This is a genomic window from Kitasatospora sp. NPDC054795, from assembly GCF_053611565.1.
In genome coordinates this window covers 1-57,273 of the sequence record NZ_JBSHAP010000041.1, presented here as the reverse complement: position 1 = coordinate 57,273, position 57,273 = coordinate 1, and the positions used below count along the sequence as shown (strand labels likewise).

50 protein-coding genes and 3 pseudogenes (1 of these 53 only partly in view) are annotated in these 57,273 nt (G+C 71.2%); 21 read left to right on the top strand and 32 right to left on the bottom strand.

Annotation, left to right across the window (positions count from 1 at the left end; all coding sequences use genetic code 11):
* From tgmB to ACWGJO_RS17075, 4 genes are all read right to left on the bottom strand, one after another.
* Positions 1-422 carry the 5' end (the start) of an ATP-grasp ribosomal peptide maturase gene (gene tgmB / locus ACWGJO_RS17090; protein WP_452184571.1) on the bottom strand. Its footprint begins 550 nt before the window's first position, so 422 of the gene's 972 nt are visible here — the first part of the coding sequence; its start codon is at positions 420-422; its stop codon lies off the left edge, out of view.
* A gap of 3 nt (positions 423-425) precedes the next feature.
* Complete coding sequence (gene tgmA / locus ACWGJO_RS17085; RefSeq protein ID WP_452184569.1) at positions 426-707, bottom strand: putative ATP-grasp-modified RiPP; 282 nt, start codon at positions 705-707, stop codon at positions 426-428.
* 107 nt (positions 708-814) lie between these two features.
* Positions 815-1,060: a hypothetical protein gene (locus ACWGJO_RS17080; protein ID WP_452184568.1), complete on the bottom strand. Its 246-nt coding sequence runs from the start codon at positions 1,058-1,060 to the stop codon at positions 815-817.
* An 83-nt stretch (positions 1,061-1,143) separates the two neighbouring features.
* Positions 1,144-1,794, bottom strand: a complete 651-nt coding sequence (locus tag ACWGJO_RS17075; RefSeq protein ID WP_452184566.1) for a hypothetical protein — start codon at positions 1,792-1,794, stop codon at positions 1,144-1,146.
* Between the two features lie 433 nt (positions 1,795-2,227).
* Between ACWGJO_RS17075 and ACWGJO_RS17070 the strand changes: the two are divergent.
* A pseudogene (locus ACWGJO_RS17070) lies at positions 2,228-2,535 on the top strand (integrase core domain-containing protein); the annotation flags it as partial.
* A 109-nt stretch (positions 2,536-2,644) separates the two neighbouring features.
* Here ACWGJO_RS17070 and ACWGJO_RS17065 read toward each other — a convergent pair.
* Together ACWGJO_RS17065 and ACWGJO_RS17060 are read right to left on the bottom strand one after the other, a co-directional pair.
* Complete coding sequence (locus tag ACWGJO_RS17065) at positions 2,645-3,121, bottom strand: helix-turn-helix domain-containing protein (protein ID WP_452184564.1); 477 nt, start codon at positions 3,119-3,121, stop codon at positions 2,645-2,647.
* Positions 3,079-3,390 carry a hypothetical protein gene (locus tag ACWGJO_RS17060; protein WP_452184563.1) on the bottom strand — a complete coding sequence of 104 codons (312 nt, stop codon included), beginning with the start codon at positions 3,388-3,390 and terminating at the stop codon, positions 3,079-3,081. Before ACWGJO_RS17060 ends, ACWGJO_RS17065 begins: the two co-directional genes overlap by 43 nt.
* A 228-nt stretch (positions 3,391-3,618) precedes the next feature.
* Here ACWGJO_RS17060 and ACWGJO_RS17055 point away from each other — a divergent pair, with 228 nt between their 5' ends.
* The 6 genes and pseudogenes from ACWGJO_RS17055 to ACWGJO_RS17030 all read left to right on the top strand — a co-directional run.
* Complete coding sequence (locus ACWGJO_RS17055; protein WP_452184561.1) at positions 3,619-4,233, top strand: hypothetical protein; 615 nt, start codon at positions 3,619-3,621, stop codon at positions 4,231-4,233.
* A 31-nt stretch (positions 4,234-4,264) separates the two neighbouring features.
* A complete protein-coding gene (locus tag ACWGJO_RS17050) occupies positions 4,265-4,510 on the top strand; it encodes a hypothetical protein (RefSeq protein WP_452184559.1) in 246 nt (81 codons plus the stop codon).
* Positions 4,511-4,675: 165 nt separating this feature from the next.
* Entirely contained in the window at positions 4,676-6,298 is a 1,623-nt protein-coding gene (locus ACWGJO_RS17045) for a hypothetical protein (RefSeq protein WP_452184557.1), read from the top strand.
* A gap of 137 nt (positions 6,299-6,435) precedes the next feature.
* Positions 6,436-7,446 carry an IS1634 family transposase gene (locus ACWGJO_RS17040; protein ID WP_452184556.1) on the top strand — a complete coding sequence of 337 codons (1,011 nt, stop codon included), beginning with the start codon at positions 6,436-6,438 and terminating at the stop codon, positions 7,444-7,446.
* Between the two features lie 342 nt (positions 7,447-7,788).
* Positions 7,789-8,358 carry a hypothetical protein gene (locus tag ACWGJO_RS17035; RefSeq protein ID WP_452184554.1) on the top strand — a complete coding sequence of 190 codons (570 nt, stop codon included), beginning with the start codon at positions 7,789-7,791 and terminating at the stop codon, positions 8,356-8,358.
* A 32-nt stretch (positions 8,359-8,390) separates the two neighbouring features.
* Positions 8,391-8,582 (top strand): annotated as a pseudogene (locus ACWGJO_RS17030) (transposase); the annotation flags it as partial.
* 606 nt (positions 8,583-9,188) lie between these two features.
* On the opposite strand, the gene ACWGJO_RS17025 reads toward ACWGJO_RS17030, so the two are convergent.
* The 3 genes from ACWGJO_RS17025 to ACWGJO_RS17015 all read right to left on the bottom strand — a co-directional run bounded on the left by ACWGJO_RS17025 (position 9,189) and on the right by ACWGJO_RS17015 (position 12,793).
* A complete protein-coding gene (locus tag ACWGJO_RS17025; RefSeq protein WP_452184552.1) occupies positions 9,189-10,883 on the bottom strand; it encodes a sensor histidine kinase in 1,695 nt (564 codons plus the stop codon).
* A 123-nt stretch (positions 10,884-11,006) separates the two neighbouring features.
* A complete protein-coding gene (locus tag ACWGJO_RS17020) occupies positions 11,007-11,777 on the bottom strand; it encodes an ABC transporter permease (protein WP_452184550.1) in 771 nt (256 codons plus the stop codon).
* Between the two features lie 44 nt (positions 11,778-11,821).
* Entirely contained in the window at positions 11,822-12,793 is a 972-nt protein-coding gene (locus tag ACWGJO_RS17015; RefSeq protein WP_452184549.1) for an ATP-binding cassette domain-containing protein, read from the bottom strand.
* 263 nt (positions 12,794-13,056) lie between these two features.
* Between ACWGJO_RS17015 and ACWGJO_RS17010 the strand changes: the two genes are divergently transcribed.
* Both ACWGJO_RS17010 and ACWGJO_RS17005 read left to right on the top strand, forming a co-directional pair.
* Positions 13,057-13,737, top strand: coding sequence for a response regulator (locus ACWGJO_RS17010; protein WP_452184548.1), 681 nt, complete (start codon positions 13,057-13,059; stop codon positions 13,735-13,737).
* Positions 13,738-13,896: 159 nt separating this feature from the next.
* Positions 13,897-14,139, top strand: a complete 243-nt coding sequence (locus ACWGJO_RS17005) for a hypothetical protein (RefSeq protein WP_452184547.1) — start codon at positions 13,897-13,899, stop codon at positions 14,137-14,139.
* A gap of 60 nt (positions 14,140-14,199) precedes the next feature.
* Here ACWGJO_RS17005 and ACWGJO_RS17000 read toward each other — a convergent pair whose 3' ends face one another.
* The 7 genes from ACWGJO_RS17000 to ACWGJO_RS16970 form a co-directional block, all read right to left on the bottom strand.
* Complete coding sequence (locus ACWGJO_RS17000) at positions 14,200-14,664, bottom strand: NUDIX hydrolase (RefSeq protein ID WP_452184545.1); 465 nt, start codon at positions 14,662-14,664, stop codon at positions 14,200-14,202.
* A 7-nt stretch (positions 14,665-14,671) separates the two neighbouring features.
* Positions 14,672-15,298 carry a dTMP kinase gene (locus tag ACWGJO_RS16995; protein ID WP_452184543.1) on the bottom strand — a complete coding sequence of 209 codons (627 nt, stop codon included), beginning with the start codon at positions 15,296-15,298 and terminating at the stop codon, positions 14,672-14,674.
* Positions 15,295-16,806, bottom strand: coding sequence for a B12-binding domain-containing radical SAM protein (locus ACWGJO_RS16990; protein WP_452184542.1), 1,512 nt, complete (start codon positions 16,804-16,806; stop codon positions 15,295-15,297). The genes ACWGJO_RS16995 and ACWGJO_RS16990 overlap by 4 nt, the downstream gene beginning before the upstream one ends.
* Positions 16,760-17,689 carry a hypothetical protein gene (locus ACWGJO_RS16985; RefSeq protein WP_452184540.1) on the bottom strand — a complete coding sequence of 310 codons (930 nt, stop codon included), beginning with the start codon at positions 17,687-17,689 and terminating at the stop codon, positions 16,760-16,762. The genes ACWGJO_RS16990 and ACWGJO_RS16985 overlap by 47 nt, the downstream gene beginning before the upstream one ends.
* Positions 17,690-17,849: 160 nt before the next feature.
* Complete coding sequence (locus tag ACWGJO_RS16980; RefSeq protein WP_452184538.1) at positions 17,850-19,322, bottom strand: hypothetical protein; 1,473 nt, start codon at positions 19,320-19,322, stop codon at positions 17,850-17,852.
* Positions 19,319-20,278, bottom strand: a complete 960-nt coding sequence (locus tag ACWGJO_RS16975; RefSeq protein ID WP_452184536.1) for a hypothetical protein — start codon at positions 20,276-20,278, stop codon at positions 19,319-19,321. The genes ACWGJO_RS16980 and ACWGJO_RS16975 overlap by 4 nt, the downstream gene beginning before the upstream one ends.
* Before the next feature lie 221 nt (positions 20,279-20,499).
* Positions 20,500-21,066 carry an ATP-binding protein gene (locus tag ACWGJO_RS16970; protein WP_452184534.1) on the bottom strand — a complete coding sequence of 189 codons (567 nt, stop codon included), beginning with the start codon at positions 21,064-21,066 and terminating at the stop codon, positions 20,500-20,502.
* Between the two features lie 256 nt (positions 21,067-21,322).
* Between ACWGJO_RS16970 and ACWGJO_RS16965 the strand changes: the two genes are divergently transcribed.
* Positions 21,323-22,687: a tetratricopeptide repeat protein gene (locus ACWGJO_RS16965; RefSeq protein ID WP_452184533.1), complete on the top strand. Its 1,365-nt coding sequence runs from the start codon at positions 21,323-21,325 to the stop codon at positions 22,685-22,687.
* A 540-nt stretch (positions 22,688-23,227) separates the two neighbouring features.
* Here ACWGJO_RS16965 and ACWGJO_RS16960 read toward each other — a convergent pair.
* Positions 23,228-23,419 carry a hypothetical protein gene (locus ACWGJO_RS16960; protein ID WP_452184531.1) on the bottom strand — a complete coding sequence of 64 codons (192 nt, stop codon included), beginning with the start codon at positions 23,417-23,419 and terminating at the stop codon, positions 23,228-23,230.
* 291 nt (positions 23,420-23,710) lie between these two features.
* Between ACWGJO_RS16960 and ACWGJO_RS16955 the strand changes: the two genes are divergently transcribed.
* Positions 23,711-24,229 (top strand): DUF7919 family protein, encoded by a 519-nt coding sequence (locus ACWGJO_RS16955; protein ID WP_452184530.1) that lies wholly within the window; start codon positions 23,711-23,713, stop codon positions 24,227-24,229.
* Between the two features lie 253 nt (positions 24,230-24,482).
* Here ACWGJO_RS16955 and ACWGJO_RS16950 read toward each other — a convergent pair.
* Both ACWGJO_RS16950 and ACWGJO_RS16945 read right to left on the bottom strand, forming a co-directional pair.
* A pseudogene (locus ACWGJO_RS16950) lies at positions 24,483-25,441 on the bottom strand (transposase family protein).
* Between the two features lie 52 nt (positions 25,442-25,493).
* Entirely contained in the window at positions 25,494-26,066 is a 573-nt protein-coding gene (locus ACWGJO_RS16945) for a TetR/AcrR family transcriptional regulator (protein WP_452184528.1), read from the bottom strand.
* A gap of 103 nt (positions 26,067-26,169) precedes the next feature.
* Between ACWGJO_RS16945 and ACWGJO_RS16940 the strand changes: the two genes are divergently transcribed.
* Positions 26,170-26,478, top strand: coding sequence for a hypothetical protein (locus ACWGJO_RS16940; protein ID WP_452184526.1), 309 nt, complete (start codon positions 26,170-26,172; stop codon positions 26,476-26,478).
* A gap of 84 nt (positions 26,479-26,562) precedes the next feature.
* Positions 26,563-27,285 (top strand): VOC family protein, encoded by a 723-nt coding sequence (locus tag ACWGJO_RS16935; RefSeq protein ID WP_452184524.1) that lies wholly within the window; start codon positions 26,563-26,565, stop codon positions 27,283-27,285.
* 351 nt (positions 27,286-27,636) lie between these two features.
* Here ACWGJO_RS16935 and ACWGJO_RS16930 read toward each other — a convergent pair whose 3' ends face one another.
* Positions 27,637-28,599 (bottom strand): 5'-nucleotidase, encoded by a 963-nt coding sequence (locus ACWGJO_RS16930; RefSeq protein ID WP_452184522.1) that lies wholly within the window; start codon positions 28,597-28,599, stop codon positions 27,637-27,639.
* 527 nt (positions 28,600-29,126) lie between these two features.
* Here ACWGJO_RS16930 and ACWGJO_RS16925 point away from each other — a divergent pair.
* Together ACWGJO_RS16925 and ACWGJO_RS16920 are read left to right on the top strand one after the other, a co-directional pair.
* Positions 29,127-29,318 carry a hypothetical protein gene (locus ACWGJO_RS16925; protein WP_452184520.1) on the top strand — a complete coding sequence of 64 codons (192 nt, stop codon included), beginning with the start codon at positions 29,127-29,129 and terminating at the stop codon, positions 29,316-29,318.
* A gap of 128 nt (positions 29,319-29,446) precedes the next feature.
* Complete coding sequence (locus ACWGJO_RS16920; RefSeq protein ID WP_452184519.1) at positions 29,447-30,277, top strand: hypothetical protein; 831 nt, start codon at positions 29,447-29,449, stop codon at positions 30,275-30,277.
* A gap of 124 nt (positions 30,278-30,401) precedes the next feature.
* Here the strand turns inward: ACWGJO_RS16920 and ACWGJO_RS16915 are convergent, their stop codons facing one another.
* The 5 genes from ACWGJO_RS16915 to ACWGJO_RS16895 form a co-directional block, all read right to left on the bottom strand.
* Positions 30,402-31,409 (bottom strand): recombinase family protein, encoded by a 1,008-nt coding sequence (locus ACWGJO_RS16915; protein ID WP_452184517.1) that lies wholly within the window; start codon positions 31,407-31,409, stop codon positions 30,402-30,404.
* A gap of 137 nt (positions 31,410-31,546) precedes the next feature.
* Positions 31,547-32,788: an erythromycin esterase family protein gene (locus tag ACWGJO_RS16910; RefSeq protein ID WP_452184516.1), complete on the bottom strand. Its 1,242-nt coding sequence runs from the start codon at positions 32,786-32,788 to the stop codon at positions 31,547-31,549.
* A gap of 85 nt (positions 32,789-32,873) precedes the next feature.
* Complete coding sequence (locus ACWGJO_RS16905; RefSeq protein WP_452184514.1) at positions 32,874-34,403, bottom strand: transposase; 1,530 nt, start codon at positions 34,401-34,403, stop codon at positions 32,874-32,876.
* Between the two features lie 48 nt (positions 34,404-34,451).
* Complete coding sequence (locus tag ACWGJO_RS16900) at positions 34,452-35,897, bottom strand: DUF4158 domain-containing protein (RefSeq protein ID WP_452184512.1); 1,446 nt, start codon at positions 35,895-35,897, stop codon at positions 34,452-34,454.
* 1,030 nt (positions 35,898-36,927) lie between these two features.
* Positions 36,928-41,523, bottom strand: a complete 4,596-nt coding sequence (locus ACWGJO_RS16895; RefSeq protein ID WP_452184510.1) for a sacsin N-terminal ATP-binding-like domain-containing protein — start codon at positions 41,521-41,523, stop codon at positions 36,928-36,930.
* Between the two features lie 1,061 nt (positions 41,524-42,584).
* On the opposite strand from ACWGJO_RS16895, the gene ACWGJO_RS16890 reads away from it, so the two are divergent.
* From ACWGJO_RS16890 to ACWGJO_RS16880, 3 genes are read left to right on the top strand one after another with little or no spacing between them, the layout of a single operon-like run.
* Complete coding sequence (locus ACWGJO_RS16890; protein ID WP_452184508.1) at positions 42,585-43,688, top strand: bifunctional DNA primase/polymerase; 1,104 nt, start codon at positions 42,585-42,587, stop codon at positions 43,686-43,688.
* A complete protein-coding gene (locus tag ACWGJO_RS16885) occupies positions 43,685-45,295 on the top strand; it encodes a DNA primase family protein (RefSeq protein ID WP_452184506.1) in 1,611 nt (536 codons plus the stop codon). The genes ACWGJO_RS16890 and ACWGJO_RS16885 overlap by 4 nt, the downstream gene beginning before the upstream one ends.
* Complete coding sequence (locus ACWGJO_RS16880) at positions 45,292-45,696, top strand: DUF6009 family protein (protein WP_097240598.1); 405 nt, start codon at positions 45,292-45,294, stop codon at positions 45,694-45,696. The genes ACWGJO_RS16885 and ACWGJO_RS16880 overlap by 4 nt, the downstream gene beginning before the upstream one ends.
* A 345-nt stretch (positions 45,697-46,041) precedes the next feature.
* Here ACWGJO_RS16880 and ACWGJO_RS16875 read toward each other — a convergent pair whose 3' ends face one another.
* Positions 46,042-46,977, bottom strand: a complete 936-nt coding sequence (locus ACWGJO_RS16875) for a hypothetical protein (protein WP_452184504.1) — start codon at positions 46,975-46,977, stop codon at positions 46,042-46,044.
* Positions 46,978-47,051: 74 nt separating this feature from the next.
* Positions 47,052-47,696, bottom strand: a complete 645-nt coding sequence (locus ACWGJO_RS16870) for a hypothetical protein (protein WP_452184502.1) — start codon at positions 47,694-47,696, stop codon at positions 47,052-47,054.
* Between the two features lie 277 nt (positions 47,697-47,973).
* Between ACWGJO_RS16870 and ACWGJO_RS16865 the strand changes: the two genes are divergently transcribed.
* Entirely contained in the window at positions 47,974-48,786 is an 813-nt protein-coding gene (locus ACWGJO_RS16865; RefSeq protein WP_452184500.1) for an isocitrate lyase/PEP mutase family protein, read from the top strand.
* Positions 48,787-48,938: 152 nt separating this feature from the next.
* On the opposite strand, the gene ACWGJO_RS16860 is transcribed toward ACWGJO_RS16865, so the two are convergent.
* Entirely contained in the window at positions 48,939-49,898 is a 960-nt protein-coding gene (locus tag ACWGJO_RS16860; protein ID WP_350878758.1) for a GlxA family transcriptional regulator, read from the bottom strand.
* A 140-nt stretch (positions 49,899-50,038) separates the two neighbouring features.
* Between ACWGJO_RS16860 and ACWGJO_RS16855 the strand changes: the two genes are divergently transcribed.
* The gene (locus tag ACWGJO_RS16855; RefSeq protein WP_452184498.1) at positions 50,039-50,995 is read left to right on the top strand and encodes a proline dehydrogenase family protein; all 957 of its coding nucleotides are present in this window, start codon (positions 50,039-50,041) and stop codon (positions 50,993-50,995) included.
* 274 nt (positions 50,996-51,269) lie between these two features.
* Here the strand turns inward: ACWGJO_RS16855 and ACWGJO_RS16850 are convergent, their stop codons facing one another.
* The 4 genes from ACWGJO_RS16850 to ACWGJO_RS16835 form a co-directional block, all read right to left on the bottom strand.
* Entirely contained in the window at positions 51,270-51,722 is a 453-nt protein-coding gene (locus tag ACWGJO_RS16850; RefSeq protein ID WP_452184496.1) for a DUF6434 domain-containing protein, read from the bottom strand.
* A gap of 781 nt (positions 51,723-52,503) precedes the next feature.
* Positions 52,504-52,869 carry a hypothetical protein gene (locus tag ACWGJO_RS16845; protein ID WP_452184495.1) on the bottom strand — a complete coding sequence of 122 codons (366 nt, stop codon included), beginning with the start codon at positions 52,867-52,869 and terminating at the stop codon, positions 52,504-52,506.
* A gap of 90 nt (positions 52,870-52,959) precedes the next feature.
* Positions 52,960-53,433, bottom strand: a complete 474-nt coding sequence (locus tag ACWGJO_RS16840; RefSeq protein WP_452184493.1) for a hypothetical protein — start codon at positions 53,431-53,433, stop codon at positions 52,960-52,962.
* Positions 53,434-54,110: 677 nt separating this feature from the next.
* Entirely contained in the window at positions 54,111-55,937 is a 1,827-nt protein-coding gene (locus ACWGJO_RS16835) for a hypothetical protein (RefSeq protein ID WP_452184491.1), read from the bottom strand.
* 298 nt (positions 55,938-56,235) lie between these two features.
* Here ACWGJO_RS16835 and ACWGJO_RS16830 point away from each other — a divergent pair, with 298 nt between their 5' ends.
* The gene (locus tag ACWGJO_RS16830; RefSeq protein WP_452184489.1) at positions 56,236-56,958 is read left to right on the top strand and encodes a hypothetical protein; all 723 of its coding nucleotides are present in this window, start codon (positions 56,236-56,238) and stop codon (positions 56,956-56,958) included.
* Positions 56,959-57,273 lie beyond the last annotated feature (315 nt).

Genomic DNA, 57,273 nt, shown 5'->3' with positions numbered 1-57,273 from the left:
GCGAGCGCGGCGTCGAGCTGGGCGGGCTTGTGCTCGGCGGCCCGGATCCGCCAGGGGTGGTTCACGTAGTGGGCGCCGGGCAGCGCGGCGAGGACGCCCCCGACGCCCCACTGGGCCTGGGCACGGGCGAACTCGGCGTCCTGCCCGTCCATGCCGACCGGCGCGGCCCAGCCCGAGGGGCGCCGGTACCAGACCGCACGGACCCGGTCGAGGTCGAGGGCCCGGCTGGAGGTGGCGAGGGTGCCGCGCCGGCCGGCCGCGCCGTAGCGAGCGGTCAGCACGGCGCCCCGGTGGAGGTCGGCGCCGGGATCCGCGCGCACGACCCGCACCTGCCGCTCGGCCAGGATCCGCAGCACGATGTCGGCGGTCGGGTCGTAGGCGCAGGTCAGCACCAGGACCGCCGGCTGCCGGTCACCCGCCACGGTTCAGCTCTGGTCCTGGTCGTTGGACGTCACGGTGTCCACGTCGGTCGGCTGGGCCTGGCCGCCGCTCTGCCCGTCCCCGCCACCGCCGCCGGTGCTCGTCGGGCCGGTCTGGTCCGTGCTGGTCCCGTGCTTGCCCAGCTCGACGGTGCGGCCCCGCTCGTCGTGGAAGACCGCGACCTGGGTGTCCGGGTCGATGACCGGAGTCAGGGCGGGCCAGGGCGTAGCGTCGGCGAACGGGCGCATCCGGGTGGTGCCCCACGGGGCGGCGACGGCGTTCGGCATCCTGATCTCTCCTGCACATGAAGTGTGACGCTGGCGATGCAAATGGTGACCATCAGTCATGGTGCCGGTCTGCGGGACTGCTGGCAGGCGTTTCGCCGAACTGCCGGTCAAGCTTCGGCATCGCCCTCCCTGCCGAGCACCGCCCGCGCGCCACGGCAAGGGGTGAGCGGCCCCGGAAGCGCGGCTCCGCCGAAGGCGATGTCGGCGGTGAGGGTGGAGTCGGCGATGGGCGGGGCGCCGAGGAGGATATCGACGCAGTTGTCGAGGATCGGCTGGTCGCTGTCGATGTTCAGGAGCGAGGTCCGGGAGCACCACGGGTGAGCGGCCGACGGTCGGGGCTTGGCGTTGCGCACCCCGCAGCGCCCCCCCGTAGGCGCTGGGTCCGCCCAGTGGACATGGGGCCGGCAGGTGCGGCACCCGTGCGTGGGTCGGCTGGTCAGCTGAGGTCGAACTGCCAGTACGCGATGTCGCGGTACCCGGGCGACTTCGGGGCGACCTCCACCGTGGCCGGGCCTCCCACCTTGTCGGGCTTCACCCGTACCGGCACGGTGCGCTTCTGCTCCGTGTCGAGGGGCGGCGTGAGGGCGGTGACGGATGCAGCCCCGTCGAGGAAGGTCATGCCGGGGGCAGGGACGGGAGCGGGGCCGGGGCCGGCGCTGGAGGCGGGGGTGGTGGACGGGGTGCCGGAGTCGATGGCTTTCCCCGCCGGGACGACGACGGGGGCGGAACCACGGGTCGTGCCGAGGCCGGTGTCGGGGGACGTCCCGCCCGGGCGCAGTTCGTCGACTGTGCGGTTGTCGTAGGTGATCGTGAAGCTGTAGCTGTTGTCGGGTTCCCGGTGGGGCGGGCTCACGGTGATCCTCAGGCCGTCGTCGTAGCGGGCGGTCCCGCCGGCGTGCAGGGGCTCGACCACGGTTCCGGGGCCTTTGACGTACCCGTGCTGGGTCAGGGAGTCCTCGAACTTGGCCAGCGCCATGGCTCCCAGGACGACCAGGGTGGTGAGGAGTGCCAGTGCGATCCCGCAGCCGGTGGCCCAGCGCGGGTTGACGGAGGGCCGGGGGGCGGTGGGAGCCGCGTTCGTGTCCATGCTGATCACGGTAGGGAAGCGGCCGGTCGGACTGCATGAGCGGGCGTACTCAAGGGCCGCCTGAGTAGTGCCGAGGCGCCGCTGGTGGGGCGTCCATGCGCTGTTTGAGCAATCCCCGCGAGCGCGGGGCCGACGAACCGGGCCACAGCAGGCCGCGGGTGATCGCGGAGCAATCCCCGCAAGCGCGGGGCCGACTGACCGCCGGCGAGTACCGCCTCGCTCATCTTGGAGCAATCCCCGCAAGCGCGGGGCCGACACTTCCTGACCTGCTGCGATTGGGCGCAGAGTGCGCCAATCCATTCAGTTCGAATCCGGAGCCCGCGTTGCGATATCGACGTCCCAGAGGCCATCTCTCCCAGCTGCGCCCCGGTGAGCCGACTCTGAACCTTCGACAGCATCGTACGGGCTGTTGTCAGGCTTGGGTGTCGGGGACGGGTTCGCTGGTGAGGGCGTCATGGCCGACAACGGCGCCCGCTACCTGGCGCATGCCTGGCGCGATGCCCTCGCCACCGAGGGCATCGCGCACAAACGCACCCGACCCTACCGCCCCCAGACCAACGGCAAGAGCGAACGCTTCAGCCGCCCCTGCTCGACGAATGGGCCTACGCACGGCGCTACCGCACCGAACAGGAACCCCGCGACGCCTATCTCGCCAGGCTCCAGACCTACAATCACCACCACGGACACACCTCACTCGCAGGCAAGCCACCCGCCAGCCGCATCCCCAACTTCACGGGACAGGACATCAGGAGGTTGCGCAGACAGGCGCGATGGGGCTCCTCGGGAGATGAAGAGGCACAGGGCCTGGTGATCACCGGGAACCCTGCTTCTCTGTGCCTTGTCCTGGAACTCAGGCAGTGCACGAAGTCGCGGCGGGGCGCCGACCAGCGGTGAACGCGGCCGGTGGGATACCCATGAAGTGGCGGAACTCGGCGGTCATGTGGGACTGGTCGTAGTAGCCGGCCGTCGTGGCGATGTCCGCCCATAGGCCCGCATCGGCCGCGAGCATGGTGCGGACGCGGTCGATGCGTGCGAAGTGCTTGGGGGACAAGCCGGTGGCGTCGGTGCACAGGGCGCGCAGGCGGCACTCACTGATGTGCAGCCGGGCCGCGGTCGCGGAGACGGTGGTGTCGGCCAGTAGACGCGCCGCCTCTTCGAGTCGCTCCGACGGTTCCGGGCGGTCGGCCAATGCTTCTTCGAGAGCGGCGACCGGGTCGGCGGCGAGCCGGTCGATGTCCAGGCCCGGTAGTTCGCCAAGCGGCAGGACACCGTCGGCGAGGCCGTTCAGCGAACGTCCGAGCAGGGCTTGGGCACGACCCGGCCGCATACGAACCCGCACGCACGAGCGGCCGGGCGCGGCCCCAGGCCGAGGCTCCTGTCCGCACCGACCATGAGCTGGTGGTCGGGGAACCCCGACGGATGCGGTTCCCGGTCTTGCGAGTACACCTCGGCCAGGGTGCAGCAGTCGTCCTCCCCGTCCAGGAGGTCATCGACGAGCGCATCGACGCCCTCCAGGGTGGTGATGACGACCGGCGCCTTCCCGTGGCCCTTCCGGTACCTGGCTTCGACGCCCTTCGTGAGCATTCGTTCGTCCATGGTGCTTTGTTCCTTCCGTACGCCTTGCTCCGTCGGCCGTCGCGACAACCCGGGGCCGGCCGGTGCACTCGGCCGCACTCGCCTGTCGCACTCCGGCCACCCGCGCCCTCGCCGCCGCGCGGGCCGCCCCGGTCCGCTCGTAGGTCTCCCCGGGCGGGAAGGGCTCGGGTGACGGTGCGGGCGCGTACCGTGGGATCCGGAGCGTACGGAGAGCTGGGGAGGCGGGCGTTGCGCACTGTCGGGCGGGCGGCCTGGTACACGACACTGGCGGCGCTGTTGGGGGGAGCGGTGTTCTTCGGCACCCGCAGACTGGCGGACTTCGCCCACCGCACCCGCCTTCAGGTGGCCGTCCCGCTGCTGGTGGTCCTTGTCCTGTGGGCCGTCTTCCTCACCTGGTGGGTGCGGCGCGACGACCCGGCCGCGTGGATGGCGGCGCTCGCCGCCCTCGCCACGGGCATGCTGTTCCTCCACATCTCCCTGCTGGACACCCGGTCGCTGCGCGAGCGCGGTGTGGAGCAGCACGCCCGAATAGCCAAGGTGACCACGAAGTTCAACGCCGACGACACCTCCTACCAGGTCTACACGCTGGAAGCCCTGGACGGTCCGCCGATCAACGGGACGGCCACCGGAAGCTTCGGCGGGTCGAAGGAGGTCGGCGAGACCGTCACCGTCACCACCGACCCGTCCGGCCAGGTCGCCCCGCAACTGGGCAAGCGCCCGAGCGCCGCCAAGCAGCTGTGGATGGGCCGGGTCGACAGCGCCCTCGCAGTCCTCCTGGTCCCGGTGCTGATCGGCTGGACGGTCGAGCGCACCAAGAAGCGCCCCGCCCGGCCTCGTAGTTGATGCGCCGACGCTCGTGGGCGCCGCCCACCGCGTGTCTTCCTCCCTGGGAGCCCGTCAGGGGACGGCCGTCGCCGACACCGGCGGGATCGGCACCACCGGCGTGTTCACCGACGGCCTGTCCGACGTCCTCGACGGCGCCTCCGTCGTACCCGGATCCGTCACCGCCGGCGCGAGCATCATCGGCACCGTCCTGACCTGGTCCGGGCGGCCGGGCGTGCCCGACGGGGTGTTCGGGGCCGAAGGCCGCACTCTGATCGCTCGACGGTCCCGAAGGTAAGGTGTCGACGCACCGCTTCCGCCGTACCCCGCGCAGCCGTGGGCACGTCGGCTCCGGACGCCGTCGCGAACGCAGCGGCAGACCCGGGCGGCGGACTATCGTGTCCGGTTCGGGTGGCGGCCGCCTCGCGCGGCACGAGGAGCGGTCGTTCGGCGGGGGGCGTGCATGCTGAAGGGGCTGGCCCAGTGGGGTCAAGAGCCCTACTGGACGAGGATCGGGGACCAGCGCCTCGGCCTGGCCCCGCCGGGCAGCAGGGACACGGGCCTGCTGCGCAGTGGGTCCGCCCCCTGCCTGCTGACGGTCCTGCGGCTGGCGGCGTACCAGGAGACGGGCAGGAGGAGCGATCCGAACCTGGCGGCGGCACTGGTGCGTGCCGGTCGTCTCGCCCGGACGGTCGAGCTGGTTCGCTCGGGCGCCGGTCGGGCCGGGCCGGAGGAGGATCTCGTCCACCTGGTGCGGACCGCGGGCGAGGCCGGGGATCTGGACGGTGCGCGGGCGCTCGCCGAGTCGCTGACCGACCGCGCGCTGCGGGACAGCGCCCTGGTCGCCCACATCCCGGCGGTGGCACGCGCCGGTGACCACGAGGGTGCCGCCGGCCTGGCGCGGACGGTCCGCTACCCGCACAACTGGCCGCGTGCCTGGGCCGGGCTGGCGAAGGCGGTGGCGGACGGCGGCGACCTCCCGGCCGCGCTCGGGTACGCCGCCAGAGCCGTCGAGTGCGCCGGCGCCGGCGCGGAGTCGGGGCGCGCGCTCGTGACGGCGATGGAGATCGCGCATGCCGCCGGCGACCACGTTCTGGCGGGCATGTTCGCCGACCGCGTGGAGGACCTCGTCCGCCGCGAGGGCCGCAAGGGTACCGGGCAGCGCGCGTCCCTCGTCGCGGTGCTGGCCTTCGAGGTCCGCAACGGCGACCTGGACCGGCTCGACGCCGTGCTGGGCAGCGTGGCCCGTGCCGCCGCCGCGAGGGCGGCCGAGGAGGCCGAGGCCGCGGCGACGGGGGCGCAGGAGTGTGACGCCGACCCCGATGTCCTGTGCCTCACGATCCGCGCCCGGCCCAGCCCGCACTTCGACGCGAGGATCGTGCCCGAGCTGCTGGAGGCGATCGCCGAGAGCGCCGACCGGGAGGTGGCTCTCGCTCTGGCCGACCGGGCCGAGGAACTGCTCCGCCGCGACGCCGGCTTCGAGGGCTTCGCACTGCGGGAGGCCGTGACCTTGCTGCTGGCCCGGCACGGGCAGGTCGAGCGGGCCACGGCGCTCGCCGACCGGATCGCCGATCCCGATCTGCGGGCGGCGCGGAAGGCCGGAGTCGTCGAGGCGCTGGCCCGGTCCGGGGACACGGACCGGGCCGAGGCCCTCGCTCATGCCCTGGCCGACCGCCGGGCGCGGAGCCGGGCCTTGATGGCGGTCGTCGGCGAGCTGGCCCGGCGCGGCGACACGGCCCGGGCCGAGGCCCTCGTCCCCGCGATTCCCGACCGCTGGGGGCGCGGCGAGGCACTCGTCGACGTCGTCGGTGCGCTGGCCCGCCAGGGTGAGCCGGAGCGGGCCGAGGACCTGGCCCACACGATCCCCCACGGCCGGGCGCGGGCGCGGGCCCTGGCGGCCCTGGTGGAACTGTCGGAGCCCGCCCGCGCCCGCAGGCTGGCCGCCCGGGCCGTGTTCCTCGGCGGCTGGGCGATGGTCCTCGACGACCTGGAGGAGATCGCCCCCGGTGGGACAGCGGCCATCGCCGACGAGGTGATGCGCCGGCGGAAGGCACGCACTCCCGGCACGGGGGCGACACAACGATGAGGACGGCCCCCGGGCCGTCGGCCGTGACGCGGGGCTGAGAGCGGCGCGGGAACGGACGAGGCGGGCCGACCCCCGTACGGGAGCGGAGCAGGAGCGGGACCCGCCTTCGGCGATGCACTCCGCGGGACCTGTCGGCGATGGCGGGCGAACGGAAGTTCCTGATGGTCGCGGACTCCAAGCTGGTGTCCTATGCGAACATCGCCGCCTTGCAGGCCGCCGGGGTGGAGTTCATCGCACCGGTCCCAGCCGCGCAGGTCAAGGACGAGGTCTACGCTGCCCTCGATCTGGAACAGGCTTCGGTGGTGGACTGGGTGCCCGACCGGGAGGCGGGCAAGGCACCTGCCGAGCGGGAGGTCTATCGGGTACTGGAGGACGTCCACACCCTGGCCGGGCCGCGCAAGCGCGACCCGGTGCTCACGGTGCGCCGGATCCTGGTCCACTCCACCGCCAACGCCAAAGGTCAGCAGGCCGCCCGCGCCAAGCGCCCGGCCAAAGCCACCGAGGAACTGGACAAGCTCGCCCGTGCGGCGGGCGGACGGCATTACAGGACTCGGGAGAAGATCGCCGCCCGGGTCGGGGTCATCGCCGCCCGCCGCCGTGTGGTCTCGTGCCTGCGCTGGCACATCACCGAGGACGAGGCCGGCACCCCGGGCCTGGACTGGCATTTCGATCACCAGGCGCTGGATGCCGAGGCCGCCGTCGACGGCTGGTACGCACTGCTGGCCGGCCTGTCCGCCGACAAGGCCGACCCCGCGCAGGTCCTGGTCCACTACAAGGGCCAGGGCGCGGTCGAGCGCCGCTACGCGGACTTCAAGGGCCCGCTCGCCGTCGCTCCGCTGTTCGTGCAGCACAACCACCGCGTCGCGGCTCTGGTCCAGGTGATCTGCCTGGCACTGCTGGTGTTCTGCCTGATCGAACGCCAGGTCAGACGGGCGCTTGGCCCCGAACAGACCATGGTCGGCCTCTATCCGGACAACCGCCGGGTCCGCCCCACCGGCCGGATGATCCTCTACCACCTCGGCGAACTCACCCTGCGCATCGGCAGCATCTTCGACCGGCCGATAGTGCAGATCACCCGCGGCGTTCAACTCCACCTCCTCGAACTCCTCGGCATCGAAGTCACCCAAACCCGCTGGCCACAGACCTGAAACGGTGACCCGCGAAGTACGGGACCAGCAGGGCGTCGGTGCAGAGGGAGAACTGCAGAGCGGCGTCGACCAGCGTGTCCAGGTCGACGTCAGCGGGGTCGAAGCTCTCCCAGTCGGCGCGGGGAGACCGACGGCGGCGATCGGCCCGAGGTTGCCTCACCAGTGACCGGTCTGGCGCCGAGCCGGTTGCACCGGCATGACGACCAATCCGCTGTTCGCGCCGCCGTTGCACTCCGACACCCGCGACGAGGGCGTTCCCGACGGCGAGGACCAGGCGCGGCGCGCTGCCGAACAGGCGGCGCTGCACCGGGCCGCCGACGCGGGGAGGCAGCGGCCGCGTGGGTGCGCGTGCTGGCCGGCCACCAGGACGAGGAGGACCACGGCCGGCTGCTGGAACGGGTGGCCGAGGCGATCGTCCGGGCGAGCAGCCGCGAGATCGTCCCGGGCAGCAACGGCCTGCTGACCGAAGGACCTCGCTACACGCTGGCTGCGGACATGGTGCTCGGCGCCCTGTACTCCACCGGCACGCTACCCCAGCTCCACCCCGGCGAACGGATGCCACTGATCGTTGTCTGCTCGATCACCACCGCCTTCCCGTCCTGCGTGCTCGGCGGCCTGCCCCGCGAACTCGAACTCCTCGCCGCCGAATTCGAGGCCGCCACCGCCGTCCGCCGCGCCGCCGCTGGTACCGGCCGGTGGGCACCGTCCGGCCCGGCCGGGCGCGGCGGGCACGGCGGGCACTCGGGCCCGGCGCCGCCCAGGCCCTCGCGACACCGTCCGCGCGCCCCGTACCCCACCGCCCTGGTCACCGGAAGCCGTCGACACCGCCCAGCGCAGCCTGTTGGAGCGGTTCGAGGCGACGGCCGAGGCCGAGGGGTGGCGGGACGCCTTCGACGAACTCGACGAAGATGAGCTGGCAGAGGCCGCCGCCGAGGCCTGGATGCCCAGTGCTCGCCCTGACCGGCCCCGCCCGCCGTTGGGAGCCCAAACGCCTGCGACTACGGCTGTTCTCCGCCGCCGCCCGCCTGGTCACCACCGGTCGTCGCCGCTACCTCCGTCTTGCCCGCCACTGGCCCTGGACCGACGTGATCACCAGCGCTTTCAGTCGCCTGCAATCGCTGCCGAACCCCGGCTGACCAGCAATAACGGCCCATCCCGACGAGCAGCCCTGCCCCCGGAGTCGTGGAACCCGGCGCCCACTCGACGCGACAGCCGGGCCACCGCCCTGCCCTTCGCCAGCCCGAGAAGCCGAAACGGCCCGCCCGAGAAACCGACGGACCGTCACGAAAGATTCGAGGTTGGCGACAGAGCCCAGAAGTTGGACCAGAACCACGATTCGTGATCGAAGCACAACCTTGCCTGACCCCCCGATCGGGATCCCCCGATCGGGATCCTGCAGGGCCGGCCCAAGACGAAGTGGGGCTGGCCCCCGCCAGCCATCCTCCAGACCGGCCGGCCATGACACGTGGGGAACGCGGATACCGAGTCTGAACACCCGGAAGGCATGGGCCGAAGCGCGTGGCACAGCTCCCGCGCGACTCCGGCGTTCTTCCGCGTTCCAAGCCGCTGCTCCACCAAGGGCGTACCCGGCTGGACAGCACCCCGAACGCCTTGTTGATCTGCGGCTTCCAGCTGGGCCGGCCGCCGCGCTGGAGACCGTGGCGTGCGAGACGCCAAGCCGTTCCGCCGGATTCGTTGTCGGGAAGTTGCCCCTCCCACGGACCGGGCAGATGACGCGGGGGTCAGGGCCAGCTTGCGGGCACGGTGTCCTTCGTCACCAGCCTGTCGCTGGACCAGCAGAGTCGGTAGATGTCGACCTCTTCCAACAGGTTGCGGCCGGAACGGTAGAACTCGCACGTGGCGCCGGGCGGCCGGGGTGCGGAACGGGCGTGGTCGGGCGGGTAGGGGTAGGCGCGGGCGGGCAGCAGAGGGGTGAGTTCGACGCGCGGCCGACCGATGGTCAGCTCGTCGAACCGGGATGGCGGCAGCACGCTCGTCGTCAGTTGCCAGGCCAGATAGACGGCGGCGGGCACGAAGAAGGCGGCTGCGACGACCGGCGCTGCGAAGGCAGCGATGGAGCGGCGGCGAGCAGCGCTCCGTACGGAGGCGAGCCGCCTGGCGCTCTCTGGTGTGACGGCGTCCGTGTTGAGGGCTCGGGGGGAAGCGGTCCCGGACGGCAACGCGGACTCGGTGTGCCGCCCGCGGGTCCTGGCCTGTGTTCCGGGCGCCGTCCCGGGTCCCGGAGCCGGTGTCCTCGGGTGGGCCGCGGCCTGGTGCGGGAGGACGGCGGTGACGCAGAACCCGTCCTGATACGGGCCGCTCCACAAGGAGCCTCCGAGAACCGACACCCGCTCCCGAAGCCCCATCAGGCCCCGGCGGCCGACGCCAGATGTCGGGCCTTCGGCCGCGTGCGCCGGCCCGTCAGCCGGTGGAGCGGCGTTCACGACGCTCACGCGGGTACGGTCGGCCTCGTGTGTGATCCGCACCCGGATCGCACCGTCCGGCGCGTGCTTCATGGCATTGGTGAGGGCCTCCTGCACCACCCGGTACATCCCGCGCTCGACCAGCGGGGACAGCGTGGGCACCGCCCCGCGCCGCTCCCAGCGCACCGGCACCCCGGAGGCGACCGCCCGTCCGAGGAGGTCCTCGACGGTATCGTTGACGGGCAGGCCCGCACCTGTTTCCGTTCCGGGCGGGTCGTGCAGGACTGCGACGGTCTCCCGCAGTTGTTCCACCGCGTCCGCGATCGTCCCGCGCAGTTCGGCGACTTCGGCGCGATCGCGGTCCGTGAGGTCGGGGGAGAGTTCCAGGGCCCCGGCGCGCAGGGCGACCAGGCTCAGGGCGTGGCCGAGGGAGTCGTGCATGTCGGCCGCGATGTCCGCGCGTTCGGTCAGCCGCGCCCGCTCCGCGACCAGGTGTTGCCGCTCTTCCAGGCTCCGGGCCAGCCGCCAGCCCTCCCGCACGAGTTCGCGCCGGCCACGCCAGTGCCGTCCGGCCAGCCAGGGCAGCAGAAGGGCGGAAGGCAGCACGGTCAGCGCGTAGAACCACCAGACGGCCTGCGTCCGCAGCACCGCGCACGTCGCGAGATCGGCCGCGAGGCACCCGGCGAGCACCAGGAGAGGGCGCCGTGCCGCGGCGACCCGGGCGCCCAGCACACAACTCAGGGCGGCCAGCGACAGGACCTGGGCGTTGGCGGGGGTCGCGGAGTCGGCCAGACCCAGCGCGCACAGCCCGTTGACGAGGACGACCGCGGCCCCCGGTCGACGGCGGGCCAGTGGCACGGCCACCGCCAGGACGGCCAACGGGAGGAGCAGGTCCAGGGCCGGCGAGGCCGCGCCCGCTTCCCGGAACCCGTAGCCGGTGGCGGCAGCGAGCACGCTCCACAGGGCCACGTCGCCGCGTACGGACCTTGCTGAAGGTATGCGCGTGTGCAGCATGACGCGTCGACTGTCCTTTCGATGGATGTCCTCACCTGCCCGGGTCGATTCTGTGGGACGGGCCCGGACGTCCGACGATGGGGTGGGCACGATGAGGGCGTCCGGGCCGGTTCCGACGCGGGGTCAGGCGTCCCGGCGGCGCAGCACGTACAGGCCGATCAGGTGTGCGGTCGCGGCCCATGCCGCCACGATCAGGACCGCCGTCGCCGGTGTGTACGGGGCCTCGGCGCCGATGCGCATGAAGTGATCTCCGGATCCTTGCGGCAGATGGTCGTTGACGTCCGCGAGCGTCGGGCCTCCGAGCCCCAGGAGCATGCTCGGCAGTGCCCACAGGAGTGTGACGAGGATTGAGAGCGCGCCGGCCGGGTGGCGCGTGGCGAACGCCACCCCGACGGTCAGCACGGCGACCAACGCCTGGTAGAGACCTATCGCGAGGACCTGCCGGAGGCTCGGGCCTGTCTCGAAGGAAGCCCGTCCGTCGAACGCCACCCAGGCCACCGCCGTGCCCACGACGGCGAATGCGGTGCCGGCGACGAACGCGACCACGGCCGCCACCAGTGCCTTCGCCGCCTGGACCCGATGCCGCCGGGGCACCCACAGCAGGGAGGCCCGCACGCTCCCCGTCGAGTATTCGGAAGTCACCGCGACCGTGGCCAGGACGACGACGGCGAACTGGGCGAGGACGGCGGAGGAGGCCGCCGCGTTCCCGACGGGCTGGATCGGATGCCCGTTGATGCGGGCGATCGAGGCGTAGTAGTAGGTGAAGACGCCGGTGATCGCGAGGCCCGCCAGAAGGCAGAGACAAGGGGCCCGGACGGACCACAGTTTGGTCCATTCGGAGGCGATCGCCCCGGCGAAGCCACCGGGTGCGCCCCGGCCAGGGGTGTCGGGCACGGCCCTGGGCGGGTCCGTCGGCCTGTCGGGTGTCGTCGTCGTGGTCACTGTCGTCCCCCTTCGTTCGGCGCCGCGGCCGCGTCGGTCGTGTCCGCGCCTTTGCCGCCCGTCGTGTACTCGGTGCTGCGCGCGGTCAGGTCCATGTACGCCTGCTCCAGCGAGACCCGGACATCGCACAGCTGGTGCAACCGGACCCGGCAATGGTGGGCCAGGTCACCGATCTCGGCGGCGGTGCGGCCCTCGACGGTGAGTTCGCCGGTCGCGGACGTCTCGACACTCACCCCCTCAGCCGTCATCAGGCGACGGACCAGCGTCGCCCGCTCCCCAGGGTCGGGCACCACGGCGCGCGCCGACGCGGGAGAGGCGGCGGCGAGGAACTCCGTCATGGAGGTGTCGCTCAGCAGCCGGCCCCGTCCGATGACGACGAGATGGTCAGCCGTCAGCTGCATCTCGCTCATCAGATGGCTGGAGAGGAACACGGTGCGTCCTTCCGCCGCCCGGTCACGGACGAGCCGACGGATCCAGCGCACACCGTCCGGGTCGAGGCCGTTGACCGGCTCGTCCAGGACGAGCACCGGCGGATCGCCGAGCAGGGCGCCCGCCACCCCGAGCCGCCCGCTCATGCCGAGCGAGTACGTGCCCGCCGGCCGACGGGCCGCCTTGGTCAGGCCCACCGTCTCCAGCACCTCGTCCACGCGGCGTACCGGGATGCCGTTGGCCCGGGCCTGGGCGAGCAGGTGCGTGCGGCCGGAACGGGCCGGGTGGACGGCCCGGGCGTCCAGCATCGCGCCGACCGCACACAGCGGCCGTCGCAGGTCCGCGTAGGGCCGGCCGGCGATCAGGGCCCGCCCGCGGGTGGGGTGGTCCAGGCCCAGGATCATGCGCATCGTGGTGGACTTCCCGGCCCCGTTGGGGCCGAGGAAGCCGGTCACGCGGCCGGCCTGGACGTCGAGTGTCAGCTCGTCCACGGCGAGGGTGTCGCCATAGCGTTTGGTGAGTCCTTGGAGGGTGATCACGGAGTTCCTTCATGTAGGTCGCGGACCGCGGAATACAGCACGCGGACGTCGACGGTGGCGCACACCGGCCGACGCGTGATGGGCCTGGCCCGGGGCGGCCGCCTCGTTTTCCGTACGGAAGCGACGCTAGGAGTCCGCGGCGTCGGCGCCCATTGGTCGAACGGCAGCGGCGTCCTGCCTTTCGTCGGGGGTATGCCCCGACCCGGGGCGGATCTGCGGGACTTGCCGTTCGCACGGTGGTGCGTCGGCCGTAGGCTCGCCGCGTGGAAGAGACGACACCGAGCAGCCGGCCGGTCCGGGTCCTGGTGGCCGACGACGAGGCGATGGTCCGGGCTGGTGTGCGGGCCATCCTCGCCAGGGACCCGCACGTCGAAGTGGTCGCCGAGGCGGGTGACGGGCACGAGGCCATCGCGCTCACCCGCCGGTACCGGCCGGACGTGGTCCTGTTGGACATCCAGATGCCCGGCTTGGACGGGCTGACAGCAGCGGCGCGGCTCCACCGAGAGCCGACGGCAGTCGGTGTGATCATGCTGACGACCTTCGGTCAGGACGAGTACGTCACCCGCGCCCTGGAGGAGGGCGCCGACGGCTTCCTGCTGAAGGCGGACGACCCGAGGGAACTGCTCAACGGGGTACGGGCGGTGGGAGCCGGCGGGGCCTACCTGTCCCCGCGGGTCGCCGGCCGAGTCATCGCCGGGCTGCGCGCCCACCGGGCGGCACATCCCCACCGCTCGCTGGAGCGACTCACGGACCGGGAGCGCGAGGTGCTGGCCGGACTCGGGACGGGGCTGTCCAACGCGGAGATAGCGAGCCAGCTGCACCTGGTCGAGGGCACGGTGAAGGCGCACGTCAGCGCGGTGCTCGCGAAGCTGGGCGCCCGCAACCGGGTGGAGGCGGCCATCGCCGCGTACGAAGCCGGCCTGATCCTGCCACGCCGTGGCTGACTCGGTGCCAGCGTCCCGCCACGTGCCGATCAGCGCGGCCGGTCTCCTCGCACATGCCGGGGGGTCTTCGCCGGTTTCGGCCCGTCCGCGACCGGGGGTCTTCGCCGGTTTCGGCCCGTCCGCGCTGACGGGCCGAAACCGGGGAACGGTCACACGCCGATGAAGCTCACCGTTCCGTTCGACACGGCCGTCGTCGCGGTCCGGCGGCTACGGGAGGCGGGTGTGCCCGCGGCCGTCCGGTGCACCTGGTGCGACCGGACGGTGCCCGGCGACGGGACGCCGCTCGGTCCGGGGCCCTGTGCGTCCCGCTACTGGTCGAGCGCCCATTGCCCGGCGAACTCCCTCACCAGCTGTGACTGCGGGTTCTGCGGCACCTACGGGCCCACCCGCCTCACCCTCTGAACGCCCTGGCGCTCCTGGGGGCGGCAAGGGCAGAGGGTGAGCACGGGTGGGCCAGGGCCGTCAGGCGGCCGGCCAGCCGTGGTGGGTCAGGCCGCCGGGGTCGGTGAGGGCGCCGCGGATGCCGGCGGCGGGGTAGGGGATCAGGTCGTCGGGCAGGCCGTCCTCGGTGAACCAGCGCAGGTCCAGGCACTTGTCGGGTTCGCGGTTGACCGGCTCCCCCTCCCACGCGGCGGCGAGGTAGAACAGCCCCAGGCGCAGGATCGCCGGGTCCTGGCGGTGCAGGACGGTGTGGGCGAGGTGGAGGTGGGCCGGGTCGACCGTGATCCCGGTCTCCTCCTCCAGTTCGCGGGCAGCGCCGTGGGCCGGCTTCTCACCGGGGTCGAGTTTGCCGCTGGGGGCGTGCCACTGGCCGTAGCCGTAGGGGCCGCCGCGCTGGGACAGCAGGACCTTGCCGTCCGGGGTGCGCAGGATGACGTGGACGTCCACGACGGGAAGCGGGGTGGGACGCGTGTCGCTGGTGCTCATGTTCTCTCTAACTCCCGTACGGGATTTTGGTGTTGATCGTCCGGGGCGGTACCTGTTCCAGGATGGCCTGTGCGGTCTGCTCGGGGGTCAGGTGGGTGGTGTCCACGGTGTGGAGCCGGTAACCGAGCCGTTCGAGCACGGGGGCGGCCTCCTGGTAGAGCCGCAGTTCGCGGGCGGTGGCGGCGGCGTCGAGTTCGAAGCGGTGCCGGGTGCCGCGGTGGGCGAGGCGGCGCTGCACGGTGTCGGGGTCGGCGGTGAGGAGGACGGCGAGGTCGGGGACGTCCGCGCCCTCGTTGACGGCGAGGAGGAAGTCGGTGTCGACGCCGTCGGCGCGCTGGAGGACGAGGGTGGAGGGCAGGTAGCGGTCCAGCAGCACGGTGGTGCCGGCGGCGCGGCGGGGGCGGACGTCGGTGTCGAGCTGGTGGAGGCGGTCGGCGGCCACGGCCAGGGCGAGGGCGCGTCCTCGCATCGTCGCGGCGGCCACGCGCACGGCCTGGCCGTAGGGGGTGGCGGAGGGCCCGGTGGCGGTGTGGACGGTGTGTCCGGCCGCCAGCAGGGCGCGGGCGGTGGCGGCGACGGCGGTGGACTTGCCCAGGCCGCTGGGCCCGTCCACGGTGAGCAGCAGGCCGTTCACGCGGTCACCTCGCGGCGGGCCGCGGCGGTGTTGCGGTGGTGCTGTTCGCGGGAGATGTCGGCGAGCCAGCCGTAGAGCCGGGTGAGGGGGACGTGGCCGAACTGCTGGCCGGTGGCGAAGTTGAACTCGTCGCGGCCGCGCATCGCCTCGTCGGCGCCGTGTCCGGTGAGGTCGACGTCCTGGTAGGTCTGCATGGCCTCCGGGTCCCAGCCCTGCCGGACGAGGTCGGCGAAGACGGGCGAGCCGGGGTAGGGGCGGAAGGTGAACGCGGAGGCCCGGAAGGTGCCGGGCAGGCGGTCGGACAGGGCCCAGAGCTCGCGGATGTGGGCGAGGGTGGCGAGGGCGTCCTCCGTGGTCTCCCCGGGGTAGCCGAGGATGAAGTACCCCTTCACGCCGATGCCCTTCTCCAGCAGCCGGCGGGCGACGGTGAGCGTCATCGCGGGGGTGATCCGCTTGTCCATCGCCTCCAGGATCCGGGCGGAGCCGGACTCGATCCCCAGCGCGACCTCGCGCAGTCCGTTGCCGCGCAGCCGCTCCAGGACGGTGTCGCTCTCGCGGTCGAGGACGTTGATGCGGCCGGTGGCGTCCCACACGTACCTCTCGCCGACGCGCTCGGCGGCGAAGGCGTCCAGGGCGGGGTGGATGACGCGGCGGGCGCCGAGGAAGAGGTCGTCCACCGCACGGAAGGCCGTGCAGCCGAAGTCGGCGTCGAGCCGGTGCATCTCGGCGATGATGTTCTCGGGGGTGCGGGTGCGGATGCTGACCTCGGGGTTCATGGAGGCGGCGGCGCCGCAGAACCCGCACTCGTAGGGGCAGCCGCGCGAGCACACCAGGTTGGCCTCGATGCGGCCGTCGGCGGCCCGGTACGGGTCCTGGGCGAGGAAGCGGCGGTCGACGGCGAGGGCGTCGATGTCCGGGGCGAGCCAGCGCCCGGTGTCGCCGGGGCGCGGGATGCCGCAGGCGGTGGTGCCGAGCAGGCGGTCGCGCCACATCACCTTCGGCAGTTCGCGGCGCCGGTGGACGTCCGCGAGCAGGGCGGTGACCCGGGTCTCGCCCTCGCCGATCACCAGGGCCTCCAGGCGGGCGAAGCGCGGGTCGGCCAGGACGCGCTGCGGGTCGGCCTTGGCGTGGTGGCCGCCGGCCATCAGTGCGATCGCCGGGTCCAGGGCGGCGGCGATCCGCGCCGTCAGTTCGTAGGTCGGGGCGAGGAGGTTGAACGCGGCCCAGCGCGGCCGCAGCGCGTTGACGGCGTCGGCGGTGCGCCGGATGCCGAGTCCGTGGGCCTCGGCGTCCAGGATCCCGACGTTGAAGCCGTGCGCGGCGGCGTGGGTGGCGATGTAGCCCATGCCGAGGACCGGCAGCGTGTAGTCGTTGACGCGCGGGCGCAGGCCGTAGTCGCGCAGCGGGGCGTTGACGAACAGGCAGTCGAGGGCGCGGTCCGGGTCGGCTCCGGCGACCAGCTCATGGGTGGTGCGGGTCTGTTCCTCCGAGTTGATCGGTGCGGGCATGAGCCCCCCAGGTGAGTGTCGACAGGGTGAGGGTGTGCAGGTGGCGCGGTGCGTTGCCGGCCAGGTGGTGCCAGTGCGCGCCGAACAGGGCCTCGGTCTTCTTCGGCTTGTCGGCGGCGGGCCAGGGGTGGTCGGGAGCGATCCGGGCGGCCCAGGTGCGGACCGCGAGGTCGGCGTGCGGGTACACGGAGAAGTCGCCGGTGAAGTCAGCGGCCGCCGCGGCCGCCGTCCAGGGCCCGATCCGCGGCACGCCGACGAGCTCGGCGGCCAGGGCCGGGGCGTCCAGCCGCTCCCAGCGGGCCCGGTGCTCCAGGTACGCGTTCGCGGCCGCGCGCAGCGCGGTGCGGTGGAACGTCGTTCCGACGGCGGCGAACTGCTCGTCGGTCAGGGTGAGGACGGTCTCCGGCGTCGGCGCGGTGTGCAGGGTGCGGTCTGGAGCGGGGCCGTGGCCGTTGCCGGGGGCGGGGCCGTTGTCGGAGGCGGGGCCGTTGTCGGAACCGTTGCCGGGGACGGGCAGCTCGGTGCCGTGGGCCGCGCACCAGCCGCGGTAGAGGCGCCGGGCCTGGTCGGCGCGGACGACCTGGCGCAGGACCGCGGTGGTGATCGCGTCCCACAGCCACGGATTGGCCACCCGCACGCTCGGCCCGAGACCGCGCAGGCCGGCGAGGAGGGCGGGCGGGACGGTGCCGGGCAGCGACGTCGGGTCGGTGGTGACGAGGGCCGGCTTGGTGTCCTCCGTGCCGTCCACACAGGCCAGGTCGAGGCCGTCGGGGGTGAGGGTGGCCACCCAGCGGCCGTCGGCGGTGCGCAGGGGGCGCTGCCGGTGGCCGGTGGTGGTGTTCTCCTGCCAGGCTGGGTGATCGGTCGTCAGGACGGTGTGCACGGGGCGCTCCTTGCCTAGGGTGCCGAAGTGGGCCGCCCCAGCTTGCCAAGTCCGGGCGGGTGCCGGGGCCGGTTCGGCCGGGATCCCGTCGACGTCGGGGCACGGAGCGCGGGGATCCCGTCGGCATCGGAGCGCCGGGACCGTGGGGCCGGGTGCTGTTTCACCGGCGCTCGGGCACGGGGTCGATCACGCCTGCGGCGGCGAGGGTCCGGTAGAGCGCGTGGTGCTCGGCGTCGGTCATCCGGCGCGAGTGCGCCGGTGCCTCGCCGCCGACGGGTGGGGGCCAGGCCGAGACCGGCGGGATCAGGTCGGAGGCGGCGTGGGCGGCGGAGCGGTAGGGGCCGCGCAGCATGAGGGTGGTCGTGCCGGGCAGCATGACGGCCCGGTGCACGAGCGTGGGCGCCAGGGTGTAGCTGCTTCCGGGGAGTTCGGTGGTGGTGACGGCCGGGCGCAGGTCGCCGGAGGTGAACGGGCCGTCGGCGCGGTCGGCGGTACGGTCGGCGGCGCGGCCGTCGGTTTGGCCGTCGGTTTGGCCGTCGGTGCGGCCGTCGGTGCGGCCGTCGGTGCGCAGGAAGACGGTGTGGAGGTAGCCGCCGGTCAGGACGCGGGCGGCGAACGGGTAGGCGTGGTCGTGCGGGAGCAGCTGGTTGCCGGGGCGGGGGTTGGTGTTGAGGCGGACCTCGTACCCGAGGTCGTCCGCCGTGGACAGGACGAGACGGTCCAGCAGCAGGGTGGTGCGGGAGGCCTCGTACCGCTCGGGGGCGAGGACGGTGGTGGTGACCAGGTAGGACAGGAGACCGCGGTCGGCGGCGAGGCGGCGGAGGACGTCGGACTCGGCGTGGATCCGCGGCAGGTCGGCGGCGCGCAGGTCGGGGATGTCCTCCAGCCGGGGTGCGGCGGCCCGGGCCGCACCGGTCGGACGGGGGCCGGTGAGGCGCGCGTGGGCGTCGGCGGCGGCGGCCCGGTACTCGTCCGGGGTCAGCGGCGCGCTGCCCGGGGCCGAGGTGGGGGCCCGGGTGGAGTCCGGGGCATGGGACGCGATGAGCTGCGCGCTGTCCGGGGAGCCCGCGAGCCGGGTCGTGGCACCCGCGTGCAGGAGGCAGACCTGGCCGGGGTCCAGGGCGCGCAGGTACTGGGGGTCGTCGTGGTCGACGTCGTCCCGGTCGCGGTAGAGGGCGAGGTCCAGGGTGCCGACGAGCGGAACGAGGGCGGTGGGGCGGTCGGCGGGCCGGGGCCCGGCGGGAGTGGAGCCGTCGGGGGAGGTGCTGTCGGGCAGGCGCAGGTGGATCGCCGGGTGGCCGTCGCGGGGCGCGGCGAGCAGGAGCAGGGTGTGGCCGGGGACGGTGCGGGAGCCGGCCGCGAGGGTGCCGGGGTCGGCCCGGTCGAGCAGGTGCAGGACCAGCTCGGTGGCGGAGGCGAGCCAGGCGTCGGTGACCAGGTGCTCCGGACGGTCGGTCAGGGCGTCAGGGTCCAGGTCGGCCAAGCCGACGGCGGCCAAGTCGGCGGCGGCCGGGGTGCTCTGCGGCGGGGTCACAGGCATGGTGATCTCCTCCATGAGGTGGTGGCCGCACCGCAGGGCCCGGGGCTCGTGGACCTCCGACAGCGGGCGGGCGTCCGTGCGGGAGGCCGTCATCGCGGCCCCCAGTTCCACGGGGCGGGGCGCGCGCCACGCAGGCAAGCAACGCGGTGGGCGGCCTGCCGGTGGGCGGCGGCATCGAGGTGGGCGCGCCGCACCGTGTCCATCACCACGTGGAGGACGACGACGTCACGCACGACCTGGTAGCCGGACCAGGCCCCGATGTAGGGGTGGTCCGGGAGCCGGCCCTCCCGTTCGTAGGAGAGGTAGGTGTCGGCGTACGTCCGGTGGTCCTCGCGCGGACCGATGAGCAGTTCGGAGCGCCAGCGGGCCGCGACCAGGTCCCACTCCCGGTGGCCGCGCGTCAGCGGGCGGCGCAGCAGGAGCCCGACGTGGACGCCGTCGTCGTGGCAGGGGACCATGCCGAGGGCGCCGAGGACGACGGTGTCCGGTGTCGGCCAGTCCAGGTAGTCCCACTCCTCGCGCAGCTGCGCCGTGTGCTCGCGCAGGAACCGGCGGGCGGCATCGTCGAGCGGGGCGTCGTCCAGTCCGTCCAGCAGGTGGGCGAACGGGTCGTGCTCCCTCAGCCACGGCGCCGACGCGGGGTCGATGCGGTGGGCGAGGGCGGTCACCCACGCGGACAGGGACGTGTCGGCGCTCGGCCTCCCGGGGTCCTGCCAGAGGGTCACGGCCCGGCCGTCGGCGGCCGCGCGGACGTCGGTGTAGTAGGGGGAGGTGACGGGAAGCCGGTGCTGCCGCAGGAACTGCGCTCCCTTGACGAGCGCCCACGCCTCGTCCAGGTCCGGGTGCACGATGGCGAGCGCGCGCGAGCGCGAGCGCGAGCCCAGCGACCACAGGTGGTTCGGGCTGTCGCTGACCAGCTCGGCCTTCGCGGGGTCGTCGCCGGTGGACACGCAGGCCTGCGTCAGGGCCTCGTAGGAGGCCGCGATGTCCAGTCTGCGGGCCGGGCTGATGGTCTTGAGCAGCGTCTTGGTGCGCGTTCCGACACTCACGGCGCAGTCCTCGGGTACGGAGTGGACGGATGGAGAGGGAAGCGGCCCTGGAGGCGGTGAGCTTGCGCGCCCCGTGCGGGCCGGGGCGGTGCTCTTCCGCCACCCGCCACCGTGTCGCTCCAGGGACGGGTGTTCCGGACTCCGGTGGCACCGGTGTGCAAAGTGCGAAGGCAGCCGTGCGCGGAGGCGACAGGTGCTACTGGAGGCCTACGAGGTGCAGGTCACGCCGGTATTCGGTCGCGCGCCGGCTGCCCGGGCAGCCGGCCCACGGCGGGCCGAGGCCGGAACTCCCGCACGAGCGCGTCCGCGCGCGGCGCCGCGACCCGCAGGTGGACCTGCTCGCCCACGGTGGCCGCCGGACGCGCCTGCTCGGGAAGCCCGATCTCGGCCCAGATCTCCTTGCCGCCCCCGGGGAGCTCTTCGACGCCGAACCGGGACACGACCGCCGTGACGAGCATCAGCCCGCGGCCGCAGGTCGCCTCGTCGGCGGCCGACCGGTACTCGGGCCGGCCGAGCCCCGGGTCGGTCACGGACACCCGCAGCACACCCGCGTCGTACCGCAGGCGGGCGGTCAGCATCACGTCCGGCCGCTCGCCGCCACAGCCGTGCACGACGGCGTTCGTACCGAGTTCGCTCAGCACGAGCTGCACATCGTCCGACACCGCCTCCTGCTGCCGACCGTCCAGGCCGAGCGTCGGCAGCGCCGTCCTCGCCCAGCAGCGGAGATCGCCGATCCGCTTCCTTTCGGCAGGGAACCTTGTCGTGATGGTGCGTGATCTCGGCTCCATCGGGCGCCTCACTCGCTCGGGGTCGGGTATCTCGGGGTACCTCGTGGCACCCTGAGAACGGACACCTCGGAGACTGGTCGCAGCGCGAAGTCACGGCGACGGTTCGTCCAACAGAACCGCTGCTCTTGAACATTGGCGGTACGTTGGGCCGCGTCGAGGTGCCTGATCAGTTCAACACCGGAGCGGTATCTCTCGGTACAGTCATCATCACGGAATGTGGTTCACAAGGTTCACATCCGGATCTGGGGAGGGACCTATGTCGGCGTCCAACACTGCTCTCCAGCAGTTCATCAGTGGTCACGGATTGAAGCTGGACGTGGTGGCACGTGCACACCGCGAGCAGGCGGCTGTCAACGGTGACCTCGGCACCCGTACGACGAAGTCGACGGTGTCGATGTGGTGCAGCGGCCACCGACGTCCGAAGGCGCGCGCTGCCGAATATCTGGCCCAGGCGCTGAGCAAGATCGTGGGACGACTGGTCACACTGGACGAGATCGGGTACGGCGAAGCACAGCCGCAAAGCCTTCCGACGCTGTCGACCGACCCGGTTGCCGCCACCACTGACCTCGGGAGGGTTCTGATGGACATCAACCGCCGAGACTTCCTCCAGCACTCCGTCTACGTCTCGGCCGCACTGGCCCTGCCACTCAGCTACGACCACGAGGCGGTCGACCGTACGCTGCGTGCACGCCAACCCGGCGCCCGGGTCGGCAAGGCCGACGTGGCCGCCGTCCGGAACACCGTGCAGGTGTTCCGTGCCGCTGACGAGCAGTTGGGCGGAGGCCACGGCTTGACCGCAGCCACCTTCTACCTCACCGACGCGGCCACGCCGATGCTCAGCGGTCGGTACGAGGACGAGAAGGTACGTCTCGACGCCTTCAACGCCGTTGCCGAACTCGCCTACCTGCTCGCGTGGAAGCACCACGATCTTCAGCAGGAAGGAGCTGCCCAGCGCTACTACCTCCTCGGGTACCAGCTCGCCTGCATCGCCGACTACCACGGCCACGGTGCGTGGATGCTCCGGGCACTCGCCCACCAGGCACTCAACCTCAAGCAGCCCGAGCACTGTGTGGCCCTCGCGGAGGAAGCCTTGCGCCGCGCCAACGGCCGTGTCGACGCCCAGACGTGGGCGATGCTGCTCATCACTAGCGCCCGTGCCTATGGCGCCACCCGGCAAGGCGGCAAGGCCGCGGACGCGCTGCTGTCCGCGGAGGACGCTCTCGTCAGGACCACCGATCCGGCCGCCGACTACGCACTGGCCGCTGGACCGGCCGGCGCCACCATCAGTTCCCACACAGGTAAGACACTCTCGGAGCTGGGCGACCACAGGAACGCCGAGAAGCACCGCCGCGCCGCGCTGGCCGGCCGTGACCCGGAGAAGTACCGGCGAGTCCATGCGCTGACGCTGGGCGAACTGGCGAGCACCCTCGACAGCAGGGGCCAGATGGACGAAGCCGTGTCCACGTGGGGAGAAGCGTTGGACCTCATGGACGGCATCACCTCGAAGCGCAACACCGAGTCCATCCAGTCCATGCGCAACACCATGCGGCGGTACCAGGCACGCGGCGTACCCGGCGCCGCCACGCTGTCGGAACGCGCCCGGAAGGCTCTCGCCGCCTGACTCATCCGGACACTGCCGGAAGGAAGTTCCGAGGCAGGCACCTGGTTTCCGATCGGGCACGGCAGCGCAGAGCCGTAGGAACGCGAATCCTGTTCACCAGCGAGCCGAACCCCTGCCGCCCCAACCGCTTTCCTCGTGGCGAGGCCATGCACTTCGCCGACCACGCCGCCGCTCTCGACGTGCTCGAGCAGGTGATCCACCAGAAGCCGAGGCCCGTGACGCCGGGCAGAACGTATCCCCGCGTGCGCGGGGCCGACGGCGCAGGCCCGGCTGCAGCTGTCGGCTCGACAGGAGCTATCCCCGCGTGCGCGGGGCCGACTCCGGAACCGACGTCGGCCGGGCGATCTCGGAGGAGCTATCCCCGCGTGCGCGGGGCCGACACTTCCTGACCTGCGGCGATTGGGCGCAGAGTACGCCAATCCATTCAGTTCGAACCCGGAGCCCCGCGTGTACGGGGCCGACGTACCAGAGACCATCTCTCCCAGCTGCGCCCTGACGAGCCGGCTGCGCGTTCGACCTGCGCAGCCCCGCCCCTGTGCGCTACTTGTCTCCCCCATGGATCTCACCCATCAGGGCCTTCGGCGGATGCGAACGCAGGTGGTCCTCAAACGCCGCCGGAGTCTCGACATACTTCTGCATCTCCGGGGTGACCGGCAGGTTTTCCTGCGTCGCCACCCCTCCTGAGTCCCGGGCAAGGACCGCTGCGGTGACACCGCCGGCTGCGATCAGCACTCCCCCCAACGCCAACAGGACTGTCCCTGCACGTCCCACCGCCATACCGGCCCTCCCCATCTCTCCTTACACCAACCCCGGCCTGTCAGCGGCGAACAACGACACGACCCTCCAGGCCGCGTAAGGTACGCGGGCGCTCGAAGCCGCCCCTCAACAATGTAGGCGGACGAACACCGTGTCGGGAGCACTTGAACAAACTGCGCGCCCCGAACCGCCTTCCCTTGCGGCGCTCTCGAAGAAGCGACCAAGGTCACCCGCCTGCCTGAACGGCGACGGTGACATCATGCGCTGGTGTTCTATCCAGACCTCACGCCCTACAGCTACTCGGACAACGACCGGGACACCTTCACCGACATGACAACGGGCTACCGATTCGTCAGCTTCAAGGTCCCCTATACACGGATCAACGTCGGCTGGCTCGACGCGGAAGAGCTCTGGAGCGCCGGCCCCGTCCCGGCAGCCTTCGCCGAGAAGCTGCAGGCTGTCCTGGCGGTCCAGGCCGTCAACGAATGCCTCGGCTATCACGACTGCGACCTCTGCCCGGACATCCCTCCGGCGGACGAGCAGACCTGGCGGCGGCCCGGCCACGTCCGCGCTTGCATCGGGAACGGCGAAATCCGCGTGCCAGCACATCAGGAAGCCGCCTTCGCCGCCCCGCGGCTGGTCGGGCACTACGTGCTGGACCACGGCTATCAGCCCCCTCAGAACTTCATCGACGCGGTTCTGGCCTTCGACCTGGACCACCCCTCGGAGCCCAGCTGGGCCCGCTTCCCCTGGATTCCGTCGGACGCAGAGGTTCTCGACGAGTGAGCCCGAAAGGAGTGCCAGTGCCGACGCCCTGATCTCTGCTTCGACTGAGCTTGTCCTACCTTTCAAGCGGGTCGGATCTGATCATTCGTAGGATCAGGGAAGCCCAGGGGTTCCGGGTATGGCTGCGAGCTTGTCGCCGCCTGATGGCTCAAACGACTTGGCCGCCCGGAGCCCCGCGACGACTCGACCGCTAACGGCCTTGTGTACGAATGAGGTCAGGGCGTGTTGGCCTGGCGGGTTGTCTGATGGGTGCTCACCTCTCGGCGGCGCGGTCGGAGACCAGGGCGGCGACTGCCGCGTAGGTCTCGTCGAAGTACTCGCGGCGTCCGAGGTAGCGCTGGAGAGTTCGCCACTGCTTGTATTCGGCGTTGGCGTGCTCGACGCAGATGCGCTCCGAGGACTGCTGGTGGCGGGCCGCGTCCCAGGTGGCGATGTCTACGGGCGCGGCGCCCTTCTTCGGTTTGAGCGGCGGGGCTTGGACCTGGTCGGGGAATTGCTTGGCAAGTCCCCGGTAGCCCACGTCGACCTTGGCCCTGACCTGGGGGTACTGCTCGAACAGCTCGCAGATTCCCTCGGTCTTCACGGCTGTCTGGTCGTGCATGCGGCCGGGTCGGAAGGCCCCGGCCCACAGGGTGCGGCCCTGCCCGTCAGTGACGACGGTGGCCTTCTTGGTGTTCTGCCGCATCTTGCCCGAGACGTAGGCGCGACGGCCTGGCTTGTTCGCCCGGGGCCGTCGAACCCGGACGTCCGTCCCGTCCAGCCGCAGCTCGACGTCCTCAGCCGCCGCGTAGGCGAAGACGTCCGCGAGAGTGCGAAGCCGTCGGTCACCCTGCCTGGGAACAGCAAAGCCACGAGCGGCCAGAAGGGGACGGACCTCGTGGACAGCCCGGGTGATCGTGGAGCGGTCCACTCCGTAGAGCAGGGCCAGAGCCCCGTGCGGGAGCTGGAATCGCAGGACGACCAGCGTGGCGATGACCCGGTCGGTGAACACCAGCTGGTGATTCGGTCCCGCGCCGGCCGCACACAACCGGCTGCGGCCTCGACGCTCGTGCAGTCGGCCCTCCTCGGCGGCCATCCACGCCTCGGCCAACTCTGCGATCAGCGAACCGAGTCGACGGCGCTGGAGCCGGTGAAGACATGATGGGACAAGGCCGTGCGGCCAAGGTGTTGCGTCACAGCAACACCCAGCCCGCACAGCCCTGTGCATGCCATGGCAGAAGCCTGATCGTGTCAGCGCGCCACGTTGTGGTGTTCCGGCACCGGCTCAACCCGAGCTCGGGAGGCCGGAGAGCAGGGCCGCGGCAGCTCTGTCGAAAGGGGCGATGCTACCGGCAGCGCGACACAGGATGTGGGCGCCTTCGAGTGTGACGATCATGAGGGTGGCCAGATCAGCGGCCTGGGACGCGCTCATTCCGGCGTGGGTGAGTTTTCCGGTGAGCTCGCCGGCCCAGCCGGCGAACCCTTCGGCCGCGACAGTGCGCAGGCTGGCCTGGTCGGCAATGGCCGCACCGCCGTCGACGGTGACCGCCGCGACTGCGCAACCGCCGCCCCCGGCGGACGCCTGCACGACAGGGCGGACGTTGCCGAGGAACGCCTCCACGACTTCGCGTGGCGTGCGGGCCGGCAGTTCGTGCAGGTGGCCGCGGACGTCCTCGGCGTTGCGGCGGGCGGCTTCGAGCGCGAGCTGCTGTTTGCCGCCTGGGAAGTGGTGATAGATCGCCCCGCGCGCGGCACCACTCTCGGCCAGGACGTCGTTGAAGGTCATCCCGGCCAGGCCGTGGCGTTGCAGCAGTCCGATTGCTGCGCTGATCATGCGGGACTTCGTGTCCGCGGCCATCGCGACCCCCTTGACTAGTACGGCCATCCTAGTCCATGCTCGCCCCACTAGGACGCACGTACTAGTAGGTGGGCTGGAAAGCCCCCGAAACCGGAGGTTCGTGATGGGCAAGACCTTTCTCTACACCGAGATCCAGGCAGCAGTGCCGTTCGATCAGTTCGACTGGCGCCAGATCAATGCCGCGCTGAAGACCGCGCCGGGCCTGATCCGCAAGACGTGGCTGTCCGGGATCGGCACCCACACCATCGGTGGCTTCTACGAGTTCGACAGCGCCGAGAACGCCCTGGCCTTCGCCCAGGGCCCCTTCGCCGAAGAAGCCCGCCGGGCCGGAGCCCCGGCAACGACACGACTGTTCGACGGCGACATCGTCAAAGACGCCAGTATCGACCTGAACTCGCCCTACTACACCTGACACCGCAGGGCGCCGCGGAGTCAGCTCTGGACACCGCCTCGCTCCACTGCCGGGGCGAGGCGGTCCCAAAGGAAAGGCATCTCGATGAACATCACGCGACACCCCGAGAACACCGTGAGCTGGATCGACCTCGGCACCCCCGACACGGAGACGACGACGGCCTTCTACACCGCGCTGTTCGGCTGGACCGTCGCCCAACCGGACCCCAACGGCTACCGGCTCTGCACGCTGCGCGGACATCTCGTCGCCGCCCTGGGGCCGGCCGAGGACGCAGGCGCACCCTACTGGACGATCAACGTCACCGTGTCGGACATCCAAGCCACCGCCACCCGCTTCACGAACCTGGGCGCCCAGATCATCGTGGCACCAACCCAAGTCGGGACACTCGGCCACTACGCCGTCGCTCTCGACCCCGTCGGCGCACCACTGTCACTCTGGCAGCCCGGAACCCATGACGGCATGCAGCTGAACCACGAACCGGGCACCTTCGCCGGCATCAGCCTTCTCACCGACCACTCCGCGAAGGCCGCCACCTTCTACCGACCAGCACTGCACTGGAACTCCAACCCCCAACACACCGAGTTCCGGCTGCCGAACGACTCCATCGCCGCCACCGGCAAGCCGCCAGGGAAACCAACAGTGCAGCGATCACTCTGGCTGGTCAGCTTCGCCAGCAACAGACCCGATGCCGACGCCGAGCAGGCCCGACAGCTCGGTGCGACCGAAGTTCGCCGGGACTCCAACGGAGACATGGTCATGCGCGATCCCACCGGTGCTTTGTTCGGCCTTACCCAGCACGTTCGATAGTCCCGCTCCGCCCGGGACGCGTTGCCCCAGGCAATCGCGCACCATGTTGTTACACCAACCCCGGCCTGTCAGCGGCGAACACGGCGACGGTGGCGACGGACGCCCCGCCGGGCCGCCAGCCGCCGACCGCTTCGGGGGTCGCCCGGCCCTGAGGGGCGTACCAGCGTCCGGGCGACCGGCGGACAGGACCGGGCGGCTGGTGTGCGCTCCGTCCGGTGTCACCTGCGGCCTCCACAGGGTGGTGCTCGGCGCGCTCCCGTCGGACGTGGCCTGCACGTCGGCGGTCAGCTGGGCCGGCGCCCGCTCGGCGGAAGCGCCGGTGGGCAGGGGCGTGGCAGGGCGTGGGCCGGCTCAGGGATTGGGCGTGGCCGTGGTCGGCGGCGCGGGCGGCTGGTTGAGCCGGCCGAAGGGGACGTGGACGCTCGGTGTGGTCCGGGCGGTGCTTTCGAGGTGGTCGGCCTGGTCGTCGAAGAAGATGTGCGGCTTGAGGACGGACATGATCCGGCCCTTGTCTATCCCGCCGAGGAAGAACGCGTCGTTCACCCGCAGGCCCCAGCGGTTCAGGCTGGTCACCGCTCGTTCATGGGCCGGGGCGTTGCGGGCGGTGACGATGGACACGTGCACGCGGATCCGGTAGGCCGGGTCCTTGCGCCGTTCCTCCTCTTCGCGCTGTTGGATCCGGTTGACCGCGGCGAGGAACTCCTTGAGCGGACCGACGTCGTGGGCGACGTCCGCGTTCGCGACCTCGTGGGCGCGGAACTCCTCGATGCCGCCGCTCTGGTAGAGCTGCTCGGCGGAGTCGTCGGCGAGGACGCCGTCGAAGTCGAAGGCGATCCGCAGGTCCGTGTCCTCCGGCTCGACCTCGGCGACCGGGCCCAGGACGTGTCCGGCGGGCAGTCCGAGGGCGACGGCCTCGCGCACGTCGTCCTGGTTCGCCGACAGGAACAGCGACATGTTCAGCGCCGGCATGAAGCGGTAGGGCGAACGGCCCTGCATGAACACCGCCCGGCTGATGGCCAGGCCGTGGGACTGGATGGAACGCATCACCCGCAGGCCGGTGTCCGGATCGTTGCGGGAGAGCACGATGACCTCGACCAGCGGGTCGTCGGCCTCGGCGAGGTCGTTCAGGGACAGCAGGCGTCGCACGAACGGGAATGCCACGCCCGGTTCCAGAGTGTCGGTGAGGTGCTCGCGCTGGTAAGCGCGGTAGGCCTCCTCACCCTGCTCACGGAAGACCCGGTCGCTCTCGGCGAGGTCGAACAGGGCGCTGGAGGCGATTCCGACGACGAGCCGGCCCGCGAGTTCGTACGGCACACCGGCCTCTTTCTCAACACATGAAACGACGGTCGCATCATCCCACTGGCCCAGGCGATGCCGGCCCGCGGGGCCTGGCCAGTGGGCCGGCGCGGACCGCGGACGGGGCGGACGGACCACCGCACACGCCGTACCGGACAGCGCCCGCGCCGACGGACTGCCGGAGGTCTTCGCTGCACCGACCGACAATGCAGCTGCACCGGAACCATCGGCCCGAGCGGGCTGCGAGCCGGTCGAACCGCGCTCGGACGGCAGCATGATCGCTGGCACAGAGGGAGCTCGACGTGGTCGGGGTCGTCGAGTTGCCGGAGCAGGGCGCGGACGCTCCGGTCGTCGAAGTTCACGTACGGTCTTCTCGTTACCAGGCACGGGGCTCATCGGCTGATCCCGGCTGCATGCGCTGACCGGTCTCCGGCCGCGGCAGGCGACCCGACGGGAGACCGTGCCAGGTCCTCGCCGGGCCAGTGGCGGTGCGGTGGTCGGAGGGAACTGATGATCACGGTGCCAGTGGTGCGGTTGCGAGGGGGATGCTGATGAGCTTGAGGTCTTCAGGGGTGGTCCGGGTGCCGTTGGGTGTGGCGGGCGGTGAGCAGGACCTTGTGGACGGTGGTGGCGACGGCGAAGTGGGCGTCGGTATCGACGGGGCGGCGCTGATGCTGGTGCCCGGGGTTTTCCCGATGCCGCCGCCGGGGTCGGCTGATGGGCTGCCGTTGGCGTAGCGCGGAGTGAAGTGCTGGCCGCCGCTGGCACCGAGGGCGCGGTCGAGGTCTCCACTTCCCGGTATTGCGGCTCCACCGCTGCGGGAAATCGGTGGTGGCAGGCTTCTTGTGTCGGCCATCCTGGGCATGTGGCTGACCGCGCGAACTTTGTCGTCGTCCGCGAGAACGGCGAGTACGAGCTGTATCTCTCCCGGTTCGGCGCGGTAGGGATCGACCTCGACCTGCTGGCCGGGCCGGCGGAGGCCCTCTCGATGGTCCGGCAACTGAAAGTTGATGACTGGTGGCTGGACGACGTGCACTGCCAGGGGGCGGCGCTGATCGACCTCGGTCGCAGGGTGCTGCTGGTGTTCGCCTGGGAGGGGCCGAGTGTCGTGATGCGCCACAGGGCTGCGGCCATGGAGCTGCTGCGGGAGGCCTGGGCGGGTTGGGAGGTGCGGTGGGCGTACGACGGTCCCGCGGAACTGCGGACCTACCTGGGGCTGGATCCTGAACTCGTTCGCGACCGCGACGTCGATGTTCTCGTCGGAGAGTTGCTGGAACCGGAGCCGGAGGACCTGGCAGACCCTGAACCGATGGTCGCGGTGGTGACGGTCGGGTCGGACCGCTGTTATGTGGTGGCGAACGTCTCCGACCATCCGATCCGGGAGGGGACTTCACTTCTCGACCGGCTGGCCAGCGGCCCGGAGCATGAGGCGTGTCGCATGTCGGCTGAAGCCGGGGTCCATGTCGATCCGGTTCGACGCCGGGTGGGCTGGTGGGTGCTCGGGGCGTCGGCCGAGGCATACGAGATGCCGCAGCGATGGCCCGGCTGGACGGTGGAATTCTGGCAGGACCGCTGGGAGGAACACGTCCGACGGTCCGGCGGCCGCTTCCAGCCGCCGCCCGTCGATCGCGAACGCGCGCTGGCAGAGGTCCGGACGGCAGTCGCACACCGACGGGAGACCCGCACGCGCCCGTAGGCGGACTGCGTCGAGCGCGATCCCCGCGGGCGCGGGGCCGACAAAAGGATGGCCGCCACTCCCGCGCCCATCCACGAGCTATCCGGCCCTGTTCTCCCGAAGCTGCCACGAAGTGACAAGTAACTCAGAGTGTCGTCAGGGCCTTGGTTTCCGTACGGGGTTCTGGAACTTCGGGGCCGGTGAGGGTAGCGAAGTCGGCGTGAGCCTGCTCGACGGCTTCTGGGTACGCCTCGCGCTTGGCGTGCTCGGCGAGCGCCCGGTAGATGCTGGCCACCGAGGGGCTCTGCCCCTTGCGCTTGCCGGTGGGGATGATCAGGTCGGGCTGGATCTGCTCGACGGACTCGCCGCCCGCGCGGCGCCGCAGCACGGTGTGGAGCATGTCGTCGGTGATGACCGGGGGCCGGCCGCCGTGCTTGCCCTTGCGGGCCGCGGTGTCGAGCCCTTCGAGCGTGGACTCGCGGATGTTCTCCCGCTCGGTCTCCGCCATCGCGGCGAAGAACGCGAACAGCAGCTTGCCGGGGCCGGTGGGGTCGTAGATGCCGGGCAGGGGCCCGGCGAGCATCTCCAGGACCAGGCCGTGGGCGGTGAGGTGGTCGGCGAGCGCGGTGAGTTCGGCGGCGTCGCGGCCGAGGCGCTTCATCTCGTACACGGTGAAGATGACCCGGCAGTGCGGGGCGTGCGCCTTGACCTCCCGCGCGGTCCGCAGCGCCTCCTCGAACTTCGGCCGTACGCGGATGCGGGTGCTGATCTTCTCGCTGAAGATCTTGCCCCTCGGGATGCCGTGGGCCGCGAGCGCGTCGAGCTGGGAGTCGAGTTCCTGCCCGAGCGTCGAGCAGCGGGCGTAGCCGATGCGGATGTCCGCGCTCGGCAGGTCCGGGTCGATCGGCGCGGGTGGCGGGGTGCCGGGCCGCCACGGCCGGCCCGGGCCGCGGTCGGCCGGGGTCGGCACCCGCAGCGCCTTCTTCAGTCGGGGCACCTGGGTGAAGCGGCGGGTGTGGTAGGCGGAGGCGACCGCGCCGCCGCGCGAGCGGCACGGCGAGCCGGGCCGAGCGTCACACTTCGGGCAGGCGCGCGCCTCGACATCGTCGGCGTCCGACCGGTCGGCGGGGGAGGGCTGCTGAGGGCTCGTCATGGGCCCAGATTTTCGCACAATGCAAGTCTCAGAAGGGGGCCCGACCTGCTTTTGAGTGAGAACGGCTTCTGAGAGTGAATCCGGGTTCGGCGGGGCTTCGGCGGCCCGTTCTTGATCTTGATCGCACAAAGGACCGTTTATGAGATTGGGAGAGACCGTGAGCCGGACGAGACCGCAATGTAGGCCAGTCCGTCGTACTCCTCCGCCAAGGAGGAAGGGCTCAGATTGAAGCGGTAGGTCCAGCGCGGCACCATGGCGCCGAAGGTTCGCGTGCCGTGCCGGCCGTTGAGCCACGCCTGTACGGCCCGCGGCGCGTCGACTGCGCTGCGCAGGTCCACGAGGTGGTTGCCGGGGTTGGCTGTAGCCAGCTGGTCCTCAATGGTGCCGGGGCGGGCAGGGCCGATCCGGTTGGTGACGACAGCGCTTGATCGGGGACGGGACCATGGGCCGGGCCATATCCGCCGGGCGCGAAAAGCGCCGCTGCCGAACAGCAGGCCGAGTGCGTAGTAGGCGTCACCGTATTGCGAGTGAAGGTGTTGTCCTAGCGCAGGTACCGCGCCACCGTGACGGCTCTTGGTGATGTGCCCGTTGTGCGCCCAGAGGGCGACCTTTGCAGACGGATCTTCGAGGATTGTCCCCACAGCGTCTGCCATGTAGCGGTCGCGTGCGGCAAAGACGGTCTGTTCCGGGTCCGCATGGTGTCTGGCGCGCGTCACCAGATCGGCGGCCTGGACCAGTACCTGGGCATGCCGAAGCGCGTCGGCTGCGTCGGGGCCGAGTCCACGGAGGTACGCCAGCACCTCCTCGGCATCGAGCACCAGGCGCCGCTGCGGATCGGGTTGCGATCCTGGGTAGGCCGTGGCGAGCACGCGGAGCGGGGAGAGAAGTCCGGTTGCGCGGTCGGGTGCCGTCCTGCGGAGGCAGGAGTCGATCACGGCCAGAGAGCTGCTGCACTGCTGTGGGTCGATGCCGATGAAACGAACCTTCTGGTCCTCTTGTCGCCCTCGGTTGTAGTCGCGCATCCACTCGATCATGGCGAGCACCTCGTGAGTCCGCCATGTCCAGAACCCCAGCCCGTCAAGCACGTGCGCGGCATCACCGACGCCGTGGCGGACATAGGCGTCGACAGCTGGGGCGGCCGACGCACTGGCCTCCATGGCCAGGGCCGAAAATCCCAGCTCTGTCACCAGGAACTCCAGCAGGCGATGCTTGAGCTGGAAGAACTCGCGCGTCCCGTGGGTGGCCTCCCCCAGCCCCACGATCCGCACGCCGTTGAGAACTTTCTTCAGTGGTTGGAGATCAGCAGTTGACTCGCCTGCAGTAAGGAAGTTCAACGGTAAAGCGGTCTGAGCCAGCCAGCACGTCACCTCGTCGGACACGGCTTTCCCCTCTGTTGCGGTCACGTTCGATGAAGCCAACCATGCCGACGTGTGCTCAGGAAGCTCGGCCGTGACGCGTACCTGTTCAGCCCTGAGGAACGGCAGCGGCCGTCGGGGAAGTGCGCGGGCCAGGCACGCTGGCCGACGCAGGCGCGAGGCTCAGGGCAAGGTGGCTGTGCATGTCCAGTTCGAACCGGCCGTAGGGGTTCACGTGCGTCCAGAACAGCGGGGACAGGGCCCGCCGGTCAGCGTCGGTGAGCCACTTCTGCCACTTCTCCTCGCTCAGGATGTCCTGGAGGAGCAGGGTGTTGACGTGCACCAGCGCGGACTGGAGGAGGTGCAGGGCGAGCATCGAGACCTCCTGGGACTCCTTGTCGGAGCCGGTCAGGTCGCCGTCCTTGCCGTAGAACAGGTCGTGGTTGGCGGAGTTCCAGTTCTCCACGACCTGGAGCCCGTCGTTGATCTCGCGCCGCAGGTCGGCGTCGGCAAGGTAGTCGCAGATGAACGCCGTACGCACCGCCCGCCCGAGTTCCTCGATCGCCCGGTACGTCGGATGCTTCGGCCCGCCGCGGGTGAAGCGGCGCAGGACCTGCTCGGCCTCCGCGGTGCCCAGGCGCAGGGCGGTGGTGTACTTCACGATCTGGTCGTACTGCTGGCGGATCAGGTCCCAGTCGATCGTCTTGGTCGACAGCACCGGCGCCAGGTTCGGCCACGTCTCGTCCTCCCCGGCTGCTGGCCGGTACAGGCGTGCCGAGCCGACGTTCTTCAGCCGGGGCAGCAGGTTGAAGCCGAGCATGTGGGCGAAGGCGAACCCGACGATGGAGGCGCCGTGCGTGTCGGTGTACTGCCGGTCGATCTCCACGTCCGTGCAGTGCCGCAGCACGCCCTCGATCATCGCGGCGACCTCGGAGGCCGAGCAGGACTTGAGCTGGCTGTAGACGCACAGCGACTTCTTCTCGACGTGCCAGTAGATCATCACCCCGGGGCCGCGGTACCGCTGGTGCCACTCGGTCATGAAGTTCGAGGACCAGGAGCCGAACTTCTTGGAGTCGCTCGCGCAGGCGGTGCCCTCGCCCCACCACGCCTGATCGCGGGCGGCGAAGGTGGCGTTGACCAGCCGCACCAGCGCCGCGCGCAGGTTGGTCCGGTTGACGAACAGGTGCCGTACCCGGCGCAGGACGGCCTCGCTCTCGCCGTGCTTGCCGGTGACCGCGACCCGCTTGATGCCCATGTTCGTGCCCAGCGCGAACAGCACCAGCAGCAGCCGGCGCCGCAGCACCGCTTTCGGTACCGCCTCCCTGGTGGCGACCGAGGTGAACTCGCCGGTGAAGCCGGTGGCGAACTCGGCCTCCTTGAGGATGTCGATCAGGTCGATGGTGCCCCAGCGGTGCTCGATCTCCGCCTTCAGCGCGACAAGGTTCTCCGGCTCCTCCTGCTTGCCCAGCGGCGAGACCTTGATCCACGGCTCGCCGTGCCGCTTGACGATGTCCACCCCGCCCGTGGTCCCCAGCGCCAGCGCCGTGTCGAAGCGGGTCAGAGCCTCCCGCAGCCGCTTCTGGAGGGCCTCGATGAACTTCTCCGGGTCCTGCGGTTGGCGGATCGCGTCGTAGTGCACGTCGCGGTTGTCCTCGAAGTCCGGCGGCAGATCGTCCTCCGGGTTCCGTCATCGGTCCGCCACCGGCACCCAGATCTCCCGGCGCCGCAGGGCGTCCCGCAGCGCCACGAGCACGCACAGCTCGTACGGGATGCGCTCGACCCGGCCGCGCTCGTCCACCACCGCCTTCCGCCACTCCTCGCGCACCACCCCCGCGAGTGGGATCTTCTCCGCCTCGTCAAAGAACGCGCCCTCCTTGGCGATGCGCTGATCCAGGTACCGCTTGAGCAGGTCGATCGCGTCCATCACCGGCCGGTAGGCGGTGTTGTTGCACTTCAGCTCCAGCGCGTTCAGCAGTGGCGAGAGCATCCGCCGCCAGTGGTTGGAGTACGACGAGCGCAGCACCGTCCGCACCCGGGCCCGGTAACGCGCCTCGTTCGCCGCGGCCTCCGCCGCCAGGGCCTTCAAGGTGGACTCCCCGGCCACCGGATAGATCACCTTGCGGACCGTGCCGCCCGGCTCCGCGACCGCCGCTTCCGCGAGCCGCAGCAGGATGCCCTCCTTGCCGCGGACCCGCTTGAGCTCCTTGTTGAACTCGCCCTCGACCTTCTTCTCCGCCCGAGTGTTGATCTTCTGCACGAGCTGGATGAACAGCTCCACCAGCGAGTCGGTGATCTCCGTCTCCCGCACGTGGCACAGCGTCGACAGCAGCGTGTACCGCACCGGCCCCGCTGCCGCCCGCAGGTCCGAGGGATACTCCTTCGCCGCCCGTGCCCGCCAGGCCGCCACCAGCTTCTTCGACACGTCCCCGAACAGCTCCGGCGGCAACTGGAGCCCGCGCACCCGCTGGAGCTTGTTCACCTCCGCCAGCAGGCTATCCAGCCCCAGTGCACCCGGGTCCGCCTTCAACTCGGTGAAGAACGTGCCCCCACCGCCCGCGCTCTCCGCGTCCGTGCTGGCGTCCTCGGCGATCAGGTCGTCCAGCCGGGACCGAGTCGCCGCCGACAGCCGTCCCACCGTGGCCGCGCAGAACCGCTCCTCGAAGGTGCTGACCGCCGAGCCCACCAGCCGGGCGATACGCCCGGGCGTCGGCGGCTCCAGCCGGTCGTTGCGGCAGCGGGCCACCACCGCCTCCGCGAGCCGGTCCCGGTTCAGCTCCACCCCGCACAGCTCGACCGCCAGCCACTCTGCGAGCTGGGCCTGGTCCTCCTTGGTGCACTCACGGAAGCCGAACGCGCCCCGGATCTCCGTCCGGTGCCGCTTGATCGCCCGCCCCGACCAGTCGTACGCGGCCCACTCCTCCGCGGGCACCTTCACCTGCTGAGCGACGTAGGACACCGCCGGCACCGGAATCTCCCCAGCGTCCTCCGGGAACCGGGCCTCAACCTCGAAGAACTTCAGCAACAGCGCGAACCCCAACCGGTTCGCCCCCGACTTGTTCCGCAGCCGCTCCTGGTCCTCCTCCAGCAGCGTCCAGACCTCGATCAGGTCCTCCGGCTCCCACTCCTGCCGCACCCCAGGCTCCTTCCGGTCGTCATGACCGGACCAACCTCGCCGAGCAGGTCCCTCGATGAGCCCAGAAGATCCAAAACTCTGACAAGCAGACCCCAGATCCGCTACAGAGAGCTACTTGTCACTTCGTGGCAGCTTCGGGAGGACAGGGCCTATCCCCGCGTGCGCGGGGCCGACACTTCCTGACCTGCGGCGATTGGGCGCAGAGTACGCCAGTTCATTCAGTTCGAATCCGGAGCCCCGTGTGTACGGAGCCGACGCCCCAGAGACCATCTCTCCCAGCTGCGCCCCGGCGGGTCGGCTCTGAACCGTCGACAGCATCGTACGGGCTGCTGAAGTCAGGTGTGGGTGCAGAAGGACGGGTTCACCGGTGAGGACCGTCGGCCAGGGCCCGGGACCGGAGCAGCTGACGCAGGACAACGTTGAGCTCGGCGACGCCGCCGCCCGGGCACTGCCCCAGCGATCGGCTGACGGCCCGTCGCTGTGGCCGTCCTCGGCCTCCCCATGCCTGCACATATCAGCGGAGTTTTCAGCGAGGTCACCGTTTAGCGGGCTTACACCACGATGAGGCTGGTGGGTTTCGCATTGGCCCGAAAGACACGGGGCGCCGCCGGTCTTTCAGAAGGCATCTGGGGGCCGGGAAACCATAGGCGTCAGCCCGGTGCCGACGGACCAGCGCAGACCCCACCACATCGACAGTCCAGGCCGGTTTCCTGCGGATGGACCGAAACGACCGCTACGTGGGCAGCCCCTGCCTCGAACCGCTGGTCGCCCGCCCGCCGTTTGACCGGCACACCGCAACCCGGGTCGCCATCGAGCAGTACGCCTGCGCACCCGACGACGTCCAGGATCTGGAGAAGGCCGGCGACGGGCAGGTCCGCTCCCCGTCCGGTCCTTCTGGTGAGACCGACGTCCCGTACGCGCCGACTCCGGCACGTACCGGCCCTTCGCACTTCCTCGTCAAGAACGCGCATCCCGGCCGCCTCCGGCTGCCGAGCCGGGTGAGGTGTCCGGGATGCGCCTCCCGTCGGGATCAGGTCGTCGGCCACTCCCACACGACGGTCTCCAGGTCGGCTCCGCGCAGGCCCTTGAGCCGGACGTCCGACACGGGCTCAAGGTCGAGCTTGACCAGCGGGTCGCTGATCAGGGTCAGGCGCGGTTCCCCTCCGCTGCCCTCGTTGAGGTGTTCGGCGACGAGCAGGATGTAGTTCTCCCCCTGTTCCCGGGCGCGGTTGTACTCCGCGACGGTGAGGGTGACGACGCTCGGTCGGGCGCCGCCGTGTGCCTTGATCTCGTAGTAGCGGCCGGCGCTGTCGACCGCGTCGGCTCCGACGTTCTGCTTTCCGCGCTGGTCGAGGCTTTCCGCGTCCTCCCCGAGGACGGCGGCGAGGGTTCGGATGACCAGGGCCTCCTTGGAGCTGCTGTCCTGGAATCCGTGCCGAGCGGATTGCTCGCGGGGTACGGCGCCGCCAGGCCTGGGGGTCGACAGGCCGCCGGCCCGGGTATGGGACGGCCGCTGCGGCTGGGTCGGGAGCGGTCCCCCCGTGGTGCCGGCAGCCGACCCGGTCCGGCGGGCGGTGGGTTGGCCGAGCCGGTCGATGCCGACCAGCCTCGGTGGCTCGGGCACGACCGCGTTGCGCGGCTTCGGCAGTGCGGACGCGGCTGTCGCCGCCGTGTCGCCCTCGGGGGTCGGCCGGGGCGCGGGCACCAGTGCGGCGGGCTTCGCCGGGGTACGGCGCGCGTCCTGCGCCGGCTTCGGCGAGGCGCCGGGCTTCGCGGGCGCTGTCGCCGCCCGCAGGGAGCGGTCGCGCAACAGTTCGTCCCGGCGCTGCTGTTCCTCGAAGTCCCGCTGGCCGGCCGAGGTGAGGGGTACGGCGTGACCGGTGGTGGCGGCGTCCTCCTCCCAGAAGTCCCGCCAGTGGCGGGCCACCTGGCCGCGGAATCCCGGGAAATGGCAGGCCACGGCGGCCCCGGTGCCCAGTCGGGAGAGCAGTTCCGTCGGGGCGGAGAGGAACAGCGCCTTGGCCGACTGGTCGATGTGCGCGCCGACTGGGATCTCCAACGGCTCGCGGTCCTTGCCCAGGTCCAACCGGACGCGCAGACCCGGCAGGACGCGCACCTCCAGGCCCGCGAGCCAGGCCCAGTCCGTGAAGGACTCGGCGGCCGCCGGCTCGTCCCGGACCAGGCGGTCCTGCAGAACGGTGACGGCCCGCCGAAAGCTCTCGGTGAGACCGGAGTCGGGGACCGCCGTGTCGGGTTCCACGGCCTCGACCGAGGCCAGGTCCAGCTCCTGCACGCCGAGCGGGCCGAACAGCCCGGCGAACTGCTCCACGTCGCCGCCCGGCTGCCAGAGCGGGACACGATCGGCCAAGGCCACCTCGACCGACCGGTGGGCGGCCACGGCGTAGACCGAGTTCTGCTGTTTGACCCACCCGGCGCTGGTCCACAGCGGCAGCCAGCGCAGCTTCGACCTCAGGCCGGGCGTGATGCTCGCACCCGCGCCGCCGACCAGCCTGTTCAGCGACCGCAGCGCCTCCAGCATCAGCCGCTCCCCGTCCCCTCCCGTCGGGGATCCGCCGGCCGCGAGCTCCTTGAGGGCCTCGACCAGGTCCTCGGGCCCCGGCTCCCCGATCCCCAGGACCTGCCAGAGCGGCAGCAGCTCGGGACCGGGTGGGACGAAGGCGCGCAGGCCGTACAGGATGGCGGCGCCCCGGAAGCAGTCCCCGGGACGGCGCCAGCCGAGATCGGTGAGGACGAGGGCGTCATCGCCCCGCAGTGCCGCCGTCACCCGCTTCTCGAGCTGCGCGCGAGCGGTGTCGCCCGTGCGTTCCGCCAGACGCCTGGCGAGCGCGCGGTAGACCAGGTAGACCTCGGCCCTCAGCGCCTCTGCCGTGGCTCCGGTGCCCAACGGCCGCTTGCGCAGCCGCCGGAGGCGGTCGATCAGCTGGGGGACATCCGGGTCGCCGACCACTCCCAGGGCGGCGAGCACGTCGGCACGGTTGGCCAGCACGTGCTGGAGCTCCGCGTGCACGTAGTTCGGCTCGTCCTGTCCGTAGAGCGCTTCGGCGTCGGGGGTGCGCAACTGGAGGTGGCCGGGACGGCACAGGTTGCCCTTCTCGTCCTCCAGCCATGCGCTGTCGCGCAGGTTCCAGACCCACAGCGCGGGAACGGAGCCCTTCACGGTCCAGCCGTGGTAGGCCGTGGCGGCCTCGACCGTCGCCTCGGGGCCGGTGATCAGCTTGGCCAGGGAATGGAGCAGCGCGGCCGCACGCCGCCGCCGCACGTCGACGTCGCGCTCGGCGGTGATGTCCTTGACGACTCGTTCGAGGTCCAGCGAAGCCCGGTCGTCCAGAGTGTGGGTGGCCCGCAGCCGCGCCACCGCCCGCCTGCGGTTGCCAGGAGACTGCCAACTGTCGTGGGGAAGCCCCACCCGCGTGTCGCGGGACCGGTCGTACTTCTTCACACCCTGCAGAACCGGGGCCAGCCGGGGAGTGTCGGCCACACCCAGGAGACGGAGGAACGCCGTGGGACTCAGCCCACCGCTCTGCGAGACGGGCAGAAGCGTCTTGGCGTAGGAACGATGCGCCCAGAGTAGTCCGGGGGTCCTGCGCGCGGCGGTCGCGAACCGGTCGCCTCCCGAACTCTCCAACGACCGGGGGAGGTAGAGCCGGTCCGGTGCCGCCTGGCAGGCCTTCTCCTCACCGTCCGCGCCGTACTCGTACGCGTCGAGCCGCACGGTCCGGCCGATTCCCGGGCCCAGTCGCTCGCGCTCCGGGGCCGGGAGCTCGGCCAGGGCCCGTTGGAGCAGGACCAGCCGGTCGGGTCCGGAGACGTCGGTGGCCGGCAGACGGCCGCCGGTGCTCCCCAGGTGCGCGAGGCGGCGCAGGACGGCCGCGGTGTCGTCACGGCGGACCAGGTAGCCGCTCCTGCTCAACCAGCCGGTGACCCGTCGGGCCGCGTCGTCGTCGCTCCAGTAGGCGGGATGCAGGTCCCGGAGAATGCCCAACGGATCCAGCAGTCCGGTTCCCCGACTGTCGGCGAACAAGTGCTCGTACGGCGCGAGCCTCTGACCGTCGGCCGTGGCCAGGCACGCGCGGAAGCGCAGCGTGAACTCCAGGCCGGCGCGGAGAGCGACGGCGGTGAGGCGGACCGTGCGGTCGACGTCGTAGGTGGACCGTTTGAGCAGTCCGACCGTGTCCCCGACCTCGATCTCGTCCGGGAGCTCCACCGGACCGGCGGTCCTCCAGTCGGAGAGCACCTCGCGCCAGCGGCCGTCCCGGTCGCGGGCGGCGCCCGGGAAACAGTGCTCCAGCTCCGCGAGCTGTGCGGTGTCCCGCTCCGAGATCACTCCGGTGAGCTCCTGCGCCTCGACCGCGAGGCCGGCGAGCGGGACGGCCGCCCCGTCCGGCACCCGCAGTGTGAGCGCGGCGGCCACCTCCTCCCTGGCCCGCTCCAGGAACGTGCTGACGAGACGGTCGGGGAGCCCGGCCTTGCCGTGGGCGGAAGGCTCGGTCAGGGGCAACAGGTGCCAGGCCGACGGCTCCACCCGTTCGAGGACGTCGAGTACCGCGGCCTGCCACAGGTCGGCGACGACCGGGACCAGTGCCGAGTTCAGGATGCTCGCGGCGAAGCCCTCGCGGCTGACGATCGGGTCGAACTGCGAGTGCACCCGGGCCGAGACAGCCAGCGGGGCCACCGGCAGTCCCGCATGGACGTACCCCGTGGCCGCTCCGTCCATCGGCAGCGCCACGGCCACCGGAACGGTGGGACCGAGCTTCTTGTGGAGGCGGCGCCACTCGGGCCGGGACGGGATCAGCGTGTCGTAGACGCGCCAGAGGGCGCCCCCGGTGGTCCGGGCCTCCCGCACCCGGACGGCGTGCTCCGCGCCGTCGACAGGCAGGCTCAGGGAGGTGGCGTTCTGCCAGCTCAGTCGCAGGACCCTCTGCTTCGGGCCGGTGGGGTCGGCGGTCGCCACGGTGACCTGTTCGAGGTGGCGCAGGAAGAGCAGGGAGCTGTCCTGCCAGTTCTCGAACCACTCGAGGAGTTCCTCGGCCGCGAGGACCCCGGGGTCGAGCGGGATGCGGAAGACCGTCCATTCCGGCCCCGAGATGTCCGCCGGCAGGCGTAGGAGGTCGGCCGGTTCCAGGGTGATGCCGGCGAACCGCACGTGGTACGGGTGGCCGTGCACCTCCCAGGAGGTCGAGAGCAACCGGAGTGTCGTCAGGCCGATGCCGAACCGACCGGTGCTCGCGGAGTCCAGTCGCTTGCCGCTGATCCACGGCAGCCCGAGTCTCGGGATGTCGGCCAGGCGCAGGCCGCTGCCGTTGTGCGCGATCAGGAGCTCGGTCGGCCGCCAGTGGAAGCGGATCTCACGGGCTCCGGTGTCGTCGGCGTTCTGGACCATCTCGGAGAGGACCTGCAGCCGGTCCGAGGAGAGCGTCTCGGCGCCCTGCTGGGCGCCCTCCGCCATCTGCCGGAAGAGCCCTTTCACCTCACGGATGCCTTTGTCGAACAGCCCGATGGCGCGGGCGGCCTCCTCCGGTGTCCGCGCCTCGACACCCGGATCGGGCTTCCCCTCCAACAAGGCCTGTACGGCCTCGGCCAGTTCGTCGTTCCCACCCCTGGTCAACTGCGTCTCCTCCTGGATTCGGTCCTGGGGAAAGGATCTGCATGCGACCGGTGGTTCGAGTCACGGCCCTTCGAATCCGGCCACATCCTGACGGCCTGGGAGGCACTGGTCACCGTGATGACCAGCGAGGCCTGGTCAGGCTCTGCCCTGACCAGGCCTCGACCAGGTACGCATTCCCGGCTGAAAACGGGCAGCGGAAAGCGTTCGGTGTCAGTGGCGGATGCATCGGCTCACCCGATCGGAGTACGGCCTGTGGGCTCACCCTCGCCGGCGCCCCGACAGGCTGTTCTAGGCCACGGCAAGTCCGCTTCTGAGTCGCTTGGGTCGCTGAGTCGCTCACTTCGCCGGGCAACGGGCCGGAGGTCTCGCTCTCGGCCTGGCACGAGCGTCTCCGGCAGGCAGTGCCACAGCGACCGGAGCGACTGACGGCCCGGATCCTCCGCCCGTTCCGTCAGCACGGATCCGGGGCTGCCGGTGTGCTCTGCCCGGAACCGGGCCGCAGGATCGGTCGCCGGAGCGAGCTACCGAAGCGACCCAAGCGACTCGCCCCGGGACTTTCCGGCGGACCTGACACGCCCGACACGCCGGGGGATACGCCCTGAGAGACTCAGTCGCTTTCAGTCGCTGGGCTTCAGTCGCTGCACAAATCCGCAGGTCAGAGCACATACACCCAGCCGATCAGCGACCGAAGCGACTCAAGCTCGGGTATATGAAGACATTCCCGTGTGCGTGTGCGCGTTATAGACCCGGGCTACAGTCGCTTCAGTCGCTGTTTGCGGTGAAAATCACTCCTGACCTGCGAAAACGTCGGAGCGACCAAACCAGCGACTGAACGGGCTCAGTCGCTCCCCCAGAGCTCGGTCGCTGAGTTTGTTCGCCCACCCCGGTAGTAACGGTCCGCGCGTCCCCGCTCGGCTAGTCTGTGTGAGCTATCTTCTGAACTTCGGTCGCTTCAGTCGCTGATCGGGGTCCTGCCAGTGCCCTGACCTGGCTTTTTGCCCTCAGCGACTGAACGAGCGACCGAAGTTCGAGCAGCTACCGAACAAGGGGAAGGGACCAGCGTGACGGCGCCGATGGCCGTGGGGAGCGACCGAGCGGGCCGCCAGCCGGATGCGCTGGCCGTCGCCCGCTGGTGTGCGGCCCAGGGATGGCCCGTCCATCCGCTCGCCCCCGGACGCAAGACCCCACCCGCCAACTGCCGTCCCTGCCAGGAATCCCCGCACTCCCCCACCGACTGCCCCTGCCCCGCCGCAGGCCGCTGGTGCCACGGCTTCCACGCAGCGACTCTGGACCAGGGCGTCCTCACCGCCTGGTGGCGGGTCAATCCCGACTTCGGGGCCGCGGTCGCCTGCGGCCCGGCAGGCCTGGTGGTCATCGACGTCGACAACCACACCGATGTCGTCCCCGCCCGCGACCGCATCCTGCCCGGGATCCCGATCCACGAGGACGTCGACCTCGACGGGCTCGAGAACGGCTACCACACCCTCGCCCTGCTGGCCGCCCTCCGTCGGGCACCCGATCCGACCACCGACGAGGAAACCCTGCGCGTACGCACCCCCTCCGGAGGGCTGCACATCTGGTACCAGGACCGCACCGACCGGCGTTTCGCCTGCTCCACCGGCTCCTCCGCGGGGCGCGCGCTGGCCTGGCAGGTCGACGTCCGGGCCCACGGGGGCTACATCGTCGCCCCCGGGACCGTCACGGCGGCAGGCACCTACACCCCGCTCCCGGGAGCCAGGACCCCCGCCCCGTTGCCCGAGTGGCTCGCCGAGGAACTCGTCCGCACCGGCCACCTCCAGGACCGCCCCGGTCGGCCGAGCCTGCCGCAGCCGGCCGTTCCCGACCGGGCCCGCCAGGCCGTCGTCGCCGCGGGCGGTGGCAGGAAGGGTGCGGAGAAGGTGCTCGACACCGTGCTCCAGGACATCACCGACTGTGCCAACACCCCCGAGGGCGCGGGCTTCACCGGCAAACTCAACCGTGCCGCCTACACCGTGGGCGGTCTGGTCTCGGCCGGCCACCTCACCCACGCCGTCGCCGAGCAGCTCCTCCTCGACGCGGCCCGCACCGCCCGTCCCTCCCAGGACAGGCACAACTCCGCCGTCATCCGTTCCGGCCTGGCGGCCGGAACCCGGCAGCCCCTGCACATCGGAAGGGCCCGCGGATGACCGACAGCACCCGCCGCAAGAGGACGGTCTTCGACCCCGTGGCCACGGCGCAACAGATCCTGGACTACCCGTCCGTTCCGGGTCCCGCCCATCCTCCCTGGCACGGTACGGCCGTGCAGGAGAGCCTCCTCGACTCCCCTCCCCCCGCGGAGGCTCCCGCGCCCCCGCAGGCGGCGGCGGAGCCCGTCCAGGTCTCCGCGGCAGGCCCGCAGGCGACGGCGCACGGCCTGCTGCCCGACTCGCTCTCCGACCGTGGCAACGCCAAGCTCTTCGTCCACCTCTACGGAAGCGACTACCGCCACGTCCCCGGCCTCGGCTGGTACCGGTGGTCCGCCCACCGCTGGCAGCTCGACGAGGACGACACCGTCCTGTGGGCGGCCGGCGAGATGGCCGAGAGCATCGCCACCCACGACTCGCGCGGCCTCTACACCAACACCGACCTGCGCAGGCACCGCCGCCGGGCACTGTCCACCTCCGGCATGAACGCCATGCTCACCCAGGCCAAGTCCGCCCCCGGCATGGTCCTCAACGCGGCCCTCCTCGACGCCGACGCGTACGCCCTGTGCACCCCCGGCGGCGTGGTCGACCTGCGCACCGGCGCGATCGTCCCGCCGGACCCGACGGTCCACCACCACTCGCGCTCCACCACCCTGGCCCCGGCCCGGATGCCCACCCCGCGCTGGAACCGCTTCCTGACCGACACCTTCGGCGACGACAAGGAAGGCCGCCAGACCCGCGACTTCCTCCACCTGCTGCTCGGCTACTCCATCAGCGGCGACGTCGGCGCCCAGGTCATGCCCTTCCTCTACGGCCAGGGCAAGAACGGCAAGTCCGTCCTGCTCGACGTGATGATCCAGCTCCTCGGCGACTACGCCGACGCGGCCCCGCCCGGCTTCCTCATGGCCAAGACCTTCGACGGCCACCCCACCGACCTCGCCGAGCTCCACGGCCGACGCATCATCGTCTGCTCCGAACTCAAGCCCGGCGACCGCTTCGACGAGGCCCGGGTCAAGCTGCTCACCGGCGGCGACAAGATCAAGGCCCGTCGGATGCGTCAGGACTTCTTCTCCTTCGAGCCCACCCACAAGCTCTGGCTGCTCGGCAACCACCGCCCCGAGGTCGGCACCGGCGGCTTCGCCTTCTGGCGGCGCATGCGCCTGATCCCGTTCGAACGGGTCGTCCCCGAGGAACGCAAGATCGACAACCTGGCCCACGTCCTCGTCGGCGAGGAAGGGCCCGGGATCCTGGCCTGGCTCATCGAGGGAGCCCGCCGCTACTTCGCCGGGGAGAAGGACCTCGCCGGCCCCCAGGCCGTCCAGACCGCCACCACCGCCTACGCCGAGACCGAGGACCACGTCGGCCGCTTCCTCAAGGAGGCGTGCGTCACAGGCGAGGGCATGCGGGCCGAACAGTCCCAGCTCTTCGGCGCCTACACCCGTTGGTGCGGCTTCGAGGGGGCCAATCCCGTATCCGGGCGTGCCTTCGCCGCACGAGTTCGCGAGACACTGGGTATGACATCTCCCAAGGAGATGGTCCTGTCCAACAGCCGCAAGTACTACCCGGGCATCGGCCTGATCACCGACGACACAGAGGAGCACAACGCGTGAGCGCGCTGATCGACCCGGCCGAGCTCGCCCACGAAACCGACCTCGTCTGGCTGGAGGACACCTCCGACCTCGACTACGTCCGTCAGTCGCTGGACCGCCTCACCACCCGCCGCGGCCGCCCGGCCTACCACCGCGACGGCCGCATGGTCGGCTACGCGATCCTCGGCCCCGACGCCAAGTCCTCGCGGGCCTCCGGCACCTTCCGCCGCCGCGTCTTCTGGCTCCTGCCGCACGACCGCGACCAGGACCCCGAGGGCCTCTACTCCACCGGCGCCCCCTCCGAGGCCGTGGACCCGCGCACCGTCGCACCCGGGGTCAAGGGCTACAAGACCGAGCGCTCCGAGGGCGGCCCGGCCTCCCCCGCCATGCTCGAACTGGGGATAACGCTCCCGAAGGCCTGACGGCCCGGAGACGCGAGGGCGGGACAGGGGCGGCTCGTAGTCGAGCCGCCCCTTTGCCATGTACCGAAGCGGCACTCGGCGGATGACACTCGGCGGCTGGCCCACGCGGGCAGGTGTTGGGAAGCCGTGCCCCCGTCCACCTACCCGCAGGACGCTGGAGAGTCCGCGCGTTCCATAAGACCGGCAACTCCCCCCGGATCAGCGTGGTTCAACTCCTTCCGCAGGCCGACAGCCAGCCGACAACGGCTCCTTGACGCCAACACCGAGCTCGCACCCGCAGCCCCGGAGGAACAGTCACGGACGCCGGGACGGTCCGAAGCGGCGCCCACAACGCCCATCGGGGGCTCACGATTGGTACGCGGCGTCGTGATACCTGCGCAGCCTGGGGCCGCGGATCGCTGGCAGCCCCACCAGGGTGTACGTGAAGGCGCCGTCGTGGGGTTCCAACGGGTACCAGGGGCGCGACGGCAGTGGGTAGTCGTCGCGCAGGACACCCTCCGGGAGTACCCCGGTGGCGGGCGTCGGCGAGGTCTCCTCCGCGGGGCTGGTGAGGTACGCCCAAACTCCGCTGTCCAGCGGCACTACCGTCGCCTCGCGGTCGGGTGGGTGCCACGGCTCGCCGGTGCCGGGGTGGCGGGGGACGAGGAGGACGTCGGGGCGGGGCCGGGGCTCGGGGATGCCCGGGCCGGCCAGTCCCACCGAGCGGGGGTCGGGCCCTGGCGGGAGGTAGCGGGCCACGGCGTGGCCGAGCAGCTCGGCGACGGGGCCGGCGGGGAGGGTCACCGGGTGGTTCCCGGCGGCCGCCACGAGGTGGGCCAGCGCGACGCCGACCGCGGCCTCCCAGCGGCGGCTCCACGACCCGTCGGGTTCGACGGGCGGGACGCGGTGCTCGGCACGCTCCAGGTCCGCCCAGTCGGGTAGCGGGTCGGACGGGAGCCCCGAGGAACGGCGGACGACTGCTTCGGGCTCCAGCCACACCGTCTGCCACGAGCCGCAGTCGTCGATCCGGGTCGCCACGGCCCGGCCGCACCCGGTACAGGCCAGATTGGGCCCGGCCCGGCCGTCCACGCCCTGGCAGTAGCCCTCACACTTCTCCAGGATCAGGGTCATCGACCGGGAGTCACCGGGCGCGATGACGATCTTGTCCCGCGCGCCGAAGGAGACGGAGTACACCGGCGCGTACACGCCCTGCCGGGCGGCGGCTTCCTCTCCGACTTCCTCCCACAACCGCCAGGGCGGTCCGGTGGGCCGTGGTTCGACGGCGTACGTCGACGGCTCCATCAGCGGAGGATGAAGCTTTTCCCAGGCCCCGTAGTGAGTGTGGACGGGGAGTGCGACCCGGGACACCGGTGCCGTCAGCTCGGTGCAGCACCCGGCACACGCGAACACGTCCAAACAAACTCCCCCCGCTGCGGTTCACCGGGATTGTGCCTCGCCCGCGGCAGAGGATCCACCGGATTTCGGAGCGGCTCCAGGGCTTCCGAGGGCGCTTCATCTCCGGGTTGATGACGGGTGGTCGGCGCCCCCGGGTCGGCGAACGCACCGGGCCGGACCACCAGGTGGCTCCTTCGACGTCGTGCGAGGCCTCCAGTTCTGTCCGATGTCCGCGTTGCGGAGGCGGCTTCGGTGAGCCTGGTCACCCCGCTCAGCGCTTGCAACTCGTCCTCCAGGGAGGCCCTGTCGACGGTCAGCCGGCGGGTCGCCTCGGCAAAGATGCGGACCAGCTTGCGCAGGTCGCTGTTCTCCCGCCGAAGACGGGCGTTCTCGCCCTCGGCCCGGGCGCTGTTCTTCGGGGGCGTGGCCGAGCTGTGCCGGTCGGCGAGCCGTTTCCTGAAGCAGGTGATCAGTTCCGGGTAGTTGCGGCAGAAGGTCGAGTGGGTGACGCCGAGGCGCTTCTCGACGTTGGTGACGGTGACGCGTCGGCCGGCTGCCTCGCTCTTGGCGAGTTCGGTTTCCATCGCGGCGCAGACCTGCCCGTCGATGGGCAGGTGAGGGCTCACGGGTCCTCCGTCTTGGTGCCCGGGTCGCTGCTGACCGTCTCGGTGAGGAAGCCGGCGAGCTCCTGGATGTGCGCGCCACAGCTGTTCGAGCGTGATCACCGCAGTGAGCGGTGGTAGCGCTGCTCCTGAGATCGAGCAGAGCCCGACCGAACCGGTCACGCGAACCGGCAGCGTCTCGTGATCGCGAGGCCCATCGCCCGGATATGGCCGGGGCCTGCGCACGTTCGTGTCGGTTTCCCGCCGGACAGCGGCTTCACCTGCTGGTTTTCTGAGGGGCATGTCCAACGCAAGCAAGTCCTCGCTCTTCCGATCCCTCCACACGCCTGCTCGCCCACTCGCACTCGCGAACGCCTGGGACGTCGCCAGCGCCCGCGTCATCGAAGCCGCGGGGGCGACCGCGATCGCCACCACCAGCGCCGGGGTGGCCTGGTCGCTCGGCGCCCCGGACGGGGACCGCGCTCCCCGCGGCCCCATGCTGGACGCCATCGCCCGCATCGCGTCTGCGGTCACCGTTCCGGTGACCGCAGACATCGAAGGCGGCTACGGACAGAGCCCCGCCGAGGTCGCGGAGACCGTCACGCGGGTGCTGGAAGCCGGCGTGGTGGGCATCAACATCGAGGACGGCAACCGCTCCCCGGGCACGCTCGTCGACCAGCTCGCGGCCGCCCGCGGTGCAGCGCAGAGGGCGGGCGTCGACCTGTTCGTCAACGCCCGCATCGACACCTACCTGCTCGGACTGGGCGATCCCGCCACCCGGCTGCAGGACACGCTGGGACGGGCGCGCTCCTACATCGACGCCGGCGCGGACGGGATCTTCGTTCCCGGCGTCACCGATCCCGGTGTCATCAAGGACCTGGTCGCAGGTCTGACGGTGCCCCTCAACATCATGGCGGGGCCGGGCAGCATGCCGGTGGACGAGCTGGGTGCCCTGGGCGTGGCCCGTGTCAGCCTCGGTTCGAGCGTGGCGCAGGCCGCCTACGCCGTGGCACGGCATGCGGCGCTCGAACTGCACCGAGTCGGCGGCTACGACCGGCTCCGGCAGACCATCGACTACCCGGAGCTCAACAACCTGTTCACCACGACCGGCTGACCACCCCCGGCCATACGCCCATGTGGCTCTGTTCACGAATCTGGACGGCAAATGTTCAGTACTTCGGGAGGCGCTGGGCGGGTGCTCTGTTCGATGTTCACGAGAATCGACAGCACCTGCGCGAACCCTGTGGAGCTGTGGACTTGGGCGGGTCATCCGCTGGTGGGCGGGGCTCCGAAGGTACGCCGGTAGGCCTGCGGCGTCGTGCCGAGGCGCCGGGCGAAGTGGTGGCGGAGGGTGTCGATGCTGCCGAAGCCCGCGCGGTGGGCGACGACGGTGACCGGCTCGTCCGTGGTCTCCAGGTGATGCTGGGCAAGCAGGACGCGCTGTCCGGTGAGCCATTGCAGCGGGGTGGTCCCGGTCTCCTGCCGGAAGCGTCGGGCGAAGGTCCGCGGGGAGAGGTGGGCTTGGCGGGCCATGGCCTCGACGGTCAGGTCCTGGTCGAGGTTGGCTTCGATCCAGGCCAGGACGGGGGCAAGGGAACCGGTCCCGTGCCGAGGGAGGGGGCGTTCGCGGTACTGGCGCTGGCCGCCGTCGCGGTGCGGGGGCGCGACCATGCGGCGGGCGATCGCGTTGGCGACGGCGCTGCCGTGTTCCTTGCGGATGAGGTGGAGGCAGGTGTCGACGCCGGCGGCGGTGCCGGCGCCGGTGATGACCGGGTCCTCGTCGACGTAGAGCACGTCCGACTCGACCCGGGCGCGCGGGTGGCGGCGGGCGAGTTCGTCGGTGTAGCGCCAGTGGGTGGTGCAGCGCCGCCCGTCCAGCAGCCCGGCCTCGCCGAGCAGGAAGGCCCCGGTGCAGATGCTCAGGACGCGGGCGCCGCGCTCGACGGCGGCCCGTAGTTCCTCCGCCAGGTTGTCCGGCTGCCGCACGTACGGGTCGTAGGCCGGGACGCAGATGAGGTCCGCCGAGGCCAGCCGCTCCAGGCCGTGCCGGGTCCGGACCTCGAAGCCGTGCCGCATCGGCACGCTGTCGCCGGTTCCTGAGACAAGAGCGAAGTCGTAGACGGGGAGCGCATCGTCGCTGCGGTCGATGCCGAAGACCTCGCAGAACACACCCAGCTCGAAGGCGTGGGCGCCTTGAAGAGCCAGGACGGCGACATCGCGAAGCACCGGCTTCCGATCTCCTCTCACGACGGTGGCAGGAACTTCAGCTTATCCGTCGTTTCTGCCACTCCCAGCGGGTGCTCCGTCCTGGAAGGCTCGAAGGCGTTCCCTCTCAACCTCAATCGCGCGAACAGCCAGGAACCCGGATGACCACGCACACTCCCGCCACCAACGCCGCCCTCTCGTCACAGACGGCCCAAATCCTGCGCGCACTCGCGCTCGACGAGGAGCTGAAGTGGCGCATCCCCGGCGACCCCGTCCTGGGCCCCCTGGCCCGCAAGGTCGCCCGGCGGTACGTTGCCGGCGAAACCCTCCCCGACGCCCTGGACCGCGCGCAGCAGATCCTGGCCGCCGGCCACCGCGTGAATGTCGAGTACATGGGCGAGAGCTGCCGCGACCTGCAGCGGGCCGTCGAAGAGACCGACACGTTCCTCGCCGCCGCCCGGCTGCTGCCGCCCGAGTGCTCGATCTCCCTCGACCTCTCCCACATCGGCCTCGCCGTCGACGCAGAGCTCGCGCTGGCCAACGCCACCCGCATTGCTCAGGCCACCGCTGCCACCGGGCGGGAGATGATGATCTCGGCCGAAGGCTCCGACCGTACCGACGCGGTCTTGGCCCTGCACCGCACGCTGTGCGAGCGGTTCGACCACGTGGGCATCACCGTCCAGGCGCGCCTGCACCGCACCGCAGACGATCTACCGGAGCTGCTCACCCGTCCCGGTCGCATCCGCCTGGTCAAGGGCGCCTTCCTCGAACCCGAGACCATCGCCCACCGCCGGGAAGCACCGGCCCTGACCACCGCCTACCTGAAGTACGCGCAACAGCTGGCCGACTCGGGTCACCTGTGCTCCTTCGCCACCCACGATTGGGAGCTGATCGACCGTATCGACCACTACGTCGGCAGGAAGAACCAGGGCTCCGCCCCCTGGGAGTTCGAAACCCTCCTCGGCCTCGGGCCCGACCGCCTCGACGCCATGGCCGAGCGTGGCCACCCCACCCGCGAGTACATCGTCTTCGGCACGGAGTGGTGGCTCTACATCTGCAACCGACTCGCCGAAGACCCCCAGCGCCTGCTCCAAGCCCTCGTCGACGCGGTCGCATGAACCCGATCCGGACGAACGCCACCGTGCCCCGGCACGCTGCCGTGCGCACCGCCAGCCAGCCCCCGACGACAAGGGCCATCCCACCCCGGGACGACAACACCCGGGCGTCGTTGCCGCTGCTGTCGAAACTCGTGAACATTTCGAATCAGCTGCCAGCGGCGTCCGCTGCCCAAGCCGGTGAACAAACGCTGTCCCTTGTTGTGAACAGAATCACCCACGGCAGCCTGGACGCGGTGTGCCCTGCTCCCTCGGCTCTCCCCGCGAGCGTGTGCTGTCAGCCGTCGGTGGGGGTGGGGAGTGCGCGGTGGGCGTACCAGCTTTCGCGGGCCCGGGCGCGAGTGCCGGTCGGGTTCGTACGGTGCCAGGCGCTGGTGAAGCGGTTGAACTCGAACTGCTCCCCGATCTCGCGGGGCCGGAGCGTCTTCGCGCGCGTGGCATGCCAGTGGGCCACCGCGTCGGCCAGGGTCAGGCTGGCTCTCCGGGCGATGAGGTCGCGCATGAAGGCGTCGAAGCGGGAGCCGGGGCCGATCGCTCCGACGAAGTACTCCCGTAGGACCTGGCTGCACCGCTGGCCCTGCGCGATCACCGTGTCGCCGTCAACGGGCGCGGCCAACTGCGCGGTCGCCCGGGAACGGCCCGCCGGAGCGGCCGGTAGCGGCAGACCGTCCAGTGTCGCGGCGAGCCGGGCGGTCAGTGCCGCCTTCCCGCCGTGCCGCGCGACGCCCATCAAGCGGGCGAGAGCCGTCAGCTCGCCCAGCGTCCAGTACCAGCGCAGCAGTTCGTCGCCGGTGAGGCCGGCCGTAGCGGGGGCCTGGACTCGGTGGCTGTCGTTCTGGTGTTCCGGCTCTCGATCACGGTCGTGATTCTGCCGGATCCTGTTCCGGGGGTTCGTCCCTGCATGCTGCCTCCCCCGTCACCTCTCCCCCGCTGGTTGCAGGCGGTGCTTCGAGGCTGAGGGCGGACGATTTTCCGCGGAAAATTCCACGGCCCCGGAGAGACGGCGTCGTCGGTGCACGCAAGGACGCCCGCGCCTGGCCCGCCGTCAGTCTCGGCGGTGCTCGATCCGGGCGGGTTCGGCGTGCAGTTGTGGGCCCGCGCGCCTGCCCGGACTGCGGCACCCCGCAGGCCGAACCTGTCTGAGAGCACCTCAAGGACACCGCGGCGGCGTGGCTGCGGTCGGCTGGCCGCGACCTGACGGCCACCGGGTTTTCGTCCGCCCGGGCCGCCGCCCGGGTGGCCAGGGCGGGTTCGGCACCTCCGCTCCGGGAGATCAAGCGCTTCCCGGTTCCATCGCCAGGCCGTCACTGCGGCGGAGCTCCTCCTCGCGGTGCGCTTTGGGGAGGGCCCGATTCCGGCTCCGTCACCTTCGCTCCGGAAGGGGAGCGAAGGAGGGCGACAGCCCGCTGAGTGGTTCGGCGAGGTCTGCCCGTCAGGCCTCGGCGTGACCTCTCCTGACAACAGCGGGGCTTTCCTCGGCTGCCATCCGCGTCGCAGAGGAAGGCGTTCCTTCACACGTTCCGCTCACCGAACACGCGGACCACCCATTCGTCGAGCCGGATGCCGAACGCCACCGCCGAATCGATCCCCGAAGCCGGAAACGTCCCGGCATCGTCCGTGCCGGCGAGATAGTCGACGTCGGCCCAGCCGCCTCGGAACAGCACCACCGACAGCTCGGCCTCCTCGGGCCCGGAGACAAGAACCCCCACCGAGTCGGGATCGGTCACCTGCGTCCTGTCCGTCTCAAGGCCCTGCGGCCACGACGCCGTCTCGTCGCGCCACGTCATCTCTCCCACCACGAGACCAGCGGCCCGCCAACCGGACGTCCGCACAGCCACCTCCGCAGCCGCCTCGTCGAGATCCACGATTGCCTCCATGGGATGGATCATGGCCCTGCCCAGCCGCGGTCCTCCACCGAATTCCGCCGGTACGGCACGCGGGTGCTGCCATGCGTGACTGCTTGGCGGTCAGATCTGATGTCCCGGGTGCCGTGTATTCCAGGCTCGGACAGCGGTGGCTCGCTGGTCCTCAAGACCGACGACGTCTCCGGGCTCGGCCGGGGCGAAGATGTCGACGATCTCAGGGGGCTCGCCCTGAAGGTCCGGAAAGCGGACGTACGCCTGCCGTCCGTTACTGAACTGGCGCAACTGTCCCGACGGATGAACGTCAGGACGGGCTCCCTGACAGCAGAGCAGACGACCGTCGCGCTCCGGCTGCCGCCGGGCCTGGGCGAGGCAGTCGAGGTAGTCGGTTCCGCTGATCTCGGTGAGAACACCGTCGTCGAGGACCGCGATGCGTGCGTCGGAAGACGGACCGACGCGAAGGACGACAGGTCGGAGAGAGCCGTCCGGGTCCATGGTCCGAAGGCCCACTTCTTCGATCCAGATTGCCGGGGAGATGCTGCTGTCCGAGGTGCTGCCCTCGCCGAGCCCACTGTTCATGCCGACCATGATCGCTGCGGGAAGCCGACTCGGGAAGTGCTGGGCCGTCGGGAGGAGGACCCCGGATCCTCTCCTCGGCCGTCGGCGTCGCTCCGCGGATGCAGGACGATTTTCCGCGGAAGATTCCCAGCCGCAGGATGCGCACCGCCAGTGCCGGACCGTCGAACCGACCGACCGGGCCGGCTCCCTGTTCACCAGCATCCGAGGTGGGAGTCAGCGGTGCTTCGGTGAGTCGTGCGCTTCCCGGCTCTACCGTCCGGCGGTTACTGGCTATGCCTCCCCGGTACACCTCGCCGTCCAGCACCCCGGTACCGCGCGACTGCTCGCTGCCCCCGGACCGGCGGATCCATCCGGGACCGGCGGAACGGCCGGGAGGCAGGGGACCCGCTGCACCGCTGCCCCGGTCGGCCTGGTCATCGGGGCCTGGCGGAGGATTCCGATTTTCCGCGGAAAATTCTGCATCACCCTCGAACCCTCTCCGGGACGACGGCTTCCGGGGCGCCGAATTTTCCGCGGAAAATTCGGCGCGCGGATCGCGGGTCACTCCCGGTGGACCTGAGCCGGTACGCAGAGGCAGGCCAGGTGCGCCGGCTTCCCCTCGGATGTCACGGGTGTGTCGTCGCGGGAACGAGTACCTGTGCTCAACTCCGGGACCTGGCCCCACTCCCCCGGTGGTGTCAGCCGAGCATTCGGCGCGCCGTCTCGCGCAGCTGGTCGTCACGGTGCCGCTGGGCCGGGAAGCAGGTGCCGTACTCGCGCAGCAGTCGGCGTTCACTGGTCGCCCAGTGCAGCAGCTGCGGCTGCAAGTCGGACGGATAGGGAGGTCCGATCCGGTGGAGTGCCTGGAGGGCCCGCACACCCACGGGGCGGGACGGATCGACCAGCGCGGTCAGCACAGGAAGCACGACGGACGGATCGCCGGTGATCCGCCAGTGGGCCTCGGCGGCGTGCAGCCGGGTCCAGTCGTAGCCGTCGTCCAGGTAGCACTCGATCAGCGGCAGCAGGGGAGCGGCCGCATCGCCCAGGCGTCCTGCCTCCTCCAGCCGCCGACTGTCCTCGGCGAGCTGGTGTGCCAGCAGGCGCAGGACGGTGCCCGGATCGTCGGTGAGGAGGGCGGTGGTGACGGCTGCCGCGGCTGCGAGCTCGTCATCGGTTGCGCGGGTGAGGGCTTCCAGACGGTCGAGGAGGTCGGCGTCCCGGATCGTCCAGTCCCCGAAGCGCCGGACGAGGGTCTGGGTGGGGCGGTCGCGCAGCAGGCGGGTGAGGTCGGGCAGATGGGTACGGGCGTCCTCGGCGGAGAGAGCGTCGTAGAGGCTGTCCAGGTGGGTGGCGTCCCGGTGTCGCAGGGCGAGGCGCTGGTGCTCGGGGGCGCGGGTACGGATGGCGAGCGCGGCCAGTGCCTCCGGCGCCGGTTCGGGAACGTGGGTGAGGAGCCGCGGATCGCCGAGCTGACCGAGGATCATCTGGGCGCAGCGGCCGGCGAGGGTGTCGGTGTGGACGTGGGGGAGGAGGTTGTCGGCGAGCGCCGGGTCGGGGCGGGAAGCCCCGAACAGGCACTGGGAGATCACGTCGAGCAGGCCGCCGAGGTCCCAGAGGTCGTGCTCGTGGCAGAGGGCTTCGGTGAGCAGACTGACGGTCTCGTCCTCGCGGTCGCGCCACATCGCCGACAGGTGTCGGGCTCGGCGCGTGCCGCGGCCCTGGTGGTCCCCGTGGGTGATCCAGCCGCGGGCCACCGCCGCCAGGGCGTCTGCGTCCTCGGTCAGGATCCAGGTGCGTTCGTCAGTGTTACCGATCCCCGGGACGAACTCACCGGCACTGAAGTCGAGGCCGGGGTCGCCCCCGGCCTCGGCCAGGACAGCGACCACGTCGGCCGGGTAGGGCGCCTCGGAGCGTTCCAGCAGGGCCAGAGCGCCGGCGGCGCGGACGGCCGGCACCGGGTCCGTCAGGGCCGATCGGAGGCGGCGGCGGGCGGCATCGCCGTCCGGGTCGAGCAGCGTCAGGACGGTGAGCGCCTCTGTGCGGACAGCGGCGGCAGGGTCGGAGGTGTAGCAGGCGGACAGCTCGCGCAGGACAACGGGGACGGTCTCGCCGGTGGCACGGCGGGCGACGCGCACCATGTTGCGGCGCACCACCGGGTCGTCGTCGCGCAGCAGGTGCAGCAGCCCGGCCACCTCGGCCGCGATCCGGGCACACCCCCGCACCTCGTCGTCGTACTCCGGCTCGGCTTCGGCGCCGCCGCATCCGGCCAGGGCGGCGAGCAGGTTCGCCCGTTCGTGGCGGGTGTGCACCGAGGCGTGGGCGAGGAAGGGAACGGCCTCCACCGCGGCCGATGACACCGACCCCTGGTGCAGTGCCCGGCCGAAGAACGCGGACAGCGCCTTGTCCGCCTGGTGCTGGTCGTCGGAGTACAGGGCGCGTATCCAGCCGGGGACGTCGCTGCCGTCGCCGAAGGCGTGTCCCAGCGACGGCCAGTCGATCATGTGCAGCTCTTCAGGTGATCTCACACCGGCACACTCTAGGTACGGGCACGGACAGTGTCCGCGGCCGCGACTCCGGCCGCGACTTCGGCCGCGACGAGGGGCTGGCGAGTGCGGCCCGGATCGACTCGATGCGATTCCAGTCCCTGCACCGAGGGGCTGTCCGTTTCGCCGCCTCACCGATTTTCCGCGGAAAATTCTGCGGCCCTCCTTCGGCTGAAGTCGTCCGTCCCCGTCATCGGTCGGCCCGCCGACCGGCCATCAGGAGAGCCGGCCGGTACCCGGGGGATTCATCTCAGGGGCCTCCAGACGGTTGAATGCCAGGGTGGTGAACTGGAGACGGATGTACGACTGCCACGGCGACGTCGACCGCGTTCCCGAGCTTCTGGACCGTGTTGAGCGCGAAGGCGATGCCGAGGCGTGGACGGAGCTCGGGTACCGGCTGTGCCTGGAAGGCGACCTCGTCTTCCCCGCGAGCTTCGCAGCCCTTCCCCGCCTCGTGCGCCTCGCGTCGAGCGATCAGCGGGCGCGCGCACTGGCCGGCACGATCGTGCGGCGCGCGGCGGGGCACCACGGCTGCGACGATCTGTTCGCCGACTGCGCTGGGACGATCGCCGAGTTCCGTGTGCTGCTGGACCGGTACCTGAGGTCGCGGCCGGACGACTACCTCTCGGCCTTCCTCGACCTGCTGGCCGCCAACGCGCAGTACCACTGGAGCGCCGCCCTCGGGGACTTCACCGACGACTTCTACCACCTGGCCTGCCCCCACTGCGCTGTGGAAGTGACGATCGCCATCGGCGACCACGGGCGCTACTCGGCGATCCGCGACTGGAACCTGGGCGACGTGGAGCGACGTGACCTGCGTCCGGCGGCCGGTGAGGATCTCTCGGGGACCGGTCGCTGGATGCACGACACCGCCGTCCGGGACGGGCAGCAGGTACTCGCCGCCGGGATCAGGTATCTCTTCAGCCGTGCCGAATGCCCACGCTGTGCCAGCGTGTTCGGCATCGCGGACGAGTACACGGCCGCCGAGTACCCGGGCTGGTAGCGATCGACGGTCCGAGCACGGGGGGTTCGCGGGCGCGGGCATCGTGACACGGCACACGACGGCAGCGGTTCGGGCCGCCGTACCGAACGGCTTGCCCGGGCACGGGCCGCTCTCGGCGGGCACGATTTTCCGCGGAAAATTCCTCGCGGTCAGTGTGACCACGGCTGCGAGGTGTCGGGCCTTCGGCCGCACGGGCGCGTAAGCCGAGACTCTGGTGCCGTGGCCCTGCCGGGGTTCGTCGGGGAACTGTTCCGGGGACACCTGGCGGGCGCCCATCGCCCGTTCGGTGATCTTGTCGCTGAACCAGAACTGGGC

Bases quoted from the DNA above. Each gene is read 5' to 3' on its own strand.
- ACWGJO_RS17060 (WP_452184563.1), bottom strand. From the start codon at position 3,390: ATGGACGAACGAATGCTCACGAAGGGCGTCGAAGCCAGGTACCGGAAG.
- ACWGJO_RS17000 (WP_452184545.1), bottom strand. From the start codon at position 14,664: ATGAGCACCAGCGACACGCGTCCCACCCCGCTTCCCGTCGTGGACGTC.
- ACWGJO_RS16935 (WP_452184524.1), top strand. From the start codon at position 26,563: ATGAACATCACGCGACACCCCGAGAACACCGTGAGCTGGATCGACCTC.
- ACWGJO_RS17075 (WP_452184566.1), bottom strand. From the start codon at position 1,794: ATGGACACGAACGCGGCTCCCACCGCCCCCCGGCCCTCCGTCAACCCG.
- ACWGJO_RS16915 (WP_452184517.1), bottom strand. From the start codon at position 31,409: ATGACGAGCCCTCAGCAGCCCTCCCCCGCCGACCGGTCGGACGCCGAC.
- ACWGJO_RS17005 (WP_452184547.1), top strand. From the start codon at position 13,897: ATGAAGCTCACCGTTCCGTTCGACACGGCCGTCGTCGCGGTCCGGCGG.
- ACWGJO_RS16970 (WP_452184534.1), bottom strand. From the start codon at position 21,066: ATGGAGCCGAGATCACGCACCATCACGACAAGGTTCCCTGCCGAAAGG.
- ACWGJO_RS16990 (WP_452184542.1), bottom strand. From the start codon at position 16,806: ATGCCCGCACCGATCAACTCGGAGGAACAGACCCGCACCACCCATGAG.
- ACWGJO_RS16925 (WP_452184520.1), top strand. From the start codon at position 29,127: ATGCTGATGAGCTTGAGGTCTTCAGGGGTGGTCCGGGTGCCGTTGGGT.
- ACWGJO_RS16855 (WP_452184498.1), top strand. From the start codon at position 50,039: ATGACCACGCACACTCCCGCCACCAACGCCGCCCTCTCGTCACAGACG.
- ACWGJO_RS16885 (WP_452184506.1), top strand. From the start codon at position 43,685: ATGACCGACAGCACCCGCCGCAAGAGGACGGTCTTCGACCCCGTGGCC.
- ACWGJO_RS16850 (WP_452184496.1), bottom strand. From the start codon at position 51,722: ATGGGCGTCGCGCGGCACGGCGGGAAGGCGGCACTGACCGCCCGGCTC.
- ACWGJO_RS16965 (WP_452184533.1), top strand. From the start codon at position 21,323: ATGTCGGCGTCCAACACTGCTCTCCAGCAGTTCATCAGTGGTCACGGA.
- ACWGJO_RS16940 (WP_452184526.1), top strand. From the start codon at position 26,170: ATGGGCAAGACCTTTCTCTACACCGAGATCCAGGCAGCAGTGCCGTTC.
- ACWGJO_RS16845 (WP_452184495.1), bottom strand. From the start codon at position 52,869: ATGGAGGCAATCGTGGATCTCGACGAGGCGGCTGCGGAGGTGGCTGTG.
- ACWGJO_RS16980 (WP_452184538.1), bottom strand. From the start codon at position 19,322: ATGACGGCCTCCCGCACGGACGCCCGCCCGCTGTCGGAGGTCCACGAG.
- ACWGJO_RS17045 (WP_452184557.1), top strand. From the start codon at position 4,676: ATGCTGAAGGGGCTGGCCCAGTGGGGTCAAGAGCCCTACTGGACGAGG.
- ACWGJO_RS16875 (WP_452184504.1), bottom strand. From the start codon at position 46,977: ATGGAGCCGTCGACGTACGCCGTCGAACCACGGCCCACCGGACCGCCC.
- ACWGJO_RS17040 (WP_452184556.1), top strand. From the start codon at position 6,436: ATGGCGGGCGAACGGAAGTTCCTGATGGTCGCGGACTCCAAGCTGGTG.
- ACWGJO_RS16945 (WP_452184528.1), bottom strand. From the start codon at position 26,066: ATGGCCGCGGACACGAAGTCCCGCATGATCAGCGCAGCAATCGGACTG.
- ACWGJO_RS16840 (WP_452184493.1), bottom strand. From the start codon at position 53,433: ATGAACAGTGGGCTCGGCGAGGGCAGCACCTCGGACAGCAGCATCTCC.
- tgmA (WP_452184569.1), bottom strand. From the start codon at position 707: ATGCCGAACGCCGTCGCCGCCCCGTGGGGCACCACCCGGATGCGCCCG.
- ACWGJO_RS17065 (WP_452184564.1), bottom strand. From the start codon at position 3,121: ATGCGGCCGGGTCGTGCCCAAGCCCTGCTCGGACGTTCGCTGAACGGC.
- ACWGJO_RS16865 (WP_452184500.1), top strand. From the start codon at position 47,974: ATGTCCAACGCAAGCAAGTCCTCGCTCTTCCGATCCCTCCACACGCCT.
- ACWGJO_RS17025 (WP_452184552.1), bottom strand. From the start codon at position 10,883: ATGCTGCACACGCGCATACCTTCAGCAAGGTCCGTACGCGGCGACGTG.